The organism is Citrobacter sp. GW821-FHT07H02 (assembly GCF_059418505.1).
Map to the genome: position 1 here is coordinate 34832 of NZ_JBWKPZ010000015.1, position 57103 is coordinate 91934.

The 57103-nt window shown below is 54.9% G+C and carries 55 protein-coding genes, 6 tRNA genes and 1 other RNA gene (1 of these 62 only partly in view); 22 read left to right on the plus strand and 40 right to left on the minus strand.

All coding sequences use genetic code 11. The features are described 5' to 3' along the window. A tRNA-Ala gene (locus AC07NP_RS15145) sits at positions 1-76 on the minus strand. A gap of 38 nt (positions 77-114) precedes the next feature. After that, positions 115-190 (minus strand) — tRNA-Ala (locus AC07NP_RS15150). Between the two features lie 220 nt (positions 191-410). Here AC07NP_RS15150 and AC07NP_RS15155 point away from each other — a divergent pair. Next, entirely contained in the window at positions 411-773 is a 363-nt protein-coding gene (locus tag AC07NP_RS15155; protein WP_203360509.1) for a YfeC-like transcriptional regulator, read from the plus strand. Between the two features lies 1 nt (position 774). Continuing rightward, a complete protein-coding gene (locus tag AC07NP_RS15160; protein WP_203360508.1) occupies positions 775-1167 on the plus strand; it encodes a MerR family transcriptional regulator in 393 nt (130 codons plus the stop codon). A 56-nt stretch (positions 1168-1223) separates the two neighbouring features. On the opposite strand, the gene gltX is transcribed toward AC07NP_RS15160, so the two are convergent. After that, complete coding sequence (gltX, locus tag AC07NP_RS15165; protein ID WP_192612973.1) at positions 1224-2639, minus strand: glutamate--tRNA ligase; 1416 nt, start codon at positions 2637-2639, stop codon at positions 1224-1226. A gap of 258 nt (positions 2640-2897) precedes the next feature. Between gltX and AC07NP_RS15170 the strand changes: the two genes are divergently transcribed. From AC07NP_RS15170 to AC07NP_RS15190, 5 genes are all read left to right on the plus strand, one after another. After that, positions 2898-2973 (plus strand) — tRNA-Val (locus AC07NP_RS15170). 44 nt (positions 2974-3017) lie between these two features. Continuing rightward, a tRNA-Val gene (locus AC07NP_RS15175) sits at positions 3018-3093 on the plus strand. A 45-nt stretch (positions 3094-3138) separates the two neighbouring features. Beyond that, positions 3139-3214: transfer RNA gene (locus tag AC07NP_RS15180), tRNA-Val, on the plus strand. 4 nt (positions 3215-3218) lie between these two features. Further along, positions 3219-3294: transfer RNA gene (locus AC07NP_RS15185), tRNA-Lys, on the plus strand. A 22-nt stretch (positions 3295-3316) separates the two neighbouring features. After that, positions 3317-3450, plus strand: a non-coding RNA gene (locus AC07NP_RS15190) — RtT sRNA. A gap of 192 nt (positions 3451-3642) precedes the next feature. On the opposite strand, the gene AC07NP_RS15195 is transcribed toward AC07NP_RS15190, so the two are convergent. Next, positions 3643-4569, minus strand: coding sequence for a LysR family transcriptional regulator (locus AC07NP_RS15195; RefSeq protein WP_494660956.1), 927 nt, complete (start codon positions 4567-4569; stop codon positions 3643-3645). Positions 4570-4658: 89 nt separating this feature from the next. Here AC07NP_RS15195 and AC07NP_RS15200 point away from each other — a divergent pair, with 89 nt between their 5' ends. Continuing rightward, positions 4659-5657, plus strand: a complete 999-nt coding sequence (locus AC07NP_RS15200; protein WP_494660957.1) for a bile acid:sodium symporter family protein — start codon at positions 4659-4661, stop codon at positions 5655-5657. Here AC07NP_RS15200 and AC07NP_RS15205 read toward each other — a convergent pair. From AC07NP_RS15205 to zipA, 3 genes are all read right to left on the minus strand, one after another. Further along, positions 5654-5872: a DUF3820 family protein gene (locus AC07NP_RS15205; protein WP_276294434.1), complete on the minus strand. Its 219-nt coding sequence runs from the start codon at positions 5870-5872 to the stop codon at positions 5654-5656. The genes AC07NP_RS15200 and AC07NP_RS15205 overlap by 4 nt on opposite strands. A gap of 1 nt (position 5873) precedes the next feature. Beyond that, positions 5874-7889 carry an NAD-dependent DNA ligase LigA gene (ligA, locus tag AC07NP_RS15210; protein ID WP_494660958.1) on the minus strand — a complete coding sequence of 672 codons (2016 nt, stop codon included), beginning with the start codon at positions 7887-7889 and terminating at the stop codon, positions 5874-5876. Positions 7890-7960: 71 nt separating this feature from the next. Then, positions 7961-8950 (minus strand): cell division protein ZipA, encoded by a 990-nt coding sequence (gene zipA, locus AC07NP_RS15215; protein WP_494660959.1) that lies wholly within the window; start codon positions 8948-8950, stop codon positions 7961-7963. Between the two features lie 230 nt (positions 8951-9180). Here zipA and cysZ point away from each other — a divergent pair, with 230 nt between their 5' ends. The 5 genes from cysZ to crr all read left to right on the plus strand — a co-directional run bounded on the left by cysZ (position 9181) and on the right by crr (position 14062). Further along, a complete protein-coding gene (gene cysZ / locus AC07NP_RS15220; RefSeq protein ID WP_494660960.1) occupies positions 9181-9942 on the plus strand; it encodes a sulfate transporter CysZ in 762 nt (253 codons plus the stop codon). Positions 9943-10126: 184 nt separating this feature from the next. After that, entirely contained in the window at positions 10127-11098 is a 972-nt protein-coding gene (gene cysK, locus AC07NP_RS15225) for a cysteine synthase A (protein WP_203360501.1), read from the plus strand. Between the two features lie 384 nt (positions 11099-11482). Continuing rightward, the gene (ptsH, locus tag AC07NP_RS15230) at positions 11483-11740 is read left to right on the plus strand and encodes a phosphocarrier protein Hpr (protein ID WP_004936458.1); all 258 of its coding nucleotides are present in this window, start codon (positions 11483-11485) and stop codon (positions 11738-11740) included. Positions 11741-11784: 44 nt separating this feature from the next. Beyond that, a complete protein-coding gene (gene ptsI, locus AC07NP_RS15235) occupies positions 11785-13512 on the plus strand; it encodes a phosphoenolpyruvate-protein phosphotransferase PtsI (RefSeq protein WP_494660961.1) in 1728 nt (575 codons plus the stop codon). Positions 13513-13552: 40 nt separating this feature from the next. Then, entirely contained in the window at positions 13553-14062 is a 510-nt protein-coding gene (gene crr / locus AC07NP_RS15240) for a PTS glucose transporter subunit IIA (RefSeq protein ID WP_008803873.1), read from the plus strand. A 138-nt stretch (positions 14063-14200) separates the two neighbouring features. On the opposite strand, the gene AC07NP_RS15245 is transcribed toward crr, so the two are convergent. Both AC07NP_RS15245 and pdxK read right to left on the minus strand, forming a co-directional pair. Then, entirely contained in the window at positions 14201-14440 is a 240-nt protein-coding gene (locus tag AC07NP_RS15245) for a cytoplasmic protein (RefSeq protein ID WP_494660962.1), read from the minus strand. Beyond that, positions 14437-15303, minus strand: coding sequence for a pyridoxine/pyridoxal/pyridoxamine kinase (pdxK, locus tag AC07NP_RS15250; protein ID WP_494660963.1), 867 nt, complete (start codon positions 15301-15303; stop codon positions 14437-14439). The genes AC07NP_RS15245 and pdxK overlap by 4 nt, the downstream gene beginning before the upstream one ends. Before the next feature lie 82 nt (positions 15304-15385). Between pdxK and ptsJ the strand changes: the two genes are divergently transcribed. Together ptsJ and AC07NP_RS15260 are read left to right on the plus strand one after the other, a co-directional pair. Next, positions 15386-16681: a MocR-like B6 salvage transcription factor PtsJ gene (gene ptsJ / locus AC07NP_RS15255; protein WP_494660964.1), complete on the plus strand. Its 1296-nt coding sequence runs from the start codon at positions 15386-15388 to the stop codon at positions 16679-16681. Between the two features lie 13 nt (positions 16682-16694). Next, a complete protein-coding gene (locus AC07NP_RS15260; protein WP_494660965.1) occupies positions 16695-17411 on the plus strand; it encodes a type 1 glutamine amidotransferase in 717 nt (238 codons plus the stop codon). A 91-nt stretch (positions 17412-17502) separates the two neighbouring features. On the opposite strand, the gene cysM is transcribed toward AC07NP_RS15260, so the two are convergent. From cysM to ucpA, 6 genes are all read right to left on the minus strand, one after another. Beyond that, positions 17503-18414 carry a cysteine synthase CysM gene (gene cysM, locus AC07NP_RS15265; protein WP_494660966.1) on the minus strand — a complete coding sequence of 304 codons (912 nt, stop codon included), beginning with the start codon at positions 18412-18414 and terminating at the stop codon, positions 17503-17505. 68 nt (positions 18415-18482) lie between these two features. After that, positions 18483-19580, minus strand: a complete 1098-nt coding sequence (cysA, locus tag AC07NP_RS15270; RefSeq protein ID WP_494660967.1) for a sulfate/thiosulfate ABC transporter ATP-binding protein CysA — start codon at positions 19578-19580, stop codon at positions 18483-18485. After that, a complete protein-coding gene (gene cysW / locus AC07NP_RS15275) occupies positions 19570-20445 on the minus strand; it encodes a sulfate/thiosulfate ABC transporter permease CysW (protein WP_494660968.1) in 876 nt (291 codons plus the stop codon). Before cysW ends, cysA begins: the two co-directional genes overlap by 11 nt. After that, positions 20445-21278, minus strand: coding sequence for a sulfate/thiosulfate ABC transporter permease CysT (cysT, locus tag AC07NP_RS15280; protein ID WP_192612989.1), 834 nt, complete (start codon positions 21276-21278; stop codon positions 20445-20447). Before cysT ends, cysW begins: the two co-directional genes overlap by 1 nt. Then, positions 21279-22295, minus strand: coding sequence for a sulfate ABC transporter substrate-binding protein (locus tag AC07NP_RS15285; protein ID WP_494660969.1), 1017 nt, complete (start codon positions 22293-22295; stop codon positions 21279-21281). It lies immediately after the preceding gene. A gap of 157 nt (positions 22296-22452) precedes the next feature. Then, complete coding sequence (ucpA, locus tag AC07NP_RS15290) at positions 22453-23244, minus strand: SDR family oxidoreductase UcpA (protein WP_203360491.1); 792 nt, start codon at positions 23242-23244, stop codon at positions 22453-22455. A 327-nt stretch (positions 23245-23571) separates the two neighbouring features. Here ucpA and murP point away from each other — a divergent pair, with 327 nt between their 5' ends. Next, entirely contained in the window at positions 23572-24996 is a 1425-nt protein-coding gene (gene murP, locus AC07NP_RS15295) for a PTS N-acetylmuramic acid transporter subunit IIBC (RefSeq protein ID WP_203360490.1), read from the plus strand. Between the two features lie 128 nt (positions 24997-25124). On the opposite strand, the gene yfeX is transcribed toward murP, so the two are convergent. The 4 genes from yfeX to AC07NP_RS15315 form a co-directional block, all read right to left on the minus strand. After that, positions 25125-26024, minus strand: coding sequence for a porphyrinogen peroxidase (gene yfeX, locus AC07NP_RS15300; RefSeq protein WP_494660970.1), 900 nt, complete (start codon positions 26022-26024; stop codon positions 25125-25127). Positions 26025-26121: 97 nt separating this feature from the next. Next, positions 26122-26697, minus strand: coding sequence for an RpoE-regulated lipoprotein (locus AC07NP_RS15305; protein WP_494660971.1), 576 nt, complete (start codon positions 26695-26697; stop codon positions 26122-26124). 60 nt (positions 26698-26757) lie between these two features. Beyond that, entirely contained in the window at positions 26758-27207 is a 450-nt protein-coding gene (locus AC07NP_RS15310) for a DUF2919 domain-containing protein (RefSeq protein ID WP_494660972.1), read from the minus strand. Further along, on the minus strand, positions 27194-27619 hold the full coding sequence (locus AC07NP_RS15315) for a GNAT family acetyltransferase (protein ID WP_192612996.1): 426 nt from the start codon (positions 27617-27619) through the stop codon (positions 27194-27196). The genes AC07NP_RS15310 and AC07NP_RS15315 overlap by 14 nt, the downstream gene beginning before the upstream one ends. 337 nt (positions 27620-27956) lie before the next feature. On the opposite strand from AC07NP_RS15315, the gene amiA reads away from it, so the two are divergent. Continuing rightward, positions 27957-28826, plus strand: a complete 870-nt coding sequence (amiA, locus tag AC07NP_RS15320; protein ID WP_276294414.1) for an N-acetylmuramoyl-L-alanine amidase AmiA — start codon at positions 27957-27959, stop codon at positions 28824-28826. Between the two features lie 2 nt (positions 28827-28828). Next, complete coding sequence (gene hemF, locus AC07NP_RS15325) at positions 28829-29728, plus strand: oxygen-dependent coproporphyrinogen oxidase (protein WP_494660973.1); 900 nt, start codon at positions 28829-28831, stop codon at positions 29726-29728. Positions 29729-29811: 83 nt separating this feature from the next. Here the strand turns inward: hemF and eutR are convergent, their stop codons facing one another. From eutR to maeB, 18 genes are all read right to left on the minus strand, one after another. Continuing rightward, on the minus strand, positions 29812-30864 hold the full coding sequence (gene eutR / locus AC07NP_RS15330; RefSeq protein WP_203360484.1) for an HTH-type transcriptional regulator EutR: 1053 nt from the start codon (positions 30862-30864) through the stop codon (positions 29812-29814). A gap of 49 nt (positions 30865-30913) precedes the next feature. Continuing rightward, positions 30914-31420 carry an ethanolamine utilization microcompartment protein EutK gene (eutK, locus tag AC07NP_RS15335; protein WP_192613000.1) on the minus strand — a complete coding sequence of 169 codons (507 nt, stop codon included), beginning with the start codon at positions 31418-31420 and terminating at the stop codon, positions 30914-30916. Positions 31421-31431: 11 nt separating this feature from the next. Further along, positions 31432-32091: an ethanolamine utilization microcompartment protein EutL gene (eutL, locus tag AC07NP_RS15340; protein WP_203360482.1), complete on the minus strand. Its 660-nt coding sequence runs from the start codon at positions 32089-32091 to the stop codon at positions 31432-31434. A gap of 9 nt (positions 32092-32100) precedes the next feature. Beyond that, positions 32101-33000 (minus strand): ethanolamine ammonia-lyase subunit EutC, encoded by a 900-nt coding sequence (gene eutC, locus AC07NP_RS15345; RefSeq protein ID WP_494660974.1) that lies wholly within the window; start codon positions 32998-33000, stop codon positions 32101-32103. 20 nt (positions 33001-33020) lie between these two features. Further along, positions 33021-34382: an ethanolamine ammonia-lyase subunit alpha gene (gene eutB / locus AC07NP_RS15350; RefSeq protein ID WP_192613003.1), complete on the minus strand. Its 1362-nt coding sequence runs from the start codon at positions 34380-34382 to the stop codon at positions 33021-33023. Between the two features lie 11 nt (positions 34383-34393). Then, positions 34394-35797, minus strand: coding sequence for an ethanolamine ammonia-lyase reactivating factor EutA (gene eutA, locus AC07NP_RS15355; protein ID WP_494660975.1), 1404 nt, complete (start codon positions 35795-35797; stop codon positions 34394-34396). Beyond that, complete coding sequence (gene eutH / locus AC07NP_RS15360) at positions 35794-37020, minus strand: ethanolamine utilization protein EutH (RefSeq protein ID WP_203360478.1); 1227 nt, start codon at positions 37018-37020, stop codon at positions 35794-35796. The genes eutA and eutH overlap by 4 nt, the downstream gene beginning before the upstream one ends. Positions 37021-37143: 123 nt before the next feature. Then, entirely contained in the window at positions 37144-38331 is a 1188-nt protein-coding gene (eutG, locus tag AC07NP_RS15365; protein WP_494660976.1) for an ethanolamine utilization ethanol dehydrogenase EutG, read from the minus strand. Next, positions 38321-39160, minus strand: a complete 840-nt coding sequence (eutJ, locus tag AC07NP_RS15370) for an ethanolamine utilization protein EutJ (RefSeq protein WP_494660977.1) — start codon at positions 39158-39160, stop codon at positions 38321-38323. Before eutJ ends, eutG begins: the two co-directional genes overlap by 11 nt. Positions 39161-39193: 33 nt before the next feature. Beyond that, positions 39194-40597, minus strand: a complete 1404-nt coding sequence (locus tag AC07NP_RS15375; RefSeq protein ID WP_494660978.1) for an aldehyde dehydrogenase family protein — start codon at positions 40595-40597, stop codon at positions 39194-39196. An 11-nt stretch (positions 40598-40608) separates the two neighbouring features. Then, a complete protein-coding gene (gene eutN / locus AC07NP_RS15380) occupies positions 40609-40896 on the minus strand; it encodes an ethanolamine utilization microcompartment protein EutN (RefSeq protein WP_162379037.1) in 288 nt (95 codons plus the stop codon). A 105-nt stretch (positions 40897-41001) separates the two neighbouring features. After that, on the minus strand, positions 41002-41295 hold the full coding sequence (gene eutM, locus AC07NP_RS15385; RefSeq protein WP_005121908.1) for an ethanolamine utilization microcompartment protein EutM: 294 nt from the start codon (positions 41293-41295) through the stop codon (positions 41002-41004). Between the two features lie 36 nt (positions 41296-41331). Beyond that, positions 41332-42348, minus strand: a complete 1017-nt coding sequence (gene pta, locus AC07NP_RS15390) for a phosphate acetyltransferase (protein WP_494660979.1) — start codon at positions 42346-42348, stop codon at positions 41332-41334. After that, positions 42338-43147: an ethanolamine utilization cob(I)yrinic acid a,c-diamide adenosyltransferase EutT gene (gene eutT, locus AC07NP_RS15395; RefSeq protein ID WP_276294402.1), complete on the minus strand. Its 810-nt coding sequence runs from the start codon at positions 43145-43147 to the stop codon at positions 42338-42340. The genes pta and eutT overlap by 11 nt, the downstream gene beginning before the upstream one ends. A gap of 9 nt (positions 43148-43156) precedes the next feature. Next, positions 43157-43858 (minus strand): ethanolamine utilization acetate kinase EutQ, encoded by a 702-nt coding sequence (eutQ, locus tag AC07NP_RS15400; RefSeq protein WP_494660980.1) that lies wholly within the window; start codon positions 43856-43858, stop codon positions 43157-43159. Beyond that, positions 43836-44315 carry an ethanolamine utilization acetate kinase EutP gene (eutP, locus tag AC07NP_RS15405; protein ID WP_192613011.1) on the minus strand — a complete coding sequence of 160 codons (480 nt, stop codon included), beginning with the start codon at positions 44313-44315 and terminating at the stop codon, positions 43836-43838. The genes eutQ and eutP overlap by 23 nt, the downstream gene beginning before the upstream one ends. 12 nt (positions 44316-44327) lie before the next feature. Then, positions 44328-44663 carry an ethanolamine utilization microcompartment protein EutS gene (gene eutS, locus AC07NP_RS15410; protein ID WP_192613012.1) on the minus strand — a complete coding sequence of 112 codons (336 nt, stop codon included), beginning with the start codon at positions 44661-44663 and terminating at the stop codon, positions 44328-44330. A gap of 159 nt (positions 44664-44822) precedes the next feature. Further along, positions 44823-47102: an NADP-dependent oxaloacetate-decarboxylating malate dehydrogenase gene (gene maeB / locus AC07NP_RS15415; protein ID WP_494660981.1), complete on the minus strand. Its 2280-nt coding sequence runs from the start codon at positions 47100-47102 to the stop codon at positions 44823-44825. A 273-nt stretch (positions 47103-47375) separates the two neighbouring features. On the opposite strand from maeB, the gene tal reads away from it, so the two are divergent. After that, positions 47376-48326 (plus strand): transaldolase, encoded by a 951-nt coding sequence (gene tal / locus AC07NP_RS15420; protein WP_494660982.1) that lies wholly within the window; start codon positions 47376-47378, stop codon positions 48324-48326. Between the two features lie 20 nt (positions 48327-48346). Next, positions 48347-50341, plus strand: a complete 1995-nt coding sequence (gene tkt / locus AC07NP_RS15425) for a transketolase (protein WP_494660983.1) — start codon at positions 48347-48349, stop codon at positions 50339-50341. Positions 50342-50438: 97 nt separating this feature from the next. Here tkt and AC07NP_RS15430 read toward each other — a convergent pair whose 3' ends face one another. The 3 genes from AC07NP_RS15430 to aegA form a co-directional block, all read right to left on the minus strand. Beyond that, the gene (locus AC07NP_RS15430) at positions 50439-51482 is read right to left on the minus strand and encodes a DUF1176 domain-containing protein (RefSeq protein WP_494660984.1); all 1044 of its coding nucleotides are present in this window, start codon (positions 51480-51482) and stop codon (positions 50439-50441) included. Positions 51483-51606: 124 nt separating this feature from the next. After that, positions 51607-52182: a GDP-mannose pyrophosphatase NudK gene (nudK, locus tag AC07NP_RS15435; RefSeq protein WP_203360466.1), complete on the minus strand. Its 576-nt coding sequence runs from the start codon at positions 52180-52182 to the stop codon at positions 51607-51609. 67 nt (positions 52183-52249) lie between these two features. After that, positions 52250-54229 (minus strand): formate-dependent uric acid utilization protein AegA, encoded by a 1980-nt coding sequence (gene aegA, locus AC07NP_RS15440; RefSeq protein ID WP_494660985.1) that lies wholly within the window; start codon positions 54227-54229, stop codon positions 52250-52252. A gap of 236 nt (positions 54230-54465) precedes the next feature. Here aegA and narQ point away from each other — a divergent pair, with 236 nt between their 5' ends. Both narQ and acrD read left to right on the plus strand, forming a co-directional pair. Further along, complete coding sequence (gene narQ, locus AC07NP_RS15445; protein WP_494660986.1) at positions 54466-56166, plus strand: nitrate/nitrite two-component system sensor histidine kinase NarQ; 1701 nt, start codon at positions 54466-54468, stop codon at positions 56164-56166. A 184-nt stretch (positions 56167-56350) separates the two neighbouring features. Beyond that, on the plus strand, positions 56351-57103 hold the beginning of the coding sequence (gene acrD / locus AC07NP_RS15450; RefSeq protein ID WP_494660987.1) for a multidrug efflux RND transporter permease AcrD. The gene runs 2361 nt beyond the window's last position; 753 of the gene's 3114 nt are visible here — the first part of the coding sequence; its start codon is at positions 56351-56353; its stop codon lies beyond the right edge, outside the window.

Below are 57103 nucleotides of genomic sequence, written 5' to 3' on the forward strand. Positions count from 1 at the left end.
TGGTGGAGCTAAGCGGGATCGAACCGCTGACCTCTTGCATGCCATGCAAGCGCTCTCCCAGCTGAGCTATAGCCCCACGATGCCATTACGTACCAAATTCCTTGGGATAGAATTTGGTGGAGCTAAGCGGGATCGAACCGCTGACCTCTTGCATGCCATGCAAGCGCTCTCCCAGCTGAGCTATAGCCCCATTACGTAAAGCTTGTCGAGTTGACGGGCGGCATCATATGAATTCCCTTCGCACGTGTCAACGGCAAAATGACCCTGCAGAACTCAATCGCTGAAAAAGCATGCAAATGAAGATCATTGCGTAACAACTCGCATTCAGTAGTTAATCCCGTCACGGTTTCTACTAAAATGGTGCTATAAAATGAACCACTAATTAACCCCACATCTATTCAGGGAATCTTATGTTCAAGGAACGGATGACGCCAGAAGAACTCGCGAATCTGACCGGTTATAGCCGACAGACCATCAATAAATGGGTGCGCAAGGAAGGATGGGCGACATCACCAAAACCCGGAGTTCAGGGAGGCAAGGCACGTCTGGTTCATGTCAATGAACAGGTGCGTGAATATATCCGTAGTGCCGAACGTTCAACTGAAAGTATGGCGGAACCTTTTCCGCTGGCCGGTGATACTTCACTTGAAACTCTGCTCATCACACTCGCCAAAGAGATGACGCCTTCGGAACAGAAGAACTTTACGTCATTGCTCTTGCGGGAAGGAATTACCGGTTTGTTACAACGCTTAGGGATTCGCGATAGCAAATAATATGAAAAGATTACGCAGCAAAATGACTACGGAAGAGCTGGCGGAGTGCCTGAACGTGGCCAAACAAACTGTTAACCGTTGGATCAGAGAACAAAACTGGAAAACAGAAAAATTCCCCGGTGTTAAGGGTGGTCGGGCAAGACTCATTCATATTGATGCCAGTGTACGGGAGTTTATCCTCAATATTCCTGCCTTTCGTAAAACCCCTTCGTTTTATCAAATGGAAGAACCCCTCGCGGAATACGAACATTTTGCTCATAGTCATGCTTATCGACAGATTGTTGATGCGTTGGACAACATGTCCTCGACAGAACAAGAAAAACTTGCGCAGTTACTGTCACGTGAAGGTATTCGCGGCTTTCTCGCTCGCCTGAATATTGATGAATCTAAGTAACATCCCAAAAAAAACGGCAGGATACGCTCCTGCCGTTTTTTATTTACCCGCCAGTCTTACTGCTGATTTTCACGTTCAGCAATAAACGCCAGCGCTTTGTTAATACGTTCGATGCTACGGGATTTCCCGATAGCATGAACGGTAACGTCCAGACCTGGGGACTGACCCGCGCCAGTAACGGCAACGCGCAGCGGCATCCCAACTTTACCCATACCGACTTCCAGCTCATCAGCAGTCGCCTGAATGGCGTGGTGAACATTTTCTGCAGTCCAGGTATCAATCGCGGCCAGTTTGTCACGCACCACTTCCAGTGGCTGACGCGCAACCGGACGCAAATGTTTTTTCGCTGCATCAGCATCAAACTCGGCGAAATCTTCGTAGAAGTAACGGCAGCTTTGCGCCATCTCTTTAAGGGTCTTACAACGTTCACCCAGTAATTTCACCAGTTCAGCCAGTTGCGGGCCAACGCGGGTGTCGATGTTTTCCTGCTCAATGTGCCATTGCAGGTGAGTCGCCACATATTCTGGCGCCAGAGAATTAATGTAGTGATGGTTCAACCATTGCAGTTTTTCAGTATTGAACGCACTGGCTGACTTGCTCACCGCCCCCAGAGAAAAGAGTTTGATCATCTCTTCGCGGGTAAAGATCTCCTGGTCACCGCTGGACCAGCCCAGACGGACCAGATAGTTCAGCAACGCTTCCGGCAGATAACCGTCATCACGGTATTGCATCACGCTTACTGCACCATGACGTTTGGAGAGCTTTTTACCGTCATCACCGTTGATCATGGATACATGTGCATAAACCGGCACCGGCGCATTCAACGCTTTCAGGATGTTGATCTGACGCGGGGTGTTGTTGATATGGTCTTCACCACGGATAACGTGAGTGATCTCCATATCCCAGTCGTCGACCACCACACAGAAGTTGTAGGTCGGAGAGCCATCAGTACGGCGAATAATGAGATCGTCCAGCTCCTGGTTGCTGAATTCGATCGGGCCACGGATCTGATCGTCAAAAATAACGGAACCATCCTGCGGGTTGGCAAAACGCACCACGCAGGGTTCATCTTCCGCATGATGTTCATGACCATGACGGCAGCGGCCGTCGTAACGTGGCTTCTCGCCTTTCGCCATTTGTTCTTCACGCAACGCTTCCAGACGCTCTTTTGAGCAGTAGCATTTATATGCGGTCCCTGCTTCGAGCATTTCATCAATCACCGCGTTATAGCGATCAAAGCGTTTCGTCTGGTAGTACGGACCCTCGTCCCATTCCAGGCTCAGCCAGTTCATACCATCCATAATGGCTTCAATAGCTTCCGGCGTGGAACGTTCGAGATCGGTGTCTTCAATACGCAGCACAAACTCACCGCCGTGATTACGTGCAAAAAGCCAGGAATAAAGAGCAGTACGCGCACCGCCGACGTGCAGATATCCTGTCGGGCTTGGCGCGAAGCGAGTTTTAGTTTTCATGAAATGGCCTTACGTTTATAAAGATGCCGACAACCGGCAAATCCTGGAAAGATCAGTAGGCTGGTATTCTATCACTGTGGCCTGATTCCTCAATGTTGATCCGGTTGGAACATCACGCTTTGCCATTTTTGTTTATAAATCATGCGGCGCGGACCATTTTGCGATCGTTTTGTCTAATTTTACGACGAACGAACAAATTATTTAGAAAAGGCGTTGACTCATTTTCAACTCTCCCTATAATGCGACTCCACACAGCGGGGGTGATTAGCTCAGCTGGGAGAGCACCTCCCTTACAAGGAGGGGGTCGGCGGTTCGATCCCGTCATCACCCACCAACTACTTTATGTAGTCTCCGCCGTGTAGCAAGAAATTGAGAAGTGGGTGATTAGCTCAGCTGGGAGAGCACCTCCCTTACAAGGAGGGGGTCGGCGGTTCGATCCCGTCATCACCCACCACTTTCTCGCCAGCTGGATTTCTTGCAAAATGTGAAGTACCGAAGTGGGTGATTAGCTCAGCTGGGAGAGCACCTCCCTTACAAGGAGGGGGTCGGCGGTTCGATCCCGTCATCACCCACCACTTCGGGGCGTTAGCTCAGTTGGTAGAGCAGTTGACTTTTAATCAATTGGTCGCAGGTTCGAATCCTGCACGCCCCACCAATGTAAAAAGGCGCCCTAAAGGCGCCTTTTTGCTATGCGCAGAACTTAATGATTCGAACCTGCTGCAGGTTCGGGTCGAACGCAGTGAGACAACGGAGCCGCTTGCGGCGACGGCCCGAAGGGCGAGCGAAGCGAGTCATCCTGCACGCCCCACCAATGTAAAAGAGGGCGCTGGCGGCGCCTTTTTGCTATCTGCGATTTAGAACCTTTACCTTGCTTGTCTGATGGCGCTTCACTTATCAGACCTACGGCCACCTGCCCTGACCCGCCCCCTATACTGCGTCAATGCCTTCCGCACAATAACAGCTGAAACACTGGCATTCTGGTGGAAGGCGCTGATTGCACTATTTAGATCTGATACAGCGGGTCCTGCGCGCGACCAGCGGTGAGCTCACTGGCCTGCATACGTACCACATCCCAGAGCGCCTGAGCGGCGGTCGAAAGAGACCTGTTTTTCCGCCGGGCCAGCATGAGTTGTCTTTCCACAACAGGCGTGAGTCGCTTCACCTGTAATTGATTCCCCTGTGGCAACGGTAATGCCAGCGCAGGCAATACACTGATACCAATGCCCGCCTCCACCATCGGAAACAGCGTCGCCGGGTGACCAATTTCCTGCACGATATTGGCGTCAATCGAAAAGTGCGACAATGCCGCGTCAATCAATGGTCGACTGCCTGAAGCATAATCCTGCAATACCAGCCGCTCATGCTCAAGCTCCTGCCAGCTCACCCACTCTCGCCTGGCGAAGGGATGATTCTGATGGCAGAGCAGCAAAAACGGTTCAGACAACACGGTTTCACACTGCAAGTCCGTCACGGCGCCGGGATCGATAACAATGCCAAAATCAACGTCCCCCTGACGAATACTCTCCAGCACCCACTGCTGTGGACGGTCATGCAGAACAAAATCAATCGCAGGGTAAAGGTGATTACTTTGCGCAATACACTGCGGAATAAGATGCGCTGAGATGGTCTGGCTGGCCGCCACGCGTACCGTGCCGGTCAACTGTGTGCCCACCCTCCCCGCTTCACGCAGGGTGCTGTGCAGTTCATCCAACACCCGATCCAGACGGGTCGCCAGTTGCTGCCCGGCTTCCGTCAAAACGACTTCACGCGTTGTGCGATCCAACAGTTTGACGCCTGTCTGTCGCTCCAGCTCTTTAATACTGTGACTGACTGCCGACTGGCTCAGACCGATAATATCCCCCGCACGGCTAAAACTTTTCGCCTGTGCGACGGTGACAAAAATACGGAGTTGACGCAGAGAGTAATTCATTAATTCAGTTCATATATAGATGCAATAAATCAATTTTATTTCTCAAATAGAAAAACGCAAAATACCAGCATCAGATTCCTGGAGTATTTATGAAAATTTTTCGTATCCTTGATCCGTTTACCCTGACCCTTATCACCGTCGTATTGCTGGCCTCGTTTTTTCCGGCCGAAGGCAGTTTTGTTCCTTTCTTCGAAGGTTTAACCACCGCCGCCATTGCACTGCTGTTTTTTATGCACGGCGCCAAACTCTCGCGCGATGCTATCATCGCAGGCGGTAGCCACTGGCGACTTCATCTGTGGGTGATGTGCAGTACCTTCGTGCTGTTCCCGATAATCGGCGTGTTATTTGCCTGGTGGGCGCCGGTTAACGTCGACCCTATGCTCTATACCGGTTTTCTTTATCTTTGCATTCTTCCTGCTACCGTCCAGTCCGCCATCGCTTTCACCTCCCTGGCGGGCGGTAACGTCGCCGCCGCGGTCTGTTCCGCATCCGCATCCAGCCTGCTGGGCATTTTCCTCTCGCCACTTCTGGTGGGCCTGGTGATGAATATCCACGGCGCAGAAGGTAGCCTGGAGCAGGTCGGTAAAATCATGCTGCAACTGCTGCTACCGTTTGTGCTCGGGCATCTGTCACGCCCGTGGATTGGCAACTGGGTGGCGCGCAATAAAAAGTGGATTGGTAAAACCGACCAAACCTCAATCCTGTTGGTGGTTTATTCTGCCTTCAGTGAAGCGGTTGTGAACGGTATCTGGCACAAAGTGGGCTGGGGATCGCTGCTGTTTATCGTGGTGGTCAGCATCGTGTTGTTGGCGATGGTTATTGCAATCAACATGTTTGTGGCCCGCAAATGCGGTTTCAACAAGGCGGATGAGATTACGATTGTTTTCTGCGGATCGAAAAAGAGTCTCGCCAACGGCATCCCAATGGCAAACATTCTGTTCCCGACCTCAGTGATTGGGATGATGGTGCTGCCGCTGATGATCTTCCATCAGATTCAACTGATGGTGTGCGCGGTGCTGGCGCGTCGCTACAAGCGCCAGACCGAGGCATTACAGGCGCAGCAAGAAAACCGCGCCGCGAAAGCTTAGAGCGGGCGTTTCAGGGGCTGAACCAACTGCGTCAGCCCCTCTGTTTTAATCAACAGCGTGATCGCCATCAGCTCGCCTAATTTTCCCGCCGGGAACTGATCCTTGCGGGCAAACCACAGCAAATACTCTTCCGGCACATCAATCAATCGACGCCCTTGGTACTTGCCGAACGGCATCACCGTATTGGCTATCTCGACCAACTGCTCTTTTTCCATCTCAGACACCCAGCAAACGGAGCATTTCGGCTTCGTCAATAACGGCAATTCCCAGTTCCTGCGCTTTCGCCAGCTTCGAACCCGCCGCTTCGCCCGCAATCACTAAATCGGTTTTCTTCGACACGCTGCCTGCCACCTTCGCTCCCAGCGCAACCAGACGCGCTTTGGCATCGTCGCGGGACATCTGGCTTAAGCTGCCGGTCAGTACCACCGTTTTACCGGCGAACGGACTGTCGATCTCTTCCGCGTTAACAACGACCGGAGCAGGCCAGTGAATGCCCCGCGCCAACAGTTGTTCGATCACCTCACGGTTGCTCTCTTCCGCGAAGAAGTTGAACACGTGAGTGGCCACCACAATGCCCACATCCGGGACTTTTTGCAGCTCTTCCAGAGAGGCGGCTTCCAGCGCTTCCAGCGTACCGAAATACGCCGCCAGTCCGGCAGCGGTCGCCTCGCCGACTTCACGAATACCCAGCGCATACAGGAAACGGGCGAAGGTCGTCTCTTTGGCTTTCTCCAGCGCATTCACCACGTTCTGCGCCGATTTCGGCCCCATACGGTCAAGTCCGGTCAACTTACCGGCCGTCAGGGTGAACAGATCGGCGGGCGTATGGACATACTCTTTCTCGACCAACTGGTCGATGATCTTATCGCCCATACCGTCAACGTCCATGGCGCGACGTGAAACGAAATGCTTAAGTGATTCTTTACGTTGCGCCCCGCAAATCAGGCCACCGGTACAGCGGGCAACCGCTTCGCCTTCCACACGCTCGACGTCCGACTGGCAGACCGGGCAATGGGTGGGGAACACAATTTCCTGCGTCTCTTCCGGGCGCTCTGAAAGCACCACGTTAACCACCTGAGGGATCACATCCCCGGCGCGGCGGATAACGACCTTGTCACCAATGCGTAAACCGAGACGTTCAATTTCATCGGCATTATGCAACGTGGCATTGCTCACCAGCACGCCCGCCACCTGCACCGGCTCGAGGCGGGCCACAGGGGTAATTGCGCCCGTCCGCCCAACCTGGAATTCTACGTCACGAACAACGGTCATTTGTTCCTGAGCGGGGAATTTAAAGGCCACCGCCCAGCGTGGCGCACGTGCCACGAAGCCCAGTTGTTCCTGGAGCGCCAGTGAATTGACCTTAATCACGACACCGTCAATATCAAAGCCGAGCGTTGGGCGATCCTCTTCCACTTTGTGGTAGAACGCCAGTACCGCCTCAGGGGAGTCGCAAAGCGTCACCCGATCGCTTACCGGAAGCCCCCATGCTTTAAACTGCAGCAAACGCCCAAGATGCGTATCGGGAAGTTCGCCTCCTTCCAGTACGCCAACACCATAGCAGAAGAAAGTGAGCGGTCGCTTCGCGGTAATACGCGGGTCAAGCTGGCGCAATGAACCTGCCGCCGCGTTACGCGGGTTCGCGAACACTTTATTCCCCGTACGGCGGGCATCTTCATTAATCTTTTCAAAACCGGCTTGTGGCAGGAAGACTTCACCGCGCACTTCCAGACGCGCAGGAATATTGTCGCCGCGCAGTTTAAGCGGAATGGCGCGGATAGTACGCACGTTAGAGGTAATATCTTCACCGGTTGTCCCATCGCCACGCGTCGCCGCACTGACCAGCACACCGTTTTCATACAGAATGCTCACCGCCAGGCCATCGAGTTTCAGTTCGCAGCACCAGGTCAGTTTGTCGGTGCTTTTCAGCCGGTCCTGTACGCGTTTGTTAAAAGCCAGAAAGCTCTCTTCGTCAAACACGTTATCCAGTGACAACATCGGGACTTCATGGCGAATTTGACTGAATGCCGCCAGCGGAGCAGCCCCGACGCGCTGGGTTGGCGAGTCTGACGTCACCATTTCCGGGTGCTTTGCTTCCAGTTCGCGCAGCGTCTGCATCAGGCGGTCATATTCCGCATCGGGAATTTCCGGGGCGTCCATCACATGGTAAAGGTACTCATGATGGCGAAGCGCGGTTCGTAATTCTGTCAGTTGTTGTTCGATTGATTCCATATCGCACCATCAATGATAAAAAACCCCCGACAGGCGGGGGTTCAGAAAGGAAATGTCACGCCTTAGTAGAATCAGGCGTTAGCGTCTTTCACTTCGCGGATGCGGTCCTGATACTCACGCAATTTCTGCGGGGTCATCATTCTGCGTTGGTCGTCAAGCACCACGCCGCCTACTTCGTCAGCGATATGCTGTGCAGATTGCAGCATCAGCTTAAAGTTTTGCAGTTCATCGCCGTAGGACGGCACCTGCATGAAGATCGTCACACCAGGGGTGGTAAAATCACCTGTCATTTCAGGATCAAACGTCCCTGGGTTCACCATATTTGCCAGGCTGAATAACGCAGGACCGCTGCCATCCGGGCTTAAATGACGATGGAAAATATTCATATCGCCAAACTTAAAACCGGCTTGCTGAATGCTATTCAGCAGGATATCACCGTTCAATTCGGTGCCATGATGCGCCGCGACGTTCATGATAATGACCGCTTCTTTGCGCTGCGGTTTTTCAGGCGCTGGCGGCGGCGTTTCCACGACAGGTTCTGGCTGAGGTTTTGGCTCGGCAACGGGTTCCGCAGGCTGGAATGTTTGCGGCGCAGGCTGCACAGGCTGTTGAACCGGTTGCACATGCGGCGCGGCCGGTTGTTGTACCGGTTGATGCTGCACTGGCGGTTGTACCGGTTGCGGCTGTTGTACTGGCTGCGGCTGAGCATGCTGCGGCGGTACCGACGCGCCAGGCGGTTGCTGAGCCGGTTGACGCGGCTGCGCAGACGCATAAGGCGGCTGGTACTGGTGTTGCGGCGGCTGGCGAGGTGCGTCATGCTCCTGCGCATTGCCCGGGGCATGATTTACGCGGTGAACACGAACTTCACCCACGCCTTCGTCGTCTTGATCGACACCGTCGTCAAACGACTCGTCGTCACGTTTTGATTTCATGCGTTTTAGTGGACGATCGCGGAACATAGAAGATCGTTCTTTACGGCTGGTCCAGAAACCATGTACCAGTAAAGCGATTATGGCGATCGCGCCAACAATGATTAATATCAGACGCAAATCCTGCATCATTATATTCTCTGTTGTTCTAACACCTTGCCACCACGGCAAACATTTACTCACTAAGAGTATTTGCCGATTACCTCAAGTGCAAGTGGACTCTTGTCTTTCACAGCATAAAGATGAACGAAATTGTACTTTTTGCTGATTTTTCGAACATTTCTTAACTGTCCACCAGGCCACAACACGGTAAGATAGACAAAGTTTAGCCGGGGCTTAAACAAAAGGAGCATGTCCTGATTATGGTTTCATCATCCGCAACTGCGCCACGCAGTGGTTTCTATTATTTTTCTCAGGGATGGAAGTTGGTCACCCAACCGGGTATCCGTCGTTTTGTGATTTTACCTATGATGGTCAACATTTTGTTGATGGGCAGCGCGTTCTGGTGGCTGTTTACCGAACTGGACAGTTGGATACCTTCGCTGATGAGCCATGTACCAGACTGGCTGCAGTGGTTAAGTTACCTGCTGTGGCCGATTATCGTCCTCTCGGTGTTGCTGGTTTTTGGCTATTTTTTCTCGACGCTCGCCAACTGGATAGCCGCGCCGTTTAATGGTTTGCTGGCCGAACAGCTTGAAGCGCGTTTAACCGGGGCGACGCCTCCCGACACTGGCGTACTTGGTATCATGAAAGATGTGCCGCGCATCATGAAACGCGAATGGCAAAAACTGGCGTGGTATCTCCCGCGCGCGATTGCTCTGCTGGTTCTCTATTTTATTCCTGGTATCGGGCAAACCGTCGCGCCGGTACTGTGGTTCTTGTTCAGTGCGTGGATGTTGGCGATTCAATACTGCGACTATCCCTTCGACAACCACAAAGTCCCGTTCAAAGAGATGAGAAACGCCCTGCGTACGAAAAAAGTCACCAATATGCAGTTCGGCGCGATGACCAGTCTGTTCACTATGCTGCCCGTGCTCAACCTGTTCATTATGCCGGTTGCCGTCTGCGGCGCGACGGCAATGTGGGTGGATTGCTATCGTGATAAACACGCACTCTGGAAGTAATTGATCTTTTTTCTCTTTGTAAAAAAATTGTGCGAAAAGGGAGTGGCTTATGCCGCTCCTTATTCCATCCGGATCCCCATTATTTCCCTTCTGAATATAGATATGCTAAATCCTTACTTCCGCATATTCTCTGAGCGGGTATGCTAGCCCTTGTACCCCAATTTCATACAGTTAAGGACAGGCCATGAGTAAGATTTTTGAAGATAACTCGCTGACTATCGGTCATACGCCGCTGGTTCGACTGAACCGTATCGGTAACGGACGCATTCTGGCGAAGGTGGAATCACGTAACCCGAGCTTCAGCGTCAAATGCCGTATTGGTGCCAATATGATTTGGGATGCCGAAAAACGTGGCGTGCTGAAACCAGGCGTTGAACTGGTTGAGCCGACCAGCGGCAACACGGGTATCGCTCTGGCGTATGTGGCGGCGGCTCGTGGTTACAAACTGACGTTAACCATGCCGGAAACCATGAGCATTGAGCGTCGTAAGCTACTCAAAGCGCTGGGCGCAAATCTGGTGCTGACCGAAGGCGCCAAAGGCATGAAAGGCGCAATCCAGAAGGCTGAAGAAATCGTCGCCAGCGATCCGGTTAAGTACCTGTTGCTCCAACAGTTCAGCAACCCGGCAAACCCTGAAATTCATGAAAAAACCACCGGCCCGGAAATTTGGGAAGATACCGACGGTCAGGTCGATGTGTTTATCTCCGGCGTCGGTACTGGCGGTACGCTCACCGGCGTATCCCGCTACATTAAGGGAACGAAAGGCAAAACGGATCTGGTAACCGTTGCCGTTGAGCCGACGGACTCTCCGGTTATCGCTCAGGCGCTGGCAGGTGAAGAACTGAAACCCGGCCCGCACAAAATTCAGGGTATCGGCGCGGGTTTCATCCCCGGTAACCTGGATCTGAAACTGATTGATAAAGTTATCGGCATCACCAATGATGAGGCTATTTCCACCGCACGTCGTCTGATGGAAGAAGAAGGTATTCTTGCGGGTATCTCTTCGGGTGCCGCCGTTGCTGCAGCGCTTAAGCTCCAGCAAGATGAGACCTTTACCGGTAAGAATATTGTGGTTATATTACCATCATCAGGTGAGCGTTATCTGAGCACTGCGTTGTTTGCCGATCTCTTCACTGAGAAGGAACTGCAACAGTAATGCCAGCATGTTAATAACGCGTAAAAAAGCGCCTTTTTGGGCGCTTTTTTGTGGCCTGCTTCAAAGTTTCACTCCTCCTGGCATTGATTCACCCTGCCGGGTCTGGTATTTAACCAGACTAATTATTTTGATGCGCGAAATTAATCGTTACACGAAAACCGCTAGCTGAATCGATTTTATGATTTGGTTCAAGTCTTCCTTTAGCGGCATAATGTTTAATGACGAGCGAAACGTCAGCGGCCAGACGTTGCCAGCAACGGAATTGCGTAGAACACCGACTGTGTCGTGCCCCGTTTACGCCGGCGCTAACAATACAGGCTAAAGTTGAGCCGCCAGGCTAGACTTTAGTTCCACAACACTAAACCTATAAGTTGGGGAAATACAATGTTCCAGCAAGAAGTTACCATTACCGCTCCGAACGGTCTGCATACCCGCCCTGCTGCTCAGTTTGTTAAAGAAGCGAAAGGCTTCACTTCTGATATTACCGTGACCTCCAATGGCAAAAGCGCTAGCGCAAAAAGCCTGTTCAAACTGCAGACTCTGGGTCTGACTCAGGGCACCGTTGTTACCATCTCTGCGGAAGGTGAAGACGAGCAGAAAGCGGTTGAACATCTGGTTAAACTGATGGCGGAACTCGAGTAATTTTCCGGGTTCTTTTAAAAATCAGTCACAAGTAAGGTAGGGTTATGATTTCAGGCATTTTAGCATCCCCGGGTATCGCTTTCGGCAAAGCACTGCTGCTGAAAGAAGACGAAATCGTCATTGACCGGAAAAAAATTTCTGCCGACAAGGTTGATCAGGAAGTTGAACGTTTTCTGAGCGGTCGTGCCAAGGCATCTGCGCAGCTGGAAACGATCAAAACGAAAGCTGGTGAAACGTTCGGTGAAGAGAAAGAAGCCATCTTTGAAGGGCATATTATGCTGCTCGAAGATGAGGAGCTGGAGCAGGAAATCATAGCCCTGATTAAAGATAAACACATGACGGCTGATGCAGCTGCGCATGAAATTATCGAAGGTCAGGCCACTGCCCTGGAAGAGCTGGATGATGAATACCTGAAAGAACGTGCGGCTGACGTACGTGACATCGGTAAACGTCTGCTGCGTAATATCCTTGGTCTGGCAATTATCGATCTGAGCGCGATTCAGGACGAAGTTATCCTGGTTGCGGCTGACCTGACGCCGTCAGAAACCGCACAGCTGAACCTGAACAAGGTGCTGGGTTTCATTACTGACGCCGGTGGCCGTACTTCGCACACCTCTATTATGGCGCGTTCTCTGGAACTGCCTGCCATCGTAGGTACCGGTAGCGTTACCGCTCAGGTAAAAAATGACGACTATCTGATTCTGGATGCCGTAAACAACCAGGTTTACGTCAACCCAACGAACGAAGAAATCGAACAGCTGCGCGCCGTTCAGGAGCAAGTTGCGACTGAGAAAGCCGAACTTGCAAAACTGAAAGATCTGCCGGCCATCACGCTTGACGGTCATCAGGTTGAGGTTTGCGCTAACATCGGTACTGTACGTGATGTTGAAGGTGCCGAGCGTAATGGCGCTGAAGGTGTTGGCCTGTACCGCACCGAATTCCTGTTCATGGACCGTGACGCTCTGCCTACTGAAGAAGAGCAGTTTGCGGCGTATAAAGCCGTTGCTGAAGCGTGTGGCTCTCAGGCGGTTATCGTACGTACCATGGACATTGGCGGCGACAAAGAGCTGCCGTACATGAACTTCCCGAAAGAAGAAAACCCGTTCCTCGGCTGGCGTGCCGTGCGTATCGCGCTGGATCGCAAAGAGATCCTGCGTGACCAGGTTCGCGCCATCCTGCGTGCGTCTGCTTTCGGTAAATTGCGCATCATGTTCCCGATGATCATCTCTGTTGAAGAAGTACGCGAACTGCGCAAAGAGATCGAAATCTACAAACAGGAACTGCGTGACGAAGGGAAAGCCTTTGACGAGAGCATTGAGATTGGCGTGATGGTGGAAACACCGGCTGCCGCGACGATTGCGCGTCATTTAGCCAAAGAAGTGGACTTCTTTAGTATCGGTACCAATGATTTAACGCAGTATACTCTGGCAGTTGACCGTGGTAATGATATGATTTCACACCTTTACCAGCCAATGTCACCGTCTGTCCTTACGCTTATTAAGCAGGTTATCGATGCTTCTCATGCGGAAGGCAAATGGACTGGCATGTGTGGTGAGCTTGCAGGCGACGAACGTGCTACACTTCTGTTGCTGGGGATGGGTCTGGACGAATTCTCTATGAGCGCCATTTCTATCCCGCGCATTAAGAAGATTATCCGTAACACGAACTTCGAAGATGCGAAGGTGTTAGCAGAGCAGGCTCTTGCTCAACCGACAACGGACGAGTTAATGACGCTGGTTAACAAGTTCATTGAAGAAAAAACAATCTGCTAATCCACGAGATGCGGCCCAATTTACTGCTTAGGAGAAGATCATGGGTTTGTTTGATAAATTGAAATCTCTGGTTTCTGATGATAAGAAAGACACCGGAACTATTGAGATTATTGCTCCGCTCTCTGGCGAGATCGTCAATATCGAAGACGTGCCGGATGTTGTTTTTGCTGAAAAAATCGTTGGTGATGGCATCGCTATCAAACCAACTGGCAACAAAATGGTAGCGCCTGTTGACGGTACCATCGGCAAAATCTTTGAAACCAACCATGCGTTCTCTATCGAATCTGATAGCGGCATTGAGCTGTTCGTTCACTTCGGTATCGACACCGTTGAACTGAAAGGCGAAGGTTTCAAGCGTATCGCTGAAGAAGGCCAGCGCGTTAAAGTTGGCGACCCGGTTATTGAATTCGATTTGCCGCTGCTGGAAGAAAAAGCCAAGTCTACCCTGACTCCGGTTGTTATCTCCAACATGGACGAAATCAAAGAACTGATCAAACTGTCCGGTAGCGTGACTGTGGGTGAAACCCCGGTTATCCGCATCAAGAAGTAATTCTTGCCGCAGTGAAGAATGGCGCCTGATGGCGCCATTTTTTTATACACTTCATCCGGTCTGTCTGATGGCACTACGCTTATCAGACCTACGCGATTTGTCACCACGAAATTGGATCATCCGGCATCAGTGCCGCGGTCACAATGGCGAGGTCACCGGGCGATAACACTTTTCACGCATCAGGATTTTCATCCCTTCCGGCCCGCTCTCCAGCATCCGCTTTTCCGAATCTGAAACCTGCAATTCGCACTGATAGCCGCCCGTAATGCTGAACATTGCCCGCGCCACACAAATGTCTTCCAGCGCCTCAAGGCCGCTGGTTTCGAAATGGCCGACGACACGCCCCTGCTGGCGAACCACTAACCGATAACTCTTCATCGCGCCTCCCCTGCCGGTGGCAGTATCAGTTCATCGCAGCCGCATTGCTGGGTCCAGGTCATGACGTCCAGCACCCGCTGAGCAGCACTTTTCGTCGCCGCCACCAGTGTTTTCCCTTTCACGAGACCACTCACCAGTTCCGCGCAGAACAGATCGCCGGTCCCTTTCAGATCGGTTTTCAACCGTGAATGTTCAATGACATCCACCGAATCGGCGGTCACCACCGCAACGTTTATCGTCTCATCGGTTTCTCCCGGCGCGCTGGTGATAACCACCCATTTCAAGGTGTCGGAAAGGAGCGATTTGGCGGCGATCACGGCATCATCCAGCGTGCGGCACGGCTTCCCGCTGAGTATCTCCAGTTCAAAGACGTTGGGTGTCAGTCCCTGCGCCAACGGCAGCAGATGTTGGCGATACGCGGCGGGGATTTCCGCTTTCACGTACATTCCACTGTCCGTGTCGCCTATCACCGGGTCCACCAGAATACACACATCAGGATGCGACTCCCGGACCGTCGTCAGCCACTGCGCCAACAGTTCGATCTGCTCTGCGCTTCCCATATAACCGGTGGTCACGGCTTTAAGTTCGCGCAGTGCGTCACGTTCATTCAACGCCTGAAGATAACCGCGAAACCAGTCGGCAGGGATAATGCCGCCATAAAACGTCTGATAATGCGGAGTATTGCTAAACAGTACCGTAGGGACCGGAGTCACCCGTAATCCCTGCGCTTTAATGGCAGGCACCGCAATGCTGTTGCCGACGCTACCATAAACGACCTGTGACTGAACGGCGACAATATCGGTCTGTATCGCCCGATGTGTATCGTCGAAGAGCACTGACTGTATTTCACTCTCCTGCCCCATTGCCTTCTCCTCTCACTGGACAGCGGGCTCACGCCTCACTATTATCGTCATATGCTAAAATTCATTTTGTCATAGGTCAATAATGATCGACGGAAAAACCGCCAACGAAATTTTTGACAATATTCGCCAACATGTCGCAAGTGGCAAATTGACGCCAGGCGAAACGCTGCCGCCGGTTCGTGAACTGGCGACCGCGCTGGAGATCAACCGCAATACTGTCGCGGCGGCTTACAAGCGGCTGGTCACCTCCGGGCTTGCCGTCAGCCTTGGACGCAACGGGACGGTGATCAAAGGCACTCCATCGCCTGTCGCACTCGAAGGGAGCAACCCGGGAACACCGCTAACCGATCTCTCCGGCGGTAACCCTGATCCTCAGCGTCTACCCGATCTTAGCCGCTATTTCACCGCGATAAACAGGTCGCCCCGTCTGTATGGTGATGCGGCGGTGTCTCCTGACCTCAAAAAATGGGCTGCGCACTGGATGCAGGATGCAACTCCTCAGGCTAGCGAAATCGATATTACCAGCGGTGCCATTGATGCGATTGAGCGCCTGCTCTGTGCGCACCTGCTGCCAGGTGACAGTGTGGTGGTGGAGGACCCCTGCTTTTTAAGCAGTATCAGCATGCTGCGTTACGCCGGATTTAGCGCAGCTCCGGTACTTGTCGATAGCGAAGGCATGCTGCCGGAAGGGCTGGAGCAGGCTCTGCAAAAAGGGGCAAGAGCCGTTATTCTGACCCCACGGGCGCACAACCCAACAGGATGCAGCCTGAGCGCATCGCGCGCGGCCGCGTTACACGCCATTCTGGCTCGCTACCCACAAGTGCTGGTGATTGTTGATGATCACTTCGCCCTGCTTTCTTCATCCCCGTGGTATCCGGTCATTGCCCGCGAAACGCAACATTGGGCCGTGGTGCGTTCCATGGCGAAAACGCTCGGCCCGGACCTGCGCCTCGCTATCGTTTGCAGCGACGCAGCCACCTCGGCGAAGCTTCGTTTACGGTTAAACTCCGGCAGTCAGTGGGTCAGCCATCTGTTACAGGATCTTGTCTGCGCCTGTCTGACCGACGAGGACTACCAGCAATCGCTTCACGATACCCGTCAGTTTTATGCCTCTGTGCAGCAAAAACTAGCGGCAGCATTACGCCATCAGGGCATAGATTCCGTCTCTCCCGGCGACGGCCTGAATCTGTGGCTACCGCTTCATGACGCAAGCCAGACGGTTGCGTTTAAACTGGCAAAATCAGGATGGCTGGTGCGTGAAGGTGAAGTATTTGCCGTTAATACGCCAGCCCACGGCCTGCGCATTACGCTGTCGACACTCAGCGACAGCGATATCAACACGCTGGCGGCTGATATTCATCAGGCGCTGAAACGCTAACAGGAGAATACAAGTGCGAGTTCATTTTGTTGTTCATGAGTCGTTCGAATCAACCGGAGCATATCTGCAATGGGCTGAAGATCGCGGTTACGCCATCTCCTGGTCTCGCGTCTATACCGGAGAGCCCATTCCCGCGAACGCCGATGATTTCGATATGCTGGTGGTTTTTGGCGGGCCGCAGTCACCGCACACCACGCTTGCTGAGTGCCCACATTTTGACTCACTGGCCGAGCAGCACCTGATCAACCAGGCCATTGTCGCGCAACGGATTGTGGTGGGGATCTGTTTAGGCTCACAGCTGATTGGCGAGGCGCTGGGGGCGAAAGTGTGTCAAAGCCCGGAAAAAGAGATCGGCCATTATCCCATTACGCTGACCGAGGCAGGTCAACAGCATCCGTTGCTTGCTCACTTTGGCTCCCCGTTGATGGTGGGTCACTGGCACAACGACATGCCGGGGTTAACCGACCAGGCAACGGTACTTGCCACAAGCGCAGGCTGCCCACGGCAAATCGTGCAGTACGGTAATTTTGTTTATGGTTTCCAGTGCCATATGGAGTTTACCGCTGAAGCGGTGGCAGGACTGATTCAGCATTCCGAACAGGAACTGGCAGAAGCCAAAGGGAAGCGCTTTATTCGTTCTGTTGAAGAGATGCGAGCATGGGATTATCAGCAGATGAATGAGAAGCTGTGGCAATTCCTTGATAAGCTTGTGGAAAAACGTAACGATTGATCATGACAGGCCGGATAAGACGCTTTACGTCGTCATCCGGCGATCGTGCCGTACGTTTGCCTGATGGCGCTATGCTTATCAGGCCTACAAACTATATCCCTAATCCCTGGCTAAAATGCTCTTCGCCAAAGACGCCAGTCGACAGATAGCGATCGCCGCGATCGCAGATGATCGCCACGACCACCGTACCAGGATTCGCTTTTGCCACGCGCAGCGCCCCTACCACCGCGCCGCCGGAACTGACGCCGCAGAAAATGCCTTCACGCACCGCCAGTTCACGCATCGTGTTTTCAGCGTCGTCCTGATGAATATCTAAAACTTCATCCACCAGCGAGGCGTTGAAAATCCCCGGCATATATTCTGCCGGCCAGCGACGAATACCCGGAATACTGCTGCCTTCTTCAGGCTGCAACCCCACAATCGTCACCGGTTTCTCTTGCTCACGCAGAAAACGCGACACGCCGGTAATGGTGCCAGTCGTTCCCATACTGGAGACGAAATGGGTGATCCGCCCGGACGTTTGCTGCCAGATTTCGGGACCGGTGGTGGTGTAGTGCGCGTACGGGTTATCCGGATTGTTAAACTGATCCAGCAGTTTGCCTTCACCGCGATTCGCCATTTCCAGCGCCAAATCCCGCGCCCCTTCCATCCCCTGCTCTTTGGTGACCAGGATCAGCTCAGCACCGTAAGCGCGCATGGCGGCGCGTCGTTCCTGACTCATGTTGTCCGGCATTAACAGTTTCATGCGATAGCCTTTCAGCGCGGCAATCATCGCCAGTGCAATTCCGGTGTTACCACTGGTTGCTTCAATCAGCACGTCGCCCGGTTTGATTTCGCCCCGCTTCTCCGCCTCGACAATCATCGATAACGCGGCGCGATCTTTTACCGAGCCCGCCGGATTATTGCCTTCCAGTTTGAGCCAAATTTCGCTGCCGTTGTTCGGCCCCAGACGTTGTAATTTAACCAGCGGCGTGTTGCCAATGGTTTGTTCTAATGTATTCACGTTTTCTGCTCATAAAAAAGCCGGGTGGCGCTGCGCTTACCCGGCCGATAAACATACGAATTAACCTATCAGGCCGATTCAGCCAGAGCAAGCTCCGCTTCGCGCGTTTCGATGCGTTGTTCGCCGTTATACAACCGCGCATTTTGCAACCCAACGAACAGGCGCTCGCCGCGGACTGGCGCATCGTCACCCTGCATCACCACCGTCAGCGGCTCGTTGTACCACCCTAAAGGCTGCACAACTAATTGGGTGTAGTGACCTTTCGGACTGGCTTCCAGCACCTGTACCGGCAACGGTGAGTCAAGGCTGGTGCGGCGACTGATGTCCACTTCCCACGGGCGCAGGAACAGATCGACAGGCCCCTGATAAGCCGGTGTATAGCCCAACGGCCAGCGGTGCGCCCCAACGTGGAACTGCCCGCCGCGGATTGTCCCTCGCAGGCGGTTCACCTCGCCCATAAACTCCAGCACGAAGCGGGTCGCTGGATCACGCCATACCTGATCCGGCGCATCGGCCTGCTCAATATTGCCCTGGCTCATCACCACCACGCGGTCCGCCACTTCGGTGGCTTCTTCCTGATCGTGCGTCACAAAGACGCTGGTGAATTTCAGCTCTTCATGCAGCTGACGCAGCCAGCGACGCAACTCTTTGCGTACCTGAGCGTCGAGTGCGCCAAACGGTTCATCAAGCAACAGAATTTGTGGCTCCACGGCTAGCGCGCGCGCCAGCGCCACACGCTGTTTCTGCCCGCCGGAAAGCTGAGACGGGAAGCGATCCGCCAGATGCGCCAGTTGCACCATCTCCAGCAACTTTGTCACTTTCGCTTTAATCGCTGCCGCATTCGGGCGCTCACGACGCGGCAGCACCGTCAGGCCAAAGGCGATATTGTCAAATACGGTCATATGGCGGAACAGCGCGTAGTGCTGGAACACGAAACCGACTTTACGATCGCGTGCATGCAGGCGACTGACGTCCGTCCCGTGGAAGCGAATATGGCCGCTGGACTGATGTTCCAGCCCGGCGATAATCCGTAACAGCGTGGTTTTTCCGGAACCGGACGGCCCCAGCAGAGCCACCATCTGACCTGAAGGAATATCCAGTGAGATATCATTCAGCACCAGGGTGCGACCAAAAGACTTCTTAATATTGGCAATCTCAATGCTCATGATTTTCCTCCTGTTGCGCGCGTTTTTCCTGATTTTCCAGGCGCCACTGCAACATACTCTTCAAAAACAGGGTAATAATCGCCATCAGCGTCAGTAACGCGGCGGCAGTAAAGGAGCCGACAGCGTTGTAGTCTTGCTCCAGTAATTCAATCTGTAGCGGCAGCGACAGGGTTTCACCGCGAATCGAGCCGGAGACCACCGACACCGCACCAAACTCGCCAATCGCACGGGCGTTGGTCAGCACCACGCCGTACAGCAGCGCCCAGCGGATATTCGGCAGCGTCACGCGGCGGAACATTTGCCAGCCGGAGGCGCCGAGTAAAATCGCCGCTTCGTCTTCCTGACTCCCCTGGCTTAGCATCACCGGCACCAGTTCACGTACCACAAACGGGCAGGTGACGAAGATAGTAACCAGCACCATACCCGGCCAGGAGAACATAATTTGCAGGTTATGCTCATCCAGCCAGCCGCCCAACGGACCGTTAGAGCCGTAGAACAGCAGATACACCAGACCGGCGACCACCGGCGAAACGGCAAACGGGATATCCAGCAGCGTCAGCAACAATTGGCGACCCGGGAAGTTAAAGCGCGTCACCAGCCAGGCCAGCAACACGCCGAACACCAGGTTGACCGGCACAGCAATCAATGCAATCAGCACGGTCAGCCAGATGGCGTGGAGCATGTCCGGGTCGGCCAAATTCTGTATTACCGGCATCAATCCTTTGCTGAATGCCTGCACGAAGATAGAGATCATCGGCACCAGCAAAATAAACGTGGACACCAGCATGCCCGCGCCAATCAGCAACCATTTCCCCCAGTTAATGCGGGGCGCGTCATAGCGCTTTAATTGAGTAACGTCCGCCATCAGTGACCTACCACACGTCGACCAAAGCGACTTTGCAGAGTGTTAATCGAAAACAGCAGTAACAACGACGCGGCCAGGATCACCGACGCGATCGCGCTCGCCGCCGGATAATCAAACTCCTGTAAGCGAACAAAAATCATCAGCGATGTCACTTCCGTCTTCCACGCGATATTGCCCGCGATAAAAATCACCGCGCCGAATTCTCCCAGACTACGAGTGAAGGAAAGCGCTACGCCTGCCACCAGCGCCGGAGAGAGCTCCGGCAACACGACCTTGCGAAAACTCTGCCAGCGGGTCGCACCGAGCGTCTCTGCCGCTTCTTCATATTCCGGACCTAACTCTTCCAGCACCGGTTGCACCGTACGTACCACAAACGGAATGCTGGTAAACGCCATCGCCACCGCAATACCGAGCCAGGTATAGGTGACCTTGATATCAAACTTCGCCAGCCACTCGCCGTAAAAACCGTTAACCGAAAACAGCGACGCCAGCGTCAAACCCGCGACCGCCGTTGGCAGGGCAAACGGCAGATCCATCAACGCATCCAGCAATGTGCGCCCGGGGAAGCGATAGCGGGTTAAGATCCACGCCATCAGCAGGCCGAACACACCGTTAAAAATCGACGCCACAAAGGCCGACAACAGCGTGACTTTATAGGCCGCAACCACCTGCGGGTTGGTGATCACTTCCCAGTACTGCGCCCAGCTCATCTCAGAAAGTTGCATCACCAGCGCGCTGAGCGGCAGCAGCAAAATCAGGCAGACGAACAGCAAGCTGGTGCCCAGACTTAAGGTAAAGCCGGGCAGCACGCGTCTGGAGGAGACGGCTAACATTTACGAGCGCCCCGCCGCCAGCAGTTTGTCCAGTTCGCCACCGCTGACAAAATGGGTTTTCATCACCGCAGGCCAGTCGCCAAACTTATCTTCCACGCGGAACAGTTCGGTTTGCGGGAATTTGTCTTTCAGCTTGTCCATCACTTCCGGGTTGTTCACGCGGTAGTAGAAATCAGTAATGATGGTCTGCGCTTCAGGGCTGTAGAGCCAGTTCAAATACGCTTTCGCCGCCTTCTCAGTGCCGTTGGCCTTCACGTTTTTATCGACCCACGCCACGGGAAACTCGGCGAGGATATTCACCTTCGGCACCACGACGTCAAAGCCCTGCGCTTCATACTGTTTGCGAATGTTGTTCACTTCCGACTCAAACGTTATCAGCACATCGCCCAGTCCACGTTCAACAAACGTAGTGGTTGCGCCGCGACCGCCGGTGTCAAACACCTCAACATTCTTCAGGAATTGGGTCATGAATTGCTCGGTTTTGGCTTTATCGCCGCCATCGGCTTTATCCGCCGCACCCCAGGCCGCCAGGTAGGTATAACGCGCATTACCGGAGGTTTTCGGGTTCGGGAAAATCAGTTTCACGTCAGAGCGCACCAGGTCATTCCAGTCGTGGATGTTCTTCGGGTTGCCCTTGCGCACCAGGAACGCCATCGTGGAATAGAATGGTGAACTGTTATTTGGTAGACGGCTTTGCCAGTCCGCCGGGAGAAGCTTGCCTTTATCGTGCAGGATCTGCACATCCGTCACCTGGTTGTAGGTGACGACATCGGCTTTCAGACCCTGCAAAATCGCCAGCGCCTGTTTTGATGACCCGGCATGAGATTGTTTAATCGTCAGCTTGTCGCCGCCGTTGTCTTTCGCCCATTGCTGTTCAAACGGCGGGTTCAGGGCGGCAAACAGTTCGCGGGAAACATCGTATGAACTGTTCAGCAGTTCCGTTGCCTGCGCCTGCGTGGCCAGTAACAGAATTGCTACCAGCGTCAGGGTTCTTTTTTTCAGTAAGTTAACGGCCATTGCGCACCCTTATAAATTTAATGACTTTCTATTTGCCATCATATTTATAACCAGGGTGAAAGGAGTAACGGTTTTATATACCGTTTGATGATTTGAAAGTTGAAAAGAGAATAAGAGAACACCTCCCCACCGACGGTGAGGAGGTTATGGGTGTCAATCAGACACCGACGCTGACGCTTTCCGGCAACGTGCTGCCACCGTCAATGACGTTTTGCGTCCCCGTCAGGTAGCTGGACTCATCGGAGGCGAGGAAAGCTGCAAGCTCACCGACCTCAAGCGGGCTCGCCAGGCGGCGCATCGGGATCGCTTTCGCCATCTCGGTCAGCACGGACTCTGGGTCATCCGGATTGGACTGCCGGGCAATGCTTTCCGCCATCGGGGTGCGCACGTAGCCGGGACAGATAGCATTCACACGAATCCCCGCCTGCGCGAACTCCACGGCCAGTGATTTGGTAAGGCCGATCAGTGCAGCTTTGGATAAGGCATAGGCGGTTTCGCCCGGGTCAGCAACCATATCGCCCGTCACGGAAGACATCATCACGATGCGACCGTCGTTGCGCTCGATCATTTCGGGCAGCACGGCTTTGGTGACGTTCCAGACACCTTTAATATTGATATCGATATGTAGATCCCGGTCTTCCTCGCTCATGTCGAGAAAGTTACCTAACCGGCAAACGCCTGCGTTGTTGACGAGAATATCAATTTTACCTTCCGTCGCCTTCGCGCGGGCAATGGCTGCGGCAACAGAGGCGGCATCCCTGACATCTGCATGAACCGCCGTACAACGATGGCCGCGGCCCCCTAGCTCGTCCGCCAGTTTTTCAATCTCATCGGAGATATCCAACAAAATTAAGTTCGCGCCATGGCGGGCAAACACTCTGGCGATCCCTTCGCCGATACCTTGTGACGCGCCCGTAATCAGTGCTGTTTTACCCGTGAGTTTACCCATTTCAATGTTCTCCATTTGAATACAGAGCCTTACACTCCATTAACACTGAAAATACAGCAATAACAAATAAGTGCTGCGGAACAGCTCACTAATTCAGGTAAATCTTAGGTAAAAAATCAGCACGCTATTTACCCAGCCGCTTAATCAGCTGGCTACGGCGTTCGATTATGCGCAGGGATGCAATGATTCACATTGTGTTTAATGCTATGAAATATATGATTCCAGTTATTCGCCTGGGTAACAACGAACCTGTAAGGAAACACACATCATGCAATTTGAGAAGATGATTACCGAAGGCGCTCACTGCGCTTCTAAGGAATAACGCGAATGGCAAAAGACATCAGTAATGAACTCCTGAATCGCATCCTTGACCAGGTCGGCGGCGCGGCTAACATTGCCAAATGCGGCAACTGCATGACCCGTTTGCGGCTGTCAGTGCATGACAGCAGTCTGGTAGATCCCGCCATTAAAACGCTGGAGGGCGTGAAAGGCGTCGTGATCTCTAATGACCAGGTGCAGGTCATTTTTGGCCCGGGTAAAGCGCAACGCGCGGCAGATGCCATGAACGTGTTGCTTGGCGAAACGGTGACCCCGCAGGCTGCGGAAATCGCTGCGCAGAACAAACGCCAGATTAAAGCGAAGCAGACATCCGGGATTCAGCAATTTCTGTCAACGTTTGCCACTATTTTCACCCCGTTGATCCCCGGTTTTATTGCCGCGGGTCTGCTACTCGGGATTGCAACGCTCATCGGCACCGTGATGCACGTCCCGGCCGATGCGACCGGCACGCTTGCCGATGCGCTGAACTTTATGAAGGTCTTCAGCAAAGGTCTCTTTACCTTTCTGGTCATTCTTATTGGTTACAACGCCGCGCAAGCCTTTGGCGGCACAGGGGTTAACGGCGCCATCATCGCCTCGCTGTTCTTGCTGGGGTACAACCCAGCCGCCACCACGGGTTATTACTCTGGTCTTCAGGATTTCTTCGGGCTGACGATAGACCCGCGCGGCAACATTATTGGCGTTCTGATCGCCGCCTGGGCCAGCGCGCGCATTGAAGGTCTGATTCGCCGTTTTATGCCTGATGATCTGGATATGCTTCTGACCTCCATGCTGACCCTGGTGATCACCGCCATTCTGGCGTATCTGGTGATTATGCCGCTGGGCGGATGGTTGTTCGAAGGGATGTCGTGGCTCTTTATCCATCTCAACAGCAACCCGCTGGGCTGTGCCGTCCTCGCCGGGCTTTTTCTGATTTCGGTCGTCTTTGGCGTCCATCAAGGCTTTATTCCCGTCTATCTGGCGTTAATGAGCAGTCAGGGTTTTAACAGCCTGTTTCCGATTCTTTCCATGGCGGGCGCGGGTCAGGTCGGTGCCGCGCTGGCGCTCTACTGGCGGGCAGAAAAACACAGCACGTTACGCAGTCAGGTTCGCGGTGCGATCATTCCAGGTTTACTCGGCGTCGGCGAACCGCTGATTTATGGCGTCACATTGCCGCGAATGAAACCCTTTATCACCGCCTGCTTCGGCGGCGCTGCCGGTGGTCTGTTTATCGGTCTGGTGGCCTGGTCCGGTCTGCCGATGGGGTTAAACAGCGCCTTTGGCCCCTCCGGTCTGGTGGCTCTGCCCTTAATGACCTCTGCGCAAGGGATCCTCCCTGCAATGGCGGTGTATGCAGGCGGCATGCTGGTTTCATACATTGCCGGATTTATTTTTACGGTTCTCTTTGGCTGCCGTAACGTGAATCTGGATTAAAAAGCGATAATCACCTGATGCGTAGCCCTCAGTTTTACCGCCCGTGCCACGCTGAAACGTGAATAACAAAAAGGCCAGTCAGTGACATCACTGACTGGCCTTTCACCACCGGTAAAGTCATTAACGCCTTACAGCGCCATCAAACGATCCAGAGACGGTGCAAAGTAATAACCGCCGGTCACCGGTTTGGTGAAGCGCAACATGGCATCGCGTTTACCGTCGGTGTCACCAAACATGCTCAACAGCTGCTGTTCGATATTGTACAGACGTGCGCAGTAGGCGCAGAAATAGAGGCCATGTGTACCGCTGGCCGTTCCGTACGGCAGACTCTGACGGACAATTTTCAGCCCTTTACCTTCTTCTTTCAGATCCACGCGGCTCAGGTGAGACGTCTCCGGGCGATCGTCGCCGTCGATCTCTTCGTTGGCTTCTTTGGTGCGGCCAATCATCATTTCCTGATCGTGAATGCTCATGCGGTTGAGCTGCTTCAGGTTGTGCTCCCAACGCTGAACAAACACATAGCTGCCGCCCGCATCAACGCCGTCTTTAATGACTGCAACCTCACGGCGCGTCTCAACGCCCGCCGGGTTTTCCGTCCCATCGACAAAGCCGCTGAGGTCACGCTCTTCTACCCAACGGAAACCGTGGATCTCTTCTTTCACGTCGATGCAGTCGCCAAAGGCTTCCATCGCTGCCTGCGCAACGGAGAAATTCACGTCATGACGCAGAGACAAAATATGGATAAGCACGTCGTACTGCGTTGCCGGCGCCAGACCTTTACCGTAAGGGATAAAATCTTTCAGCTCTTCTGCGCCGACGCCACCGCTGAGGGCGCGCCAGGTGTTGTTGCCGAAAGCCACGACGGCGCCTAAGTGCGCATCCGGGAATTTTGTTTCGAAGGTTGCCAGTTTGTCGGCAAACGCTTTGCTCGCCGCACGCAGGGCATCAACCTCCCCTTTAACATTGGCTTCAATCCAAATCGCCGCACGGCAATGTTCTGGCAAAATGCCACTCTGAACCTGAGACATTATTCCTCCTGAATATGAGAATGCCACGACTGGGTGGCATTATTGATGGGGGCTATTGTAACCGTTTTTTCTGCGGGGCGGTTTGTTCAGACGCAAATTAACGACGCCAGATAATTTTGCTTACCGTCCAGTTTTTCAGCGTGTCATCAGAGGGCATCAACCCTTCAGGACCGCTCCATTCGCCGGAAAAAACATAGCTAACGTGCTGACTTCCTTCCGCTTTACACTCAACAGCGTTGCTATCGTCACCAGACGCCAACTCGCAGTTGCCGAATGCCTTACTGTAAAGGTCGCTAAACGGTGTACCGATCTCAACGCCGGTGTGTGCCGGGATCTCACTGTCCAATACAGCAATCCGACTGATGGTTCCCTGGTCGCCGTTGATCACCATCGCCACCTGGTCCCCCTTCATCGCCTCGAAATAACGTACAACATTGCCGTTATCCGTTTTCATCCCGCTACGCAGGCGATAGTCGCCATCCAGCGCGTCGGCAATGGCGCTTTCATCAAGCGGGGTGGACGCCGTTAATGTTCCAACGCCTTGTTCGGTGACTTCCGTCGATGATCCAAACCAGTTCCACGGATTTGCGGCGGACCAGTTTACAGACGAGAGTGTCGAACAGCCGGTCAGCGCCAGCGGCATCGCACATAAAAGCAAACGCAGCGATTTCATCTCACTTCCTTTCTTTATTAATCAACGTTGGTTGGAGTCCGGCTTCGTTAAAAAGTGCCGTTATTCTTTTTCAATGGCAAAACAGACGCGTAAACGCCGATGGGTCACCAGCCAGATAAGGGCGATGATATCCAGGACGACCAGCGCCAGCCCGACGCCGCTGACCGGCTCCCCCATCAACCACAATACCGGTTGCCAACAAAGCAGCACCGATTGGGCTAAAATCAAAAGCGCGCGAAATCTGTGCCACAGCACCGGAAACGCAAAGCGCCGCCCGCTGAGTAAAAACGCCAGCACAGCGGGTACGCCAGGGATTAGCCCCAGCCAAAAAGAATCGTGATCGGGATAAAACAGATTAAGCAGCGTATTGCCCTGGTCACGCGATGAACCCGCGATCACAAACAATACCCAGGTGCGCGCCTGTAGCAACAGAACGCACCAGAACAGAAAAGGCAGGCGTAAACGTCCGTGACTGTCATAGTCGCCAGGATGAAACTCAATACTCTTCATCTTCAATCAAACGCTTACCCAAAATCAGCACATCGCTGTGCTCGTAGCCCAGGCGCTCATACATCCCCAGCACGACGTCGTTTTCGTCCCGCACCATGATTTGAATTTTCGGACAGCCGCGGGCAATCAGTTTTTTTTCCAGCCGGTTCAGTAGCGCATTGGCGATACCGCGACCGCGAAACTCAGGGTGCACGCCAAGATAGTACGCCGAGCCGCGATGCCCGTCGTATCCCCCCATCACCGTGCCGACAACTTCACCGTTCACCTCCGCGACCAGGAACAAGCTGACGTCATGATTCACCTTGCGCTCGATATCCATTTCCGGATCGTTCCATGGACGCAACAGATCGCAGCGCTCCCAGAGGGTGATCACCTCTTCGAAATCTTGCTGGCGGAAAACGCGTATCTCCATGGTATGAGTCACCTTTTAGGGTTAAAAACAGTGATTATGGCGCGATCGCCTGATTTAGCCAATATCTGACGCGAAGCGGTGAAAAAAATGGCATAATAGATCATTGTCACGTATTGAAATGAAACGTAAAACAATTCTCATCCTGAACAGTCGTAACGGATTACACGGTACGATATACATACCCTAAATAATTCGAGTTGCAGGAAGGTGGCAAGTGAGTGAATCTCCAGGAGCTGACTAAAGTCAGTGACTGGCGTGAGCGAACGCAGCCAACGCACATGCAAGTTGAAGTATGACGGGTACATCTGGAACTTATTTTTATTACAACTCAGGCCGTATGAGCACTTTTAAACCACTAAAAACTCTCACATCGCGCCGCCAGGTGCTGAAAGCTGGGCTGGCTGCCCTGACGCTGTCAGGCATGTCGAACGCCATCGCCAAAGAAGAACCGCTGAAAACCAGCAATGGTCACAGTAAGCCGAAGGCCAAAAAAGCGGGGGCCAGACGTGTTGTCGTACTCGACCCCGGCCACGGAGGAATCGACACCGGCGCCATTGGCCGCAACGGTTCGAAAGAGAAACACGTGGTACTGGCTATCGCCAAAAACGTCCGTTCAATCTTGCGTGGTCAGGGGATTGATGCGCGTTTAACCCGCAGCGGCGACACGTTTATTCCGTTATACGATCGCGTTGAGATTGCCCACAAACACGGCGCTGACCTGTTCATGTCCATTCACGCCGATGGCTTTACCAACCCGTCTGCCGCTGGCGCGTCTGTTTTCGCACTTTCCAATCGCGGCGCCAGTAGCGCCATGGCGAAATACCTCTCCGATCGCGAGAACCGCGCCGATGAAGTCGCAGGCAAAAAAACCACCGACAAAGATCATCTGTTACAGCAGGTGCTTTTCGACCTGGTACAGACGGACACCATTAAAAACAGCCTGACGCTGGGGTCGCATATTCTCAGGAAGATCAAACCCGTGCATCGTCTGCACACGCGCAGTACAGAGCAGGCCGCGTTCGTGGTGCTAAAATCACCGTCAATTCCGTCGGTGCTGGTTGAGACTTCCTTTATCACCAACCCGGAAGAGGAACGCCTGTTGGGCACAGCCGCATTCCGGCAAAAAATTGCCACCGCCATCGCCAACGGCGTGATCAGCTATTTTCACTGGTTCGATAACCAGAAAGCCCACTCGAAGAAACGTTAACCATGAAACCCGATGCACAACGCGTGAAACAGTTCCTGCTGAGTTTGCAGGATGACATTTGCCAGCAATTGTCAGCGGTCGATGGCGCCAGCTTTGTCGAAGACAACTGGCAGCGTGAAGCGGGTGGCGGCGGACGCAGCCGGGTGTTGCGCAGCGGTGGGATCTTTGAACAGGCGGGCGTCAATTTCTCCCATGTTCACGGCGATGCAATGCCTGCTTCCGCCACTGCACACCGGCCTGAGCTGGCGGGGCGCAGCTTTGAAGCGATGGGCGTCTCGCTGGTGGTACATCCACTCAATCCATACATTCCAACCAGCCATGCCAACGTGCGTTTTTTCATCGCTGAAAAACCCGGTGCGGACCCGGTCTGGTGGTTTGGCGGAGGGTTTGATCTCACGCCCTACTACGGCTTTGAAGAAGATGCCATTCACTGGCACCGTACGGCGCGTGATGTGTGCCAGCCGTTCGGCGATGACGTCTACCCGCGCTATAAAAAATGGTGCGACGACTACTTCTTCCTGAAACATCGCAACGAACAGCGCGGTATTGGCGGGCTGTTCTTTGACGACCTGAACACGCCGGATTTCGACAGTTGTTTTGCCTTTATGCAGGCGGTCGGTAAAGGGTATAGCGATGCGTATCTGCCGATCGTCGAGCGCCGCAAAACGATGACCTGGGGTGAGCGTGAGCGTAACTTCCAGCTCTATCGTCGCGGGCGCTACGTAGAATTCAATCTGGTGTGGGACAGAGGAACGTTGTTTGGTTTGCAGACCGGCGGGCGCACTGAATCCATTTTGATGTCGATGCCGTCGCTGGTTCGCTGGGAATATGACTGGCAACCGGAAGCCGACAGCCCGGAAGCCGCCTTAAGCGAGTTTATTCAAGTGCGCGATTGGGTGTGATTGCCGGATGGCGGCTTCGCCTTATCCGGCCTACGGAGTCTGGCTTTGTAGGCCTGATAAGCGAAGCGCCATCAGGCACGCAACTACCTCCACTCCCGCATCCGCTGGTGCAACGTCAGTGACGGTTTCTCGGCAAACAGGTGCTGATAATCGGTGGCAAACTGCCCCAAATGCCAGAACCCCCACTGCATTGCGGCGTCTTTCACCGTGACGTTTTGCGACCAGGGGCTTATCAACTCACGACGCACCGCATTCAGACGGATCCTCTTCAACCACGCGTTCGGCCCAATACCTAAAATCGCGTGAAAGGCGTTTTGCAGCGTACGACGGCTCACATGCAGTTGATTGCACAAATCCAGTACAGTCAGCGGCTCTGACATATTCTCCAGCACATAGTCCCGCGCGCGTGACAGCAACCGTCGATAGCTCTGATGACTGATGCTCTCCGCCGTTATGATCGGCTGCGCTTCTTCCAGCATCGTGCCCATCGCCAACAGCAAATTATCCCGCAGCACTTTACGTACCGCGGGCTGATGCAGATTGCCAGGATTCTCACTGAAGGTCGCCAGCGCCTGCTGCACGAACCCCCACAGCGCCGCTTTATGCTGTTCTTTTACCTCCAGCGCTGACTGGTTGCGCAACATATGCAGCACCCGTTCCGGGTTATGTAAAAAGTTCGCATGCCGTGTAATGGCCTCTTCGGAGATGACCACCCCAAGAATGGTGTAATCGTCCGGCGTGCTCAATTCAAATTCGGTTCCCCCCGGTCGGGTCGCAATCTCCGCGCTGCCAATGCACTGCGAACCAATAAATCCCTGCTCGCCGCGTGTCGCCGGAATGCCAAACCAGAATGAGTTTGGCCAGACCAGACAAGACTGGCGTAACGCCAGGCCGGTGTATTCACGGAATACCTGAATATCATCCAGCAGGATTTCCGTGAACTCGCCATGAAATTTGCCCGGATTTAGCTGATCATAGATCTGCTGCCAGGCGGTAATCGTCAGGGCGTGTTCATAAACATCCGTTGTCCGTCGCTGGTGAACCGCGTCCACCTCGACCTTCGGCGTAAAGTTAACGTCTTCGGGCAACGCTTCATGATAAAGATGATGCAAGTTTGCTGTACGGGTCTTTTTCATGATCTTTTAAGCCGGGAACTTCACCGAAGCCCCCGGCACCTCCGACAGGTTATTCGTTCTTCAGACGATAGCGACTACTGCGTTTACGCAACGTCCCATCAGAAAAGAGCTGCTCCAGCGCGTTTCTGGCTTTTTCAAGTGGCCAGCCAAAGTGCGCCGCCACCTCCCCTGCCGTCATTCCCTGACGTATTGTTGCCAACTGCGCCAGCAATTCCTCCAGAGATTCAGACGCCACCGGCTCATCTGGCGTCTTTTTCGGTTTCACAGAGGGTGTTGGCTGGCGCTTAAAACTGCCGATCAGCCACTGGGTGTCATCATCTGGCCGCCCGATTTCCTTGCGACTGATAACACGACCTGTTCGCTGTGCGGCAGCGCTTCCGGCATCCAGCGCCGCGCGACACGCCGCTAAATCCCCCTCAACCACCAGCGTAAGCCTGCCAGGATCGAGCACTTCGTGACTGAGCAGACGCACGTTGGCGGCTTTCAGCATGGCATCCGCAGCATCAACAGCGGCGACCATGCCCTCCACTTCCAGTAATCCCAGTGCATTGATCATGGAAACCTCCCTTACGCGCGCTGTACTGGATTACGGGCAATATCCAGAACGGCATCGGCAAACGCGTTACAGGCAGCTTTACAGGCGGCCTGGCTGCCGGTCAGAAACGCCGCTGAATAGTTGGTTTCTGACGGCGGCGGCACGTAGGTCACCAGTTGTACATCGGCAGATTTCAGCGCCGCATCAATCCCAAATGTCGCTTCCAGCGGCGGTGCCACCAGATAGGCCATTGGATCGCCGAGTCGACACCCGGCCGTTGCCGAAAGATACGAACCCGTACGTGAAACCACATGCGCGAGGAATGCCGTGTTTTCGGCATCGTTCGCCCACTGGAACGCCGCGCCGCTTTCGATGTTGGCGACCATCGCATCCAGCCCGGCGCGCACTTCCGCCGGATTCGGGCCGCCCAGCATGATCATCACTTCACCGGCCGTCGGTGACGGGCCATGCGCGGCCCCCGCATACAACGAGCGACCGAACACCACTTCAACCATGGCCTGTTTAGTGGCTTCATCTGCGGCAATATATGCCACATCATCAGAGTCTGCAGTGATGAGTCCGAGGCTACGGATATGTGGCGGTAATTTAAGTTCCCGTGCAAACTCAGCGTTAACGGAGGCAATCACACGCATGGCGGTGACCGAGGGTCGAATTAAATCTAATGCTGGCATGATGTCTCCTTAACGGGTCATGTTGATGCCGGAGGCTTTTTGCTCCAGCATACGTTTTGCCAAATCTACAATCACAGCGGCCGCTTCCACCGGCGGTGTGCCACCCTGGTGAATGTTGGAAATACAGGTACGGTCAGCCTCAACGGTCGTCGCCACGCGCGGTGAATAAACGGCGTAGCAGGAGAGACTTTCCGACTGCCCCAGCCCCGGACGCTCACCGACCAGCAGAATCACCACTTTCGCGCCGAGAATTTCGCCGATCTGATCTTCGATCTTCACACGGCCATAGCGCACAAAGAACGGTGTGCCGACCTTCAAACCCGCCTGGTTTAACCCGGCCAGCAGCGGCGGCAGGATCTCTTCATAGTTGGCGGTAATAGCGTCGGTAGACAGGCCATCGGAAACCACCACCTGCACGTCCGGATTCGCCAGGCACTGCGCCTTCAGCGCTTCAATGGCCTCCGGGCTCAGGCGACGGCCCATGTCCGGGCGAGTCAGGTACAGGTTTTTGTCGCTGATTTCTGAACGCACTTCCAGCAGCCCCTGCGCTTTCACCCACTCTTCCGGCACCTCTTTCAGGACGGTATCTTTCGAGCGTGAGTGGTCAGCCAGGAAACGCAGCAGCGCCTGGGTACGCGGACGCGGACCTGCACGACCGGTGCAGACGCGCGCGGCGGTACTGCGACGCAGCTCCGTCAGCACATCAGCGCGGTTCGGGTTTTCAACACCAATCCAGGCTTTGGCTTCGGCTGAGCCTAAATCCAGCGCGCAGCTTTCCACCGCAGAGGAGGTAGCACATTGCGTCGTGCTGCATTTCGCTTCCGGTAACGGCGCGGATGCCTGTGGCTGCGGTTGTCCCATTGACGCCATTACACTGCGTACAATTTCTTCAATCTGTTTTTGATCCATCGTGTGTCATCCCCGCGTCATCAGAAGAACAGTGACGGATCGCCCGCCCGTTTGGTCAGGCGACCGTTTGCCATAATGCCCATGGTTTCCAGCCAGCGTTCAAACTCCGGCGACGGGCGCAGATTCAGCAACTGGCGCACGGTCGCGGTATCGTGGAACGCGGTGGTCTGATAGTTGAGCATGATGTCGTCACCGAGCGGCATGCCCATGATGTAGTTACAGCCTGCAGTGGCGAGCAGAATCATCAGGTTTTCGTTGAGGTTCTGGTCGGCATCGGCATGGTTGGTGTAGCAGCAGTCACAGCCCATCGAGATGCCGCTCAGCTTGCCCATAAAGTGATCTTCCAGACCGGCGCGAATAATCTGGCGGTCATTGTAGAGATACTCCGGCCCGATAAAGCCCACCACGGTGTTCACGAGGAACGGATCGTAATGGCGCGCCAGACCGTAGTTACGCGCTTCCATCGTCACCTGGTCCGCGCCGAAGTTCGCGCCCGCTGACAGCGCAGAACCCTGCCCGGTTTCAAAGTACAGGCAGTTTTCCCCGGCAATACGGTTGAACTCAGCACCGACGGCACGGGCTTCATCCAGCATCGCCAGCTCTACGCCAAACTCTTTCAGCCCTTTTTCGCTGCCGCAAATACTCTGGAAAATCAGTCCGCCCGGCGCACCGCGACGAATGGCTTCAATCTGGGTGGTGACGTGCGCCAGCACACAGCCCTGAGTTGGAATGTTGAACTTGTCGATAACCCCGTAAACGGTGTCCAGTACGCGGCTTAAGTTATCCACGTCATCCGTTACCGGGTTAACGCCGATCACCGCATCGCCCGCGCCGAAAGAGAGTCCTTCATAGATTTGCGCAGCGATACTCTGCACATCATCACGGGTATCGTTCGGCTGTAAACGGCAGCTGAAGGTGCCCGGCAGACCAATGGTGGTGTTGGCCTTTTTGATCACCGGCATCTTCTTGCCGCCGTAGATCAGGTCAGCGTTCGAGCAGATTTTGGCGACCGCCGCCACCACTTCCGAGGTCAGGCCTTTACGCGTAAAGGCAATGTCATCAACGGAGGTTTCATCGCTCAGCACGTATTCGCGCAGCTCGCTGATGCTCCAGTTTTTAATGCGGTTATAGGCCGTTTCGTTGACGTCATCCTGAATCAGACGCGTAACGCAGTCCTCCTCATAGGAAATCACCGGGTTGTTGCGGACATCCGCTACCGTCATTTCCGACAACACCTGTTTCGCAGCAACACGCTCTTGCGAGCTTTCTGCAGCGACCCCTGCCAGCACATCCCCCGAACGCAGTTCGTTGGCTTTTGCCAGTACCTCTTTTACATCCTTAAACTGATAAACATTGCCGAACAATGTGGTCTTTAGTTTCATAAGTCGTTCCCTCAGGAAGGAAATGCGAGTGATTTCACCGTCACCGGCACAACCGATCCGCCAAAAAGAGGCGTACCAATGTCGATATAGTCCCCCGCCCGAACGATCACTTCGTCAATGACCGCCAGCGGGTGTTGCTGTAACTGTGGGCGTAACAGCATGCCCAGGGCTTTACCAAAGTCCTGCTCGGCCACCACCAGCAGGGGATGCGGATTCGGAAAACGCGCGACGAACGCTAACAGCGCGTCGATGACCGTGAGTAATGCGGCGTAACGCACCGGCAGCGAGGCGGGAAGCGCCAGTACATACGCGTCAGTTTGTGGGCAGAGATCGAGCTGAATCAGCGCCTGATGCCAGGCGTTGACCAGACTGGATTCATCGACAGGAATGGCTACCGGCAGATTGCGCAGCGGCAGCGCAACGCCCTCCAGCCATATAGTGCTGCCCGAGAGCGACAGCGTGTGGGCCCCGGCACCAATCACCGTGGCACGCACGGTTTGCGCCGGGAACTGCACGTTCATCTCACGCAGGCGCGGATGTTCATGCAGCGCCAGTGCCAGTAGCGGTCCAATATCAGAAAAACAGAATGAATCGGCAGGTTGGTTGCGATAGCACTCCCCCACACCGCCGGAAAGCGTGATGACGTCAGGCTGCATGTCTGCGGGCAGCAGCCCTGTTTGCATCAGCGCCTGTGCCAGCGGCGAGAGCGTACCGTCGATAACCTCGACGATAAGATCGGCCATCCGCTGCGCCACCTGCCCCAGTTGTGCGAGCGTCAGCGCGCGGGCATCGGTACCCGCGCCGAAAACTGCATCAACAATCTGTTGCCCCGGCTGATGCGCCCAGGCAACACGTCCCTGGCTGTTGGTTTCCAGCAGTCTGCCGCCCACGTTCAGACAGGCCGTTGCGCTCACTTTCCCGGCGTCGAACAGCGCGTAGTTCGACGTACCGCCACCAATATCGATGTTCAATACGCGACACAGACGCTGTTCCGACAGGGTTTGCGCCCCCGCCCCGTGACCGGCAATCACTGATTCCAGATGCGGTCCGGCGCTGGCGACGACAAAGTCGCCGAGAGACTGGGAAAGGGTCATCACCGCCGGACGGGCGTTACGGGTTTTCGCGCTCTCGCCGGTGATGATGACAGCCCCGGAATCCACAGACTCCGGAGCAATGCCTGCGGCCTGATACTGGGCCAGAATCAGCGCCTTCAGTTCGGCTTCTTGTAACCCGCCCTGCTTATCGACGGGAGTAAAGAAGACCGGGCTTTGCCAGCTAATTTCGCGTTTGATGAATTCGTAACGCGGCACCTGCGACACTGCCGCACGGTTAACCAGCTCAAGGCGCGAGAAGATCACCTGAGTGGTGGTGGTGCCGATATCGATACCGACGCTCAGTAGCTGGCGAGTCTTCACGATTGCGCCTCCACTTCGGTTTTAACCGCTGCCGGGTCATCTTTTGGCACCAGCAGCATCGCTACGCCAATCGCCGTCACGCCGCCAATCAGCTTGCCGACAATCATCGGGAAGATCATGGCGTTCATGTTTGCGGCCGCGAAACCTAAGTGGTCGCCAAGAGCGAACGCGGCGGAGACCGCAAACGCACAGTTAATCACTTTGCCGCGGGTATCCATCTGCTTCATCATGCCGAACATCGGAATGTTATTCGCCAGCGTAGCCACCATACCTGCCGCAGCAATATTGTTGATTTTCAGCAGATTACCGACGCTCATCAGCGGTTTTTCAAACCAGCGGGTCAGCAGCAGCACCATCGGATAAGCGCCGAGCAGCACACAGGAGATGGAACCGATAACTTCAATGGCGCGCATCACTTCGCCAGGTTTGTCGCCAGGGGCCATAAAGATAGGGTCAAGACCCGGGATCAGCTCCCAGCCCAGCAGGAACTTCACCACCGCCGCCGCCAGACCGATCGTTATCAGCGCCACGAGGAATTTGGCGAAGATCTGGAAACCGTTGATCATTTTTTCCGGGATAAATTTCAGCCCCAGCGCCACCAGCACCGCCACAATCAATACCGGGATCATGTTCATCAGGATCAGCGCGAAGGTGAACTCTACCGGCTGGCCGTTGACCTCAACGCCGGAGTACATGGCAATCAACCCTCCGGCGATACAGCCGACAGGGATGGTGACAATACCGGCCAGTACGCCGAGTGCCAGGTAACGACGGTCAGACGGCTCGATAATGCCAAGCGCCACCGGAATAGAGAAAACCAGCGTCGGCCCCATCATCGCGCCGAGAATTAAACCTGAGTATAGCCACGCCGCCACATCGCCGCCCGCCAGCTCTTTGGCGAGGAAGAAGCCGCCCATATCGCAGGCCAACAGCGTACCGGCGAACATTGACGGGTTGGCGCCCAGCATTTCGTACAACGGGATAATCACCGGCCCCAGCACATGCGCCATAACCGGCGCCAGCGCGGTCATACCGACCATTGCCAGACCCAGCGCGCCCATTGCCATAAAACCTTCTTCAAACTGACCGCCGGAACCCTCGATACTCTTACCGAACTTACCGAGGAAGCGTTCAGAGCCGCCAAACTGCGACAGGATCCTGTCCACGGCGGCAATCAGCATAAAGAACATCATGATGTACATGATGATTTCGTTAATTCCCATAGCCTTGTCTCCATTTGCCAGGGTTTTCGTAGGCCTGATAAGCGCAGCGCCATCAGGCAATGATGCCGCGTTTTGCCGGATGGCGGCGCAAACGCCTTATCCGGCCTACGTCCTGGTATGCTTTTATTGTGCCGCCGCGTACAAATCGATAATTTCGCTCTGCGTGGCGGTTCGTGGGTTGCTGCTGATACAAATATCGTCCAGTGCGGCCTGCGCCCATGCGCTGTATTGCGAAGGCTGCGCGCCGACGTCGGCGAGCCGTTTGGTCTGGCCAACCTCGGCAATCAGTTCACTCACCGCATTAATCGCGTCGCGATCGTCTGATTTCTTATTGGTTAATGCCCGCCCGATGTGGCTGAAGCGTTCACGGCACACCATGCGGTTAAATCCCATCACCGTTGGCAACAACATGGCGTTCGCTTGTCCGTGCGGGATGTGCAGCGCAGCGCCTGGCTGATGTGCCATCGCATGACACAACCCCAGCCCCGCGCTGGAAAACGCCATTCCGGCCATACAGGAGGCGAGCAGCATGCTCTCTCGCGCGGCCAGATCGTGACCATTGCCCACCGCTTTCGGCAGTGATTTGCCGATCATCGCAATCGCGCCAATCGCCAGACTGTCGGTAAATGGCGTGGCGTTCAGCGCGCTGTATGCCTCAACCGCGTGGGTCAACGCATCGACCCCGGTCATCGCGGTTACGTGCGACGGAATACCTTCCGTCAGCGCGGCATCCAGAATCGCTACATCCGGCATCAGCGCCGCATGCACCAGCACCTGTTTACGCCCGGTGACCGCATCAATGATGACCGTCACGTTCGTCGTTTCCGACCCGGTTCCTGCCGTCGTCGGCACCGCAATCAGCGGCAACCGCGGACGCAATGCGCTTTGTGCCGTCATGTCTGCCAGCGGTTGTGTCGGGTTCGTGACCAGCAAGGCGACCGCTTTCGCCGCATCCAGCACCGAACCGCCGCCAAACGCCACCACGCCGTCGCACTTCGACTCACGCAGTTGCGCCACTGCCGCGCAAACATCCGTGATGCACGGCTCACCCACCGGGCAAGGCCAGAGCGTGATCGCCACACCTTTCATCGCCAGGCTACGCGTGAGCGCGGCCGTCATTCCGGCCTGGTGCAGAAAACTGTCGACCATCACAAACAGATGCGTCAGCCCGCGCGTTTGCGCTTCCTGCCCGCAGGCGCTAAGCGCGCCTAAACCACACAACGTGACCGGTGGAACGCTAAACGTTTTCACCCGTTGCAGATTCAGGGTGTCAAATGCCTGAAAGAGCGCCGTCTGCAATTCAGCTTGCATGGATCCCCTCCGCTTTCTCTTTCCCGCTGTTGGCAATCGCCAGCGGCGTCATAAACAAACTGTGCTGTGGTAAATGCACCGCTAACTCTGGAAAGCGCTTGCGAAACAGGTCATGAACGCCCGGTTGCATGCACGAACCGCCCGCCAGCCATAAATCAGCGATCCCCTGTCCTTCGATATGATGGGCGACGATCTCCGCCATTTTTTCGTAGACCGGTTTCACCACAGGCCAAATTTCTGCCCCGTTGCTGCGTTTGTACTGCTCTGCATCTTCCAGTTGAATGCGGCGGTTTCCGGCAAGGGTCAGGGAAATATGGTGTCCTCCTGTCGCCTCATCGGCTGAGTAAGTCACCTTGCCCCGCTTGACGATGGCGATCCCGGTGGTTCCCCCGCCGATATCCACCACCCCGGCGTTATCCAGTTGCAGCAGATCTGCCACCGCAGTCGGTTCGTCCAGCACATGGCTCACTTCCAGACCTGCCGACTCCAGCACGTTAATCGAGATGCGTGGGTCGGTGCCCGGCGGAAACGAGGTTGCCGCATGGGTAAACCGACAACCGAGCTGTTGTTCAAGGGAATCGAGATGGCGACGAACAATGGTCACCGCGCCGAAAAAGTCCCAGACGATGCCGTCACGCACCACGTCAGCCCAATCGAGGCAGACCGCCACCGGGTTTCCGTCGCTGTCGACAACCATCGACACCACATCGCAGGTGCCCAAATCAACGCCCAGCCACAGCGCGGAATCGCTGCTTGCCGGTGTCTGATTGCACAGCGCTGCGGCTTTCTGCAAACGTGGGGTAAGCCATTGTTGTTCGTCGTGCGCCATCTCTTCTCTCCGTTTAGCCTGATGGGCAGGCACTTAAACGATGCGGAACGCATCCACCAACACACAGCGACGCAGACGCACAAAGGTACGCGCGCTGGTCACCCCTTCCCCGGTTGGCGTGGTAATGGTCATGGTGGTCCAGCCTTCGCCGCCCAGTCCCAGTCCGGCAATGCACGGTCCGTTCTTGACGAAAATGCTGGTATCAATGGCATTCGCCATCCGGTTCATGTTGTCGATATTGCGCGAGTGCATCGCCGCCGTATGGTGACAACCCCCTTCAAGCGTGACCGCCAGCGCAATGGCTTCGTCGACGTTCGCCACCCGTACAACCGGCAATACCGGCATCATCAGTTCGGTGACGGCGAACGGGTGAGTGGCGGGCGTTTCGACGAATAACAGGCGCGTTTGCTCTGGCACATTCAGGCCAATCGCGGCGGCAATTTTCCCTGCGTCGCGTCCTACCCAGTCACGGCTAACCGTGCCTTTGCCGTTCTCATCAACATTTTTCAGCAGCACCGGCTGAAGCTGTTCGGCCTGAGCCGTAGTCAGTTTCACCGCCTGCTCGCTTTCCATCAGACGCATCAGCTCATCGGCGACGCTATCGACAACAATCAACACCTTCTCATCGGCGCAAATGATGTTGTTGTCGAAGGACGCCCCTTTGACGATGGACTGCGCGGCGCGTGCCAGGTCTGCGGTCTCATCCACCACCACTGGCGGGTTCCCCGCGCCTGCGGCAATCAGACGTTTATTGGTGTGTTTACGTGCAGCGTCCACCACCGCTTCGCCGCCGGTGACGACCAGCAGGCCAATGCCCGGGTACTTAAACAGGCGCTGCGCCGTTTCGATATCGGGGTTCGCGACGGTGACCAGCAGGTTTTCCGGACCGCCTGCCGCGACAACCGCCTGGTTGAGTAACGTGATGGCGCGTTGAGAAACGCCTTTCGCCGCCGGATGGGGCGCGAACACCACGCTGTTACCTGCGGCAATCAGGCTGATAGCGTTATTAATCACCGTCGCCGCCGGGTTGGTTGACGGGGTGACGGATGCCACCACGCCCCACGGCGCGTTTTCAATTAAAGTCAGGCCGTTATCGCCGGTCAAAACCTGGGGTGACAGACATTCCACACCCGGCGTACCGCGGGCCTGCGCCACGTTTTTGGCAAATTTATCTTCTACGCGTCCCATGCCGGTTTCAGAAACCGCAAGTTCCGCTAATTCTCTGGCGTGTTTTTCGCCCGCTTCACGAATAGCGTGAATCGCCAGCTGCCGCATCGCGACGCTTTTAAGCCCCTGCTGAGCCACTTTTGCGGCGGCAACCGCGTCATCCAGGGAGGCAAAGACGCCCATTTCATGAACAGTCTGGTCAGGCTGGCTGCTGTCTTTCATTTTCAGCAACACCGCTTTGACGACCTGTTCAATATCCTGTTGATTCATGATTTTCTGCCTTATTTATGGAAGATCACCTGACCACCGGCCACCACTTCATCGACGATGCCAATCACGCACAGGTCGACAGGAGACGCTTCGCTACGATGAGCCTGGCGAGCAGAACTGCCGCTGACCAGCAACACCCACTCCCCGGTTCCCGCCCCGATGCTGTCGATAGCAACGGCACACTGTCCGTCGGGATTTCCCTGGGAATCAATCATTTCCACCATCAACAATTTGTCATGCGCCAATCCCTGATGGCGTACGGTACAAACGATTTGTCCTGTGACGACTGCCAGTTTCATACCCGCCTCCGTGGCTTTTTCAGGTAAAACCTCCCCCTGCTCTCCAAAGAGAACACTGCGAAAAGGAGAGAGAGTGACGCCAGCCTGTGACGTCACATGGGGTGATTACATGTCGTTGCTGTCGCCTTTGAAGCTGATCGGGAACACTTCTTCCAGATCGCCATGCGGACGCGGAATAACATGCACAGAAACCAGCTCACCAATACGTTGCGCTGCGGCGGCACCGGCGTCGGTCGCCGCTTTGCAGGCTGCCACATCGCCACGAACCATGGCAGTACACAGGCCGCCACCGATCTGCTTCACGCCAACCAGCTTCACGCGTGCCGCTTTAACCATTGCGTCAGAAGCCTCAATCAGTGCAACCAGGCCCCGGGTTTCGATCATTCCTAATGCTTCCATTGTGTTTTCCTCGTTTAAAGGGTCCAGAACGGGACCTTATACAACCAGTGTGTGCGAGGCGTTTTCACGGCTCACGTCAGTCTGGCGCGGCACTGCTGCTACCAACGCCAGTTCGATAATTTCTTGCACGCTACAGCCTCGGGAAAGATCGTGGAGCGGCGCGGCAAGCCCTTGAATCAATGGCCCGACGGCGCGATAACCGCCCAAACGCTGTGCAATTTTGTAACCGATGTTGCCCGCTTCCAGCGACGGGAAGACCATCACATTGGCTTTCCCCTGTAACGGGCTGGTCGGCGCTTTTTGTGCCGCGACATCCGGCACAAACGCGGCGTCAAACTGCAATTCGCCATCCACCACCAGCTGCGGCGCACGTTCACGCACGATATCCGTCGCCTGTTGCACGTTGGCGACGTTGGGGTGACGCGCACTGCCGTTGCTGGAAAATGACAGCATCGCCACGCGCGGTTCAACGCCGGTAATCGTCTGCCAGGTGTCGGCGCTGGCAATGGCGATGTCCGCCAGCTGCGCCGCCGTTGGCTGCGGTACCACGCTGCAATCGGCAAACCCTAATGGCTGTCCGGTGTACTGCGGCAGCATCAGAAAAATGGACGACAGCGTTTTACAGCCCGGCTGTAAACCAATGAGGCGCAGCCCCGCACGCAGTACGTTCGCCGTTGACGACAGGTTGCCTGCGATACAGACATCCGCCTTGCCTGCGCTGACCATGGCGGCGGCGAACATCAGCGGATCGTTGAGTTTCTCCAGCGCATCCGGCGGCGTTTTCTCACCGGCCCGCGCCAGCCAACGCAGCGCAAATTCTTCACGCATCTGCAGATTGCTTTGTGGATCAATTACGCGAAGACCGTCCATGGCGATACGGTGCGTCAGGGAAAACTGGCGCATCTCAAACGGGCTGGCCACGAGAATCGGCTGCGCCAGCCCCTGCTGTTGCAGGTAATGCGCCGCTTTCAGCACGCGTACGTCCAGCGCGTCCGGGAAGACCACCCGGGCAGGCGAGTTTTTTGCCAACTCACGGCAACGTTCAATGATCATTGCCACCTCCCAGTCGTTGTTGAATTTGGCTGACCGTCTGCGGATGCTTCGCTACGCTCAGGATCATCATCACGTAGACGGTACTCGAGAGACGGTTCAGCGCCTGCAGGATATCCGGTCGCAGTACGTCGAAGCCGCGGGTAATAAAGACCTGGGCCGCCACCACTTCCGTTTCACGCACTTTGGTGCGCAGCAGATTGAGCAGCGCAGCATCGCGACCGTGGCTGGCTTCCGGCACCAGGTGATCGTGGTCAAGGTAGCGCAGCGGCTGATGAGAAAGCCGGTGCAGTTGTTCCTCGTTGAGTCCCACGATGGACTGCGCCGCCAGCGGCTCGTCCATCGCATCGGCGCGCATGATGTTGCCCAGACGCGAGCGAATGTCCGCAAGCCAGGGTTGCCACAGTTCCGGCAACTCAATTTGCAGCCACACCGTCAAGGCAATGGTGCTGTCCAGCGCGGCGCGAAAGCCCAGCCGTGGGTCGCTTTTGGCGACCATTTTGTCCGCCGTCAGATGGGTCAACGTGTCGGGCTTTTTCGTCACTTCCTGACGGCACAACTCACAGCTCGCCTGCGGGTGCGAGTCGCTGCTGGTCAAACCGTGTACCGGCTGCGGTTGCTGCTCCTCGTCATCGACAAACAGACTTCCTTGTTCATCCAGAAACTTAATGCGCAGGTGGCGGCTTTCCAGCAGTTCCCTGGCAGATGGCGTCAGGCGAGCATCAACGGGGAGGTGAATTTCAGCTCCTTCGCTGAGCGTGTGATTCGCTCTCAGCCATGCTTCAGTAATGAAATCCTTCATACATCCGCCTTAGCAGGACTGCCAATTCGCAGGCCAGGCCACATACAGGAATTTCACGGTCGATGGCGTACCAAATTCAATGCTGGAGCCTTTCGGGATGAACATCACATCCCCGGCTTTGGCAATCATGGTTTCGCCCTGGTGACGAACGTGGAGTTCCCCTTCCAGAATCATGTCGATTTCGTCGTAATTCAGCGTCCACGGGAAGAAGGCGTTTTCCCACTGCATAAAGCCAGCGGCCATGCTGCTACCGTCTTTGTCCGTCACTAAATCCGTTAAGCCGACACAGTGGGGTTCAGCACCGTCAAAACGGCCGAACTTCACGCTGCTGCCATCAATCACTTTCACGCCGCCTTTGCCGGTGACCGAGGTAAAGCTCGGCTGCATACCGCCTTGTTCCAGCGACTGTTTTTCCTTCATCACTTTGTCCATCAGCTGCGCGACGAGGCTTTCGGTGAACTGCCCTTCCGGCAACTGGGCGATGATGGTTTCACGAATACGCTGGCTGTCCGTTTTGCCGTCATCCACCGGAGTGGATGTCGCGGCGGCTACCGGGGTAGATTCGTCGCATTCGGTGATCGTGACACCCAGTAGCTCCGCAACTTCGCGGGCCTCCGGGGTGATGATGCTGGCGCGCAGAACAACCGACAATGCCTGTTCGCCACGTGCGTGAGCCGCACGAATGTCATTAGCTGTGATAAGTTTTTTCACCTGCCCCTTCCTCCTGTTCGGTAAGTGCTGCCAGATAATCCACCAGATGCTGCACGCTGTTCGGATCATGCGTATTGAGTTCGAAAACGGGGTCCTGAAACCCTAATCCGCGCAGTAATTGTCGCGTTGCGGCGACGTCGGCATCCGGTACGTCTGTTTTGCTGATCACGGCGATGTGTCGTTTACTGGCACCGATATCCAACAGCCCGGCAGGTAAGCGACTTTCTTTGTCATTTGCTGCATGAACATAAATCAGCGTATCGACATCCTGCAGCGTGGTAATTAAGGCGTGATACCAGCGAGGATGGCTAAAATATTCCCCAGGGGTGTCGATATCGCCGTTTTCATTAAATTCCACGGCCTGCGTTTTTCTGGCGAGGGAATAATTTCCCTGTAATGCGTTAAAAAGCGTTGTTTTCCCCGCGCCGACGGTGCCGACAAACGCAATTCGTTTCATGGCCGCCTCTCATTAGCTTTTTGTCAGATCGCACAACGTGAAATTTAATAGGCGTCCCAGGCCGCTGACCGTCTGTAATAACGCCTCTTCTACCGCGCCGACAGACCCATAAATCACCAGTGCACCGCTGAACCTGTCGAGAAAACCGATATGTACATCAGCCGCTTTCATGGCTAAGTCACCGGCAATCATCGCGGTTTCTCCTGGTGTCAGCGTCATAATGCCGATGGCTCCGGCTTCGGGAACGCCGATCTTTTTCGCCAGTTCGTCACCGGGGTGTGCAATGAGATGCGCCAGCGTGACCTGTTTTCCCGGTACAAATTCCTGAATGATGCGTTCTTTATCCATGACCCGTCGCCTGTGCTGAAACTTTCCTCATCGTGGCAATTTTTCGTCAGAGTAAATAACAAAATTCGGCAAGCTGGTTTAAAAGGTGAGATGGATCACTAAGAATGGGGATATAAAAAAGCGCGGGAGAAACCCGCGCCTGAATTAATTAAAGTGAAATTACAGCGGTTGTGTTTGCGCTTCCACCACGGCCAGCGCCACCATATTCACGATACGGCGAACAGAGGCGATCGGCGTTAATACGTGAACCGGTTTAGAGACGCCCATCAACACAGGTCCCACCGTGACGCCTTCGGAGCTGGAGACGCGCAGTAAGTTGTAACTAATGCGGGCGGCTTCCATGTTCGGCATCACCAGAATATTGGCCGACCCTTTCAGCGGACTGTCAGGCATCCGGTCATTACGGATACTCTCCACCAACGCGGCGTCCCCGTGCATTTCGCCGTCGATCATCAGATCAGGCGCCCGCGCTTTGATCAGTTCCAGCGTCGTGCGCATTTTGCCAGCGGATGGACAGTTAGAGGAGCCAAAGTTGGAGTGTGACAGCAGCGCCACTTTCGGTTCGATGCCAAAACGACGCACGGTTTCTGCCGCCATCAGGGCAATTTCAGCCAACTCTTCCGGGCCTGGATCATCGTTGACATAGGTGTCTGCAATGAAGGTGTTACCGCTTGGCAGCAGCAAAGCGTTCATCGCGCCTGCCGTGTGTACGCCTTCGCGATAACCGAAGATATCCTTCACCACGCTGAAATGTTCGTGATAGTCGCCGATAGTCCCGCAGATCATCGCATCCGCTTCGCCACGCTGCACCATGATTGCGCCAATCACCGTCGTATTACTGATCACCGCACGCTGCGCTTGCTCCTGGGTGATCCCCCGGCGCTTCATGATCTGGTAGTACTCGCTCCAGTACTCTTTAAAGCGCGGATCAGATTCATTGTTGACGATCTCAAAATCGACGCCGGCTTTGATCTGCAAACCCAGTTTTTGAATGCGCATTTCGATCACGCTCGGACGGCCAACAAGGATCGGTTTCGCCAGCCCCAGGGTGATCAACTCCTGCGTGGCATGCAGGACTCGCGCCTCTTCCCCTTCTGTCAGCACCACGCGTTTTGGCGCTTTGCGGGCCAGAGAGAAGATAGGCTTCATGAACAGGTTGGTTTTATAAACAAACTCGGTCAGTTTATCGATGTAGGCATCAAAATCAGCAATCGGACGCGTCGCCACGCCGGAATCCATCGCCGCTTTCGCCACCGCAGGGGCGATCTTGACGATCAGACGCGGATCGAACGGTTTTGGAATAATGTAGTCCGGGCCGAAGCTCAGATCCTGATCGCCATAGGCAGAAGCCACTACTTCGCTTTGCTCCGCATGCGCCAGTTCAGCAATGGCATGCACCGCCGCCAGTTTCATCTCTTCGTTGATCGCCGTAGCGCCCACATCCAGCGCGCCACGGAAGATGAACGGGAAGCACAGAACGTTGTTCACCTGGTTTGGATAGTCAGAACGACCGGTACAGATAATGGCGTCCGAACGAACCTCTTTCGCCAGCGGCGGCAGGATTTCAGGTTCCGGGTTGGCCAGCGCCAGAATCATCGGCGCGCGGGCCATTTTTTTCACCATCTCAGGCGTGAGGACTTTTGGCCCTGAACAGCCGAGGAAAATGTCCGCGCCGTCAATCACATCATCCAGCGTACGTTTGCCGTCGTCCTCCACCGCGTAAGCCGCTTTGGTTTCCGCCATATTCGGTTCGCGGTCTTTGTAGATAACGCCTTTCGAGTCGCAGACGACAATGTTGTGCTTCTGCATCCCGAGCGCCACCAGCAGGTTCATACAGGCAATCGCCGCCGCCCCTGCGCCGGAGACCACCATACGCACGTCAGAGATGTTTTTCTCCACCACGCGCAGGCCATTCAGAATGGCGGCGGTGCTGATGATCGCAGTACCGTGCTGATCGTCGTGGAATACCGGAATATTCATGCGTTCGCGCAGTTTTTGCTCAATGTAGAAACATTCTGGCGCTTTGATATCTTCAAGGTTAATACCGCCAAACGTTGGTTCAAGCGCCGCGACGACATTGATAAATTTATCCGGGTCGAGTTCATCCACTTCAATGTCGAAGACATCAATGCCGGCAAACTTTTTAAACAGAACGCCTTTGCCTTCCATCACCGGTTTACCTGCCAGGGCGCCGATATTGCCCAGCCCAAGTACCGCCGTACCGTTGGAGATCACCGCGACCAGGTTGCCACGCGCAGTGTATTTGTAGGCCGCCAGCGGATCCTTTGCAATTTCAAGACAGGGGGCCGCCACGCCTGGCGAGTAGGCCAGTGCAAGATCGCGCTGGGTGGCAAGAGGCTTGGTTGGAGAAACCTGGATTTTACCCGGCACAGGAAATTCGTGGAAATCAAGGGCGCTTTGTCTTAACTGGTCATCCATCTTGTTGTTCCTTTCACGTATCGATCAAAAAAGTGGCGCGGTTCAATTGAGCCGCACATTATCGCCTTACTGGGCGGCACAAACTTTGAACGTCACCAAACTCTCACTACTCAAAGAAAGAATTTGTTATCAATTTATAACTGCCATGTTACCTGCTTAAACCAGCAATACCATGCCCGTCTGCTATGCTTTTTTGTGATATACCCCATGAATTTCTCAGAAGTGTGAATCACAGCACTCAGCTAACACTTTACTTTTCAAGGAGTATTTCTTATGAACCAGTTAGACGGTATCAAACAATTCACGACAGTCGTAGCCGACAGTGGTGATATTGAGTCTATTCGTCATTATCACCCTCAGGATGCCACGACCAACCCCTCGCTGTTGCTGAAGGCCGCCGGGCTAGCCCAGTACGGTCATCTGGTTGACGACGCGGTTGTCTGGGGCAAACATCACGGGAAAACCCAGCGTGAGCAGGTGGCTGAAGCCTGCGACAAACTGGCGGTCAATTTCGGTACGGAGATTCTGAATAGCATTCCCGGTCGCGTGTCGACCGAAGTGGATGCGCGTCTCTCTTTCGATAAAGAGAAGAGCATTCAAAAAGCGCGCCATCTGGTAGACCTCTACCAACAACAAGGTGTCGAAAAGTCACGGATCCTTATCAAGCTGGCTTCAACCTGGGAAGGCATTCGTGCCGCAGAGCAGCTTGAAAAAGAGGGGATCAACTGCAACCTGACGCTGCTGTTTTCGTTTGCGCAAGCACGTGCCTGCGCCGAAGCGGGCGTATTTCTGATCTCGCCCTTTGTCGGTCGTATTTACGATTGGTATCAGGCGCGCAGCCCGATGGATCCGTACGTGGTCGATGAAGATCCGGGCGTGAAATCAGTACGTAACATCTACGACTACTTCAAGCAGCATCGCTATGACACCATCGTCATGGGCGCCAGCTTCCGTCGCACCGAACAAATTCTGGCGCTGACCGGCTGCGATCGTCTGACTATCGCCCCTAACCTGCTAAAAGAGCTACAGGATAACGAGGACCCGGTGGTCCGCAAACTGGTGCCATCCTCCCAGGCGCTCCCCCGCCCAACGCCAATGACGGAAGCGGAATTCCGCTGGGAACACAATCAGGACGCGATGGCAGTAGAAAAATTATCGGACGGCATTCGTCTGTTCGCCGTTGACCAACGCAAACTGGAAGACCTGCTTGCTGCCAAACTGTAAACCTTGCCACGGAGTGATTTATGACCCGTAAAGATCTTGCCAATGCTGTTCGTGCGCTGAGTATGGATGCCGTGCAAAAAGCCAATTCCGGACATCCCGGTGCGCCAATGGGGATGGCCGATATCGCCGAAGTGCTGTGGAATGATTTTCTCCGCCACAATCCCGCTGACCCCGGCTGGCACGATCGTGACCGCTTTATTTTGTCCAACGGTCACGCGTCCATGCTGCTGTACAGCCTCCTGCATCTTTCCGGGTACGACCTGCCGTTAGAAGAGTTAAAGAACTTCCGCCAGTTGCACTCCAAAACGCCGGGACACCCGGAGATCGGCTATACGCCGGGTGTCGAGACCACAACGGGACCGCTGGGCCAGGGCTTAGCCAATGCCGTCGGGATGGCTGTCGCCGAGCGTACGCTGGCGGCGCAGTTTAATCAGCCCGGTCATGAGATTGTCGATCACTTCACCTATGTGTTTATGGGCGACGGTTGCCTGATGGAAGGGATCTCCCACGAGGCGTGTTCGCTGGCGGGCACGTTGGGGCTGGGCAAACTGATCGGTTTTTACGATCACAACGGCATCTCCATTGATGGCGAAACCAAAGGGTGGTTTACCGATGACACAGCAAAACGCTTTGAAGCGTACCACTGGCATGTGGTGGAGGAGATCGACGGCCATGACCCGGAAGCGGTGAAAAAAGCGATTTTGCAAGCGCAGAGCGTGAAAGATAAACCGTCGCTGATTCTTTGCCGGACGGTGATTGGCTTTGGCTCACCGAATAAAGCCGGTAAAGAAGAGGCGCACGGCGCGCCGCTTGGCCAGGAAGAAGTGGCATTATCGCGCCAGAAACTGGGCTGGCATCATCCTGCCTTTGAGATCCCTAAAGAGATTTATCAGGCCTGGGATGCCCATGAAAAAGGCGGGAAAACGCAGCAGGCGTGGCAAGAGAAGTTCGCCGCCTATGCAAAAGCTTACCCCGATTTGGCCGCAGAGTTTACCCGCAGGATGAACGGCGACCTGCCCAAATCCTGGGAAAAGACCACCCAAAAATATATCGCCGAACTCCAGTCTAATCCGGCTAAAATCGCCACCCGTAAAGCCTCGCAGAACACATTGAATGTCTACGGCCCACTGCTGCCGGAACTGCTCGGTGGGTCGGCCGATCTCGCCCCCAGCAACCTGACCATCTGGAAAGGCTCCACTTCATTGACGGAGGATCTGGCCGGAAACTATATCCACTACGGCGTACGCGAATTCGGCATGACCGCCATTGCCAACGGCATCGCCCATCACGGCGGATTCTTACCCTACACCGCCACCTTCCTGATGTTTGTTGAATACGCCCGCAACGCAGCCCGAATGGCAGCGCTAATGAAAGCCCGGCAAATCATGGTCTATACCCATGACTCTATCGGTCTGGGTGAAGACGGTCCGACGCACCAGGCGGTGGAGCAGCTAGCGAGCCTGCGACTGACGCCAAACTTCAGCACCTGGCGTCCGTGCGATCAGGTCGAAGCGGCAGTCGGCTGGAAACTGGCCGTTGAGCGTCGCAGCGGCCCGACGGCGCTGATCCTCTCCCGCCAGAACCTGGCTCAGATTGAGCGCACACCCGAGCAGGTCAAAGACATCGCCCGCGGCGGGTATGTGTTGAAAGACAGCGGAGGAAAACCGGATGTGATCCTGATAGCGACCGGTTCTGAAATGGAGATAACGCTACAGGCCGCAGAAAAGCTGACCGGAGAAGGCCGCAATGTCCGCGTTGTTTCCCTCCCTTCAACAGATATTTTCGACGCCCAGGATGACGCGTACCGGGAATCAGTTTTGCCCTCGAACGTCAGCGCACGCGTGGCTATCGAGGCGGGAATTGCCGACTACTGGTACAAATATGTCGGGCTGAAAGGGGCCATCGTCGGGATGACCAGTTACGGGGAATCTGCGCCTGCGGAAAAACTGTTCCCCCACTTTGGCTTTACGGTTGAGAACATTGTGGAGAAAGCACACAAGGTTTTGAACGCCTGATGTATGCAACGCCGGATGACGACGCTAACGCGTCTTATCCGGCCTACAGATAGCTTTTCGTAGGTCGGATAAGACGCAGTCGCCATCCGACAGAAAATTAACGCGTGATCCACAGTGTGGGCCACGCGTCTGGCCCATGCCAGTTGTCGCAGCTTGGCTCCTGGGCATAGCGCACCAGACGAAAACGCTGGCCGTCAAAACGCCAGCGGGTCTGAATGCCGCAGTCGGTCAATCCCCGCCCTTTTGCCAGCGTCACCAGCTCACGCGATTTTTCATCAAACGTGGCGTTCATCAGTTCCATATCGTTACTTTCCGCACCGGAATTAAACGGCAAGCGTAGACGCAGCGATCGGGAGGTCAGCGGTTTTTTGCGCGAAACAATCCACGCCAGATCAATGGTGTTATAAGCGCCAGCCTCGCAGCCTATCATCATCAGCGTTTTGTCATCCGTCAGAGCGGTGACCCGAACCTCGCGACGCATCGGGTCCAGCGAACAGCGAAAACCATTCATTCGCCAGTTGGCGTACTCCAGCAGATCGCTGCGTTCTTCATCAGACAGGGGGGTCGGCGTTGGGTTAATCACAGCCACCCCTTTTAGCGCAGGCGCAGGCGGCACGCTGAGCGGCGGATCGTCGCCTTTTTCAATCCATGCCGTTTCACTGCCCACGCGCTTTTGCTGAGAATCGATAAACAGTAAGGCAGCCTTTAATCCCTCCAGCGAAAGGATCTGTGGCCCTCCGCTCAGAGTAATCGCCCGGGATTCCTGAATGGTCTGCAAAAATGACGTGATAGTTGTCGCATCGCCCGTCATCAGATGCCACGGTGAGATCTGCCAGTTTTGCGCGTCCAGTGTCAGCGGCTTTCCTTCCAGCAATAAACGCGGCGCAATATCCGCTTCGTTCGCGTCGGGGGGCGTCAATCCACCCAGATCGATGCGTAAAACGGCATCCGTGCGCGCGCCAGCGCTGCGACTCAGGGTCATGACCAGGCCATGATGCTCACCGCTGTTTCTCGCCACGCAGAAATTTTGATTATTACAGGTCACCTGCCAGTCGGAAAACGACTGTTGTGCTGGCGCCGCCCACGTAAATCGGGCCGCGATGACGCTGAGCAGGAAAATGAAAATAACGCGATAGCGCATGGACGGTACGAACCCCAGAAGTCAAACAACCTACACAGTGAGTATCTTCGTTGGGGTTCCCATCCGGCTCAATCAGATTTATCGGATTACGTTAATAAATGTAAATAATTATAACATTTATTTATCAGTCCATTAGATGCGATGACTGTAAATAATTGAGTAATAACACCGTCTTACCGTCCCGTATTTCGCCAGATTTGATCATCTCCAGCGCCTGGGTAAAGGGCAACTCCAGTACGTCAATATCTTCATCTTCCACGCCCCCACCGGCATTGGCGCGCTGGCTATCGCTGTATTCAGCAATGAAGAAGTGGATAAGCTCCGTCACCCCGCCCGGCGACATATACAGCTCAAACAGTTTCCTCACTTCCCCCACTTCGTACCCGGTCTCTTCGATCGCTTCTTTGCGGATACAGGTTTCCGGCTCGTCGTTATCCAGCAAACCCGCACAGGTTTCAATCAATTGACCCGTTTCATTGCCATTAACCCAGGTGGCAACACGAAACTGGCGGATCAGAACGACCGTTTTTTTCTCTGCGTTGTACAGCAGAATCGTCGCGCCGTTTCCGCGATCGTACACCTCACGTTTGTGGCGGATGACGTCACCATTTTGGCGAGTCAGATCGTAGGTGATATTGCGCAGGATGAAGTAGTTATCAGAGAGGACTTTATCTTTGATGAGGGTAATTTTTTGCGACATACCGGCTCCACAGCGAGAAGTGAATCACCATACTACGCCGTGAAACCGGATTTGTCGTCAGCCCGACCTAGTGAGATTTGACTGATTTTATCCCCAACCAGTCGATCATCCCCTGCGCGGCATGCCGCCCTTCCGCCATTGCCGTGACCACCAGATCGGCGCCGCGTACCGCATCGCCTCCAGCGAAGATTTTCGGATTGGTCGTCTGATAACGGAAAGCGCTTTCGACGTTAGCCGCAATCCGCCCCCAATCATCGACTTTCACCCCGTGCGCTTCCAGCCACGGCATGCCGTGAGGATGAAAACCAAATGCCATAATGACCGCGTCCGCCGGCATGACAAACTCGCTGCCTGCGACAGGCACCGGACGGCGTCGTCCTTGCGCATCGGGTTCGCCCAGTTGAGTACGCAGGAAGCGCACGCCGCTCACGCGTCCTTCATCGTTGAGCACCAGATCAACCGGCTGTACGTTGAACTCGAAATTTGCCCCTTCTTCCCTGGCGTTTTTCACCTCTTTCTTCGAACCCGGCATGTTGACTTCATCACGGCGATAAGCACAGGTGACCTGACTGGCTCCGTGGCGCAGCGCCGTACGCACACAATCCATTGCCGTGTCGCCGCCGCCCAATACCACGACATTCAGCCCCGCGGTATCAATAAAGGGTTCATCCGGCGATTCATCAATTCCCATCACGTTTTTCGTATTGGCGATCAGGAACGGCAGCGCGTCGTAAACCCCCGGCGCATCTTCGTTAGGCAGATCGGCTTTCATGGAGCGGTAGGTTCCCACCCCCACGAAGACGGCATCGAAATCGTCCAGCAGCGCTTCAAGAGTCACCTCTTTGCCCACTTCACAATTCAGCTCAAAATGGATCCCCATTGCGCTGAAGATTTCCCGACGGCGCGCCAGCAGGGATTTATCCAGCTTGAAGGCCGGGATGCCAAATGTCAGTAAGCCGCCGATCTCCGGATGACGATCGAACACCGTCGCACTCACGCCATGACGCGCCAGCACATCGGCACAGGCCAAACCTGCCGGCCCCGCGCCGATGATGGCGACACGTTTGTCGACCTTCTGAACACCGCTCAGGTCGGGGTGCCAACCTTTACTCAACGCCCGGTCGGAAATGTAGCGCTCAATGTTGCCGATAGTGATCGCGCCGTGCTCGTCACGAACGGTACACGCGCCTTCACACAGCCTGTCCTGGGGGCAAACGCGCCCGGTAATTTCCGGCAGGCAGTTAGTCTGGTGGGAGAGCTCCACCGCCGCGTCTATGTTTCCGGCTTTGACGAGTTCTATCCACTGCGGAATATGGTTGTGCAATGGGCAGGTCCATTCGCAGATACTGTGTTCGCCGCACTTCAGGCAGCGCGACGCCTCACGCTGGGCCTGGGCCGTGCGAAATGGCAGATAAATTTCTTCAAAGGTGGTTTTTCGCGCCTCAATCGCCAGCTTGTCCGGCTCACCGCGCGGCGGCGTCGCCTGCATCTGCTCCACTTTGCTCATGACGTAAGGCGTCATCCCGGTGGCGTCAGCATGCCAGGGTTGACTTTCCTGACGTGCCGTACGCAAACGGCGCGCTTTAGACAAGCTGGCGAGGGACGATTCCGTCACCAGTTGCAACGCATTGGCCGGGCAGTTTTCGACGCAGGCCGGACCGCCTTCACGCTCCTGACACAAATCGCATTTGTGCGCCGTGGCTTTGACCTGATCGCGGGCGACCGGCGTTAGCACAATTTGCATGGTGCCAAACGGACAGGCGACCACGCAGGATTTGCAGCCGATGCATTTCTGCTGGTTCACCTGCACGCTGTTGTTGACGTGGCTTATCGCGCCGTTAGGACAGCTTCGGGCGCAGGGTGCATCTTCGCAGTGGTGGCAGGTCACCGCGCTGCGCTGATGCTGATGTTTGATAACCGTAATCCTGGGTTGATAATGTTGTTGGCTCAGTACATGTTGCTCTGCATTGTGGGCCATCACGCAGGCGACCTCACAGGCATGGCATCCCAGGCACTGCTGGCTGTTAGCCATAATAAAACGATTCATGGCGACCTTCTGTTTTGGTTGTAAAAACCTTATTCTTTATAGGAACAATGTTATTAACCGACCCGACAAAGGTCGGCAATGTCCATTTGCCCAGGATGGGCAACTATTTCTCCAGAACCTGTGGCAGATCAATTTATTTCATGGCAGGTGAAATTGCGTTTTAGTTAATTAAGGACTTTCTCTATCATTTCATCACCTGCGCTTTACCCATTGCCTTTGTACAGAGGATTACGCGTGTGACGGTCAAACGCCCCGTCTCGGCCAGCCTGGCCCGGGCATTTTTTTACATTGTTTTGCTGTCGATACTTTCTACCGGTGTCGCGTTGCTGACGCTTGCCAGCAGTTTGCAGGATGCCGAAGCCATCAATATTTCTGGCTCACTGCGTATGCAAAGCTATCGGCTGGGCTACGACCTGCAAAGCCGCAGCCCCCAGTTGAATGCGCACCGCCAGCTGTTCCAGCAAACCCTGAACTCGCCGGTGCTGCAAAAACTGAATACCTGGTACGTTCCGGACGCGGTAAAAAGCGGCTACGCGCGACTGCATGCTAACTGGCTGGAAATGGACGCACGACTGGTCGACGGCGATTTACCGTGGTATCAAAAAAACATCAACGCGTATGTCGATCAGATAGATTTGTATGTGCTGGCGCTCCAGCGCTACGCCGAGCGGAAAATGATGCTGGTCGTCGGCATCTCACTGGCGGGCGGGATTGGGATTTTTACGCTGGTCTTCTTTACGCTGCGGCGGATTCGCCAACAGGTCGTGCGGCCGCTCAACCAACTGGTGATGGCGAGCCAGCGTATTGAACACGGGCAGTTTGACACTCCGCCGCTGGATACCGGTTTACCCAACGAACTGGGGTTGCTCGCAAAAACCTTTAATCAGATGTCGAGCGAACTGTATAAACTTTATCGTTCGCTCGAGGCCTCTGTCGAAGAGAAAACCCACGACCTGCATGAAGCCAACCGTCAACTTGAGGTGCTCTATCAGTGCTCGCAGGCGCTGAATACCAGTCAGATCGATGTGCACTGTTTCCGTCATATTCTGAAGATCGTGCGGGAAAATGACGCCGCGTATTATCTGGAGTTGACCGTCGGCGACAACTGGCGCATCAGCGAAGGGACGCTGAGTGCCGATCTCCCGTTGCAAATCTTGCCCGTCACCATGCAGGAGACGGTCTACGGTGAGTTGCACTGGCAAAGCCCCAACGTTAATGCCTCTGCACCGCTGCTGAACAGCGTTTCAAGTATGCTGGGGCGCGGGTTGTACTTTAACCAGGCGCAGAAACACTTCCAGCAGTTGCTGTTGATGGAAGAACGCGCGACCATCGCCCGCGAACTGCACGACTCGCTGGCGCAGATGCTTTCCTATTTACGCATTCAGCTCACCTTGTTAAAACGCTCGGTGGCGGAAGAGAACGCGGTAGCACAATCGATCCTCTCCGATTTTTCCGTCGCGTTAAATGATGCCTGGCGTCAATTGCGTGAGCTGCTCACCACCTTCCGTCTGACGCTGCAGCAGGCCGATTTGCCCTCGGCATTGCACGAAATGCTCGATACCCTGCAAAATCAAACCTCCGCTAAACTGTCTCTGGACTGCCGCTTGCCCACGCTGGCGCTGGATGCGCAAATGCAGGTGCATTTATTGCAGATTATCCGGGAGGCGGTGTTAAACGCCATTAAACATGCCGACGCCACCGAGATTGCCGTCAGTTGCGTCACCGCACCGGACGGAAATCATACCGTCTACATTCGGGATAATGGCGTGGGGATCGGCGAACCAAACGAGCCACCGGGGCACTATGGTCTGAACATTATGCGTGAGCGTGCTGAAAGACTCAGCGGTACCTTACTTTTTTCACAACCTTCCGGGGGAGGTACGCTGGTGAGTATCAGTTTCCGGTCTTCAGATACTGAAGAGAGTCAACTGACGTAAAAAATGGCAAAGCGTCAGAAAACCTGAATACAGGCCAGACGCGACAGGCACAAAACGTACGCTGTAAATGGGCATGATAATTTACATTATCTCCTTTTTTTCTCCACGTTTGCCTGACGCCTTGCCGCTACAGTGATGCAAGTCATACCCATAACGATACGTAGAAACACGAGGTCCTCTTTTAATGGCGAATTTTTTCATCGATCGCCCCATTTTTGCCTGGGTGCTGGCAATACTGTTGTGCCTGACAGGAACCCTGGCCATCTTATCTTTACCCGTTGAACAATACCCCGATCTGGCGCCTCCGAACGTGCGAATCACCGCAAACTATCCGGGCGCGTCCGCACAAACGCTGGAAAATACCGTCACTCAGGTTATCGAACAGAATATGACTGGTCTCGATAATCTGATGTACATGTCGTCGCAGAGCAGCGGAACAGGGCAAGCGTCGATCACACTCAGCTTTATCGCCGGGACCGACCCGGATGAGGCTGTGCAGCAGGTACAAAACCAGCTGCAATCCGCGATGCGCAAGTTGCCGCAGGCGGTACAGGATCAGGGCGTCACCGTGCGAAAAACCGGGGATACCAACATCCTGACTATCGCGTTTGTGTCTACCGATGGCTCAATGGATAAGCAGGATATCGCCGACTATGTCGCCAGTAATATTCAGGACCCGCTGAGCCGCGTGAATGGCGTGGGGGACATTGATGCCTACGGTTCACAGTATTCAATGCGAATATGGCTGGACCCCGCCAAACTGAACAGCGTTCAGATGACCGCCAAAGACGTGACCGACGCCATTGAGTCGCAGAATGCGCAGATCGCCGTCGGGCAACTTGGCGGTACACCCTCAGTGGACAAACAGGCGCTGAACGCCACCATTAATGCGCAATCGCTGCTGCAAACGCCCGATCAATTCCGCGCCATTACGCTG

Excerpts from the sequence above, each read along its gene's own strand:
- nudK (WP_203360466.1), bottom strand. The coding sequence starts at position 52,182 with ATGTCGCAAAAAATTACCCTCATCAAAGATAAAGTCCTCTCTGATAAC.
- eutB (WP_192613003.1), bottom strand. The coding sequence starts at position 34,382 with ATGAAACTAAAGACCACATTGTTCGGCAATGTTTATCAGTTTAAGGAT.
- amiA (WP_276294414.1), top strand. The coding sequence starts at position 27,957 with ATGAGCACTTTTAAACCACTAAAAACTCTCACATCGCGCCGCCAGGTG.
- eutS (WP_192613012.1), bottom strand. The coding sequence starts at position 44,663 with ATGGATAAAGAACGCATCATTCAGGAATTTGTACCGGGAAAACAGGTC.
- AC07NP_RS15430 (WP_494660984.1), bottom strand. The coding sequence starts at position 51,482 with ATGCGCTATCGCGTTATTTTCATTTTCCTGCTCAGCGTCATCGCGGCC.
- gltX (WP_192612973.1), bottom strand. The coding sequence starts at position 2,639 with ATGAAAACTAAAACTCGCTTCGCGCCAAGCCCGACAGGATATCTGCAC.
- ligA (WP_494660958.1), bottom strand. The coding sequence starts at position 7,889 with ATGGAATCAATCGAACAACAACTGACAGAATTACGAACCGCGCTTCGC.
- eutJ (WP_494660977.1), bottom strand. The coding sequence starts at position 39,160 with ATGGCGCACGACGAACAACAATGGCTTACCCCACGTTTGCAGAAAGCC.
- AC07NP_RS15160 (WP_203360508.1), top strand. The coding sequence starts at position 775 with ATGAAAAGATTACGCAGCAAAATGACTACGGAAGAGCTGGCGGAGTGC.
- AC07NP_RS15305 (WP_494660971.1), bottom strand. The coding sequence starts at position 26,697 with ATGAAATCGCTGCGTTTGCTTTTATGTGCGATGCCGCTGGCGCTGACC.
- pta (WP_494660979.1), bottom strand. The coding sequence starts at position 42,348 with ATGATCATTGAACGTTGCCGTGAGTTGGCAAAAAACTCGCCTGCCCGG.
- tkt (WP_494660983.1), top strand. The coding sequence starts at position 48,347 with ATGACCCGTAAAGATCTTGCCAATGCTGTTCGTGCGCTGAGTATGGAT.
- cysW (WP_494660968.1), bottom strand. The coding sequence starts at position 20,445 with ATGGCGGACGTTACTCAATTAAAGCGCTATGACGCGCCCCGCATTAAC.
- cysK (WP_203360501.1), top strand. The coding sequence starts at position 10,127 with ATGAGTAAGATTTTTGAAGATAACTCGCTGACTATCGGTCATACGCCG.
- crr (WP_008803873.1), top strand. The coding sequence starts at position 13,553 with ATGGGTTTGTTTGATAAATTGAAATCTCTGGTTTCTGATGATAAGAAA.
- eutH (WP_203360478.1), bottom strand. The coding sequence starts at position 37,020 with ATGGGAATTAACGAAATCATCATGTACATCATGATGTTCTTTATGCTG.
- AC07NP_RS15375 (WP_494660978.1), bottom strand. The coding sequence starts at position 40,597 with ATGAATCAACAGGATATTGAACAGGTCGTCAAAGCGGTGTTGCTGAAA.
- hemF (WP_494660973.1), top strand. The coding sequence starts at position 28,829 with ATGAAACCCGATGCACAACGCGTGAAACAGTTCCTGCTGAGTTTGCAG.
- murP (WP_203360490.1), top strand. The coding sequence starts at position 23,572 with ATGGCAAAAGACATCAGTAATGAACTCCTGAATCGCATCCTTGACCAG.
- AC07NP_RS15155 (WP_203360509.1), top strand. The coding sequence starts at position 411 with ATGTTCAAGGAACGGATGACGCCAGAAGAACTCGCGAATCTGACCGGT.
- eutM (WP_005121908.1), bottom strand. The coding sequence starts at position 41,295 with ATGGAAGCATTAGGAATGATCGAAACCCGGGGCCTGGTTGCACTGATT.
- eutC (WP_494660974.1), bottom strand. The coding sequence starts at position 33,000 with ATGGATCAAAAACAGATTGAAGAAATTGTACGCAGTGTAATGGCGTCA.
- AC07NP_RS15315 (WP_192612996.1), bottom strand. The coding sequence starts at position 27,619 with ATGGAGATACGCGTTTTCCGCCAGCAAGATTTCGAAGAGGTGATCACC.
- eutK (WP_192613000.1), bottom strand. The coding sequence starts at position 31,420 with ATGATCAATGCACTGGGATTACTGGAAGTGGAGGGCATGGTCGCCGCT.
- cysA (WP_494660967.1), bottom strand. The coding sequence starts at position 19,580 with ATGAGCATTGAGATTGCCAATATTAAGAAGTCTTTTGGTCGCACCCTG.
- AC07NP_RS15245 (WP_494660962.1), bottom strand. The coding sequence starts at position 14,440 with ATGAAGAGTTATCGGTTAGTGGTTCGCCAGCAGGGGCGTGTCGTCGGC.
- AC07NP_RS15205 (WP_276294434.1), bottom strand. The coding sequence starts at position 5,872 with ATGGAAAAAGAGCAGTTGGTCGAGATAGCCAATACGGTGATGCCGTTC.
- ucpA (WP_203360491.1), bottom strand. The coding sequence starts at position 23,244 with ATGGGTAAACTCACGGGTAAAACAGCACTGATTACGGGCGCGTCACAA.
- eutG (WP_494660976.1), bottom strand. The coding sequence starts at position 38,331 with ATGCAAGCTGAATTGCAGACGGCGCTCTTTCAGGCATTTGACACCCTG.
- yfeX (WP_494660970.1), bottom strand. The coding sequence starts at position 26,024 with ATGTCTCAGGTTCAGAGTGGCATTTTGCCAGAACATTGCCGTGCGGCG.
- maeB (WP_494660981.1), bottom strand. The coding sequence starts at position 47,102 with ATGGATGACCAGTTAAGACAAAGCGCCCTTGATTTCCACGAATTTCCT.
- eutP (WP_192613011.1), bottom strand. The coding sequence starts at position 44,315 with ATGAAACGAATTGCGTTTGTCGGCACCGTCGGCGCGGGGAAAACAACG.
- ptsH (WP_004936458.1), top strand. The coding sequence starts at position 11,483 with ATGTTCCAGCAAGAAGTTACCATTACCGCTCCGAACGGTCTGCATACC.
- AC07NP_RS15200 (WP_494660957.1), top strand. The coding sequence starts at position 4,659 with ATGAAAATTTTTCGTATCCTTGATCCGTTTACCCTGACCCTTATCACC.
- zipA (WP_494660959.1), bottom strand. The coding sequence starts at position 8,950 with ATGATGCAGGATTTGCGTCTGATATTAATCATTGTTGGCGCGATCGCC.
- tal (WP_494660982.1), top strand. The coding sequence starts at position 47,376 with ATGAACCAGTTAGACGGTATCAAACAATTCACGACAGTCGTAGCCGAC.
- cysT (WP_192612989.1), bottom strand. The coding sequence starts at position 21,278 with ATGTTAGCCGTCTCCTCCAGACGCGTGCTGCCCGGCTTTACCTTAAGT.
- eutT (WP_276294402.1), bottom strand. The coding sequence starts at position 43,147 with ATGAAGGATTTCATTACTGAAGCATGGCTGAGAGCGAATCACACGCTC.
- eutL (WP_203360482.1), bottom strand. The coding sequence starts at position 32,091 with ATGCCAGCATTAGATTTAATTCGACCCTCGGTCACCGCCATGCGTGTG.
- eutN (WP_162379037.1), bottom strand. The coding sequence starts at position 40,896 with ATGAAACTGGCAGTCGTCACAGGACAAATCGTTTGTACCGTACGCCAT.
- aegA (WP_494660985.1), bottom strand. The coding sequence starts at position 54,229 with ATGAATCGTTTTATTATGGCTAACAGCCAGCAGTGCCTGGGATGCCAT.
- pdxK (WP_494660963.1), bottom strand. The coding sequence starts at position 15,303 with ATGGGGCAGGAGAGTGAAATACAGTCAGTGCTCTTCGACGATACACAT.
- cysZ (WP_494660960.1), top strand. The coding sequence starts at position 9,181 with ATGGTTTCATCATCCGCAACTGCGCCACGCAGTGGTTTCTATTATTTT.
- AC07NP_RS15285 (WP_494660969.1), bottom strand. The coding sequence starts at position 22,295 with ATGGCCGTTAACTTACTGAAAAAAAGAACCCTGACGCTGGTAGCAATT.
- AC07NP_RS15310 (WP_494660972.1), bottom strand. The coding sequence starts at position 27,207 with ATGAAGAGTATTGAGTTTCATCCTGGCGACTATGACAGTCACGGACGT.
- ptsI (WP_494660961.1), top strand. The coding sequence starts at position 11,785 with ATGATTTCAGGCATTTTAGCATCCCCGGGTATCGCTTTCGGCAAAGCA.
- AC07NP_RS15195 (WP_494660956.1), bottom strand. The coding sequence starts at position 4,569 with ATGAATTACTCTCTGCGTCAACTCCGTATTTTTGTCACCGTCGCACAG.
- eutR (WP_203360484.1), bottom strand. The coding sequence starts at position 30,864 with ATGAAAAAGACCCGTACAGCAAACTTGCATCATCTTTATCATGAAGCG.
- ptsJ (WP_494660964.1), top strand. The coding sequence starts at position 15,386 with ATGATCGACGGAAAAACCGCCAACGAAATTTTTGACAATATTCGCCAA.